This is a genomic window from Sphaerisporangium sp. NPDC005288 (genome assembly GCF_040607475.1).
Lineage (GTDB): Bacteria > Actinomycetota > Actinomycetes > Streptosporangiales > Streptosporangiaceae > Sphaerisporangium > Sphaerisporangium rhizosphaerae.
The window spans coordinates 1-57,671 of the sequence record NZ_JBEXGT010000042.1 but is presented as its reverse complement, the minus strand read 5'-3'; the positions used below and the strand labels follow the sequence as shown (position 1 = coordinate 57,671).

Sequence of the window (57,671 nt, the reverse complement as noted above, 5' to 3'; positions counted from 1 at the left end):
GGATGGCCGACTCCGGGGTCGCCGTCCACTACGCCAGGGCCGACGTCACCGACGCCGCCGCGGTGCGCGCCGGGATCGCCGAGCTGGAGGCCGCCCTCGGGCCGGTCACCGCCGTGCTGCACGGCGCCGGCCGCAACGAGCCCAGCGGGCTGACCACGCTGGACATGGCCGCCTTCCGGCGCACCTTCGCCCCCAAGATCGACGGCCTGCGCAACGTGCTGGACGCCGTCGAGCCGGGCCGGCTGCGCCTGCTGGTGACCTTCGGCAGCATCATCGGCCGCGCCGGGCTGCACGGCGAGGCGCACTACTCCACCGCCAACGACTGGATGGCCGGCCTCACCCGCGACGTGGGGGAGGCCAACGAGGGCTGCCGCGCCATTTGCATGGAGTGGTCGGTCTGGTCGGAGGTCGGCATGGGCGAGAAGCTCTCGGTCGTCGAGGGCCTGTCCCGCCAGGGCATCGTCCCGATCGCCCCCGACCAGGGCGTGCGGATCATGCGGCGGCTCGTCGCCGACCCCGACGTCCCGCCGGTCGTGGTGATCAGCGGGCGCACCGAGGGCATCGACACCGTCCGCCGCGACCTGCCCGAGCTGCCGCTGCTGCGCTTCGTCGACAAGGCGCTCATCCGCTACCACGGCGTCGAGCTCGTCACCGAGGCCGAGATGAGCGCGGGCACCGACCTCTACCTGGCCGATCACCTCCTGGACGGCAACCTGCTGTTCCCGGCGGTGTTCGGCATGGAGGCCATGGCGCAGGTCGCCTCCGCCGCCACCGGCGAGCAGAGGGCTCCGGTCATCGAGGAGGCCGAGTTCCTGCGGCCGATCATCGTGCCGCCGGAGGGCAGCACCACCGTCCGCGTCGCCGCGACCGTCGTCGAGGACGACACGGTGCAGGTGGCCATCCGCAGCGCGGAGACCGGGTACGAGGTCGACCACTTCCGCGCCCGGCTGCGCTACACCGATCAGGGCGCCCCCGACGGGCCGCCCGCCCAGATCGGCGAGGGCCTGCCGGCCGTCCCGCTCGACCCGGCGACCGAGATGTACGGCGACACGCTGTTCCAGGGCGGCCGGTTCCACCGGCTGCGCCGCTACCACCGGGCCGCCGCCCGCCACGTCGACGCCGACGTGGCCGCCGTGGACGCGCGCGACTGGTTCGCCGGGTACCTGTCCGGCGAGCTGCTGCTCGGCGACCCCGGCATGCGCGACGCGCTGATGCACGGCAACCAGGTCTGCGTCCCCGAAGCCACCCTGCTGCCGGTGGGCATCGAGCGCATCTGGCCCGGCGGCGCGGCCCTGGCCGACGCGGGGCGACTGCGCTACTGCGCGACCGAGCGGTTCCACGAGGGCGACACCTACATCTACGACATCGCCGTGCGCACCGCGACCGGCGAGGTCGTCGAACGGTGGGAGGGCCTGCGCCTGCAGGCGGTCCGCAAGAAGGACGGCCGTGGCCCGTGGGTCGCCCCGCTGCTCGGGTCCTACCTGGAGCGCACGGTGGAGGACCTGACCGGGACCCGCGCCGCGATCGCCGTCGAGCCGTGGTCCGGCGCCGACGACGATCTGACGGCCGTGGCCGCGGGACGCGCCCTCGGGCGCGCCGCCGAGGTCCGCCAGGGCGCCGACGGGCGGCCCGAGATCGACGGCGGGCGCACGCTCTCGGCCGCCCACGGCGCCGGGGTCACCGTGGCCGTGGTGTCCGAGGGCCTGACCGGCGCCGCCGTCGAGCCGGTCGCCGAGCGGACCTCGCAGGAGTGGGCCGAACTGCTGGGCGCGCACGCGCCCCTCGCCGAGCGGCTCGCCGCCGCGACCGGCGAAGGGTACGACACGGCCGCGACGCGGGTGCTCGCCGCCGCGGGAGCACTGCGCGCCGCCGGCGTCCTGCCGAGCGCGCCGGTCACCCTCACCCCCGAGGTGCGGGGCGCCTGGGCGGTGCTCGCCTGCGGAGGCGGTTACGTCTCGACGCTCGTCACGACCCTCAGGGACGCCCCCGGCCCGGTCGTGTTCGCCGTCCTCACCGAGGGACGGTCGTAGGGCATGGGGGTTTCGACGCGGAAGGGCCGCCCTCACCGGGCGGCCCGGTCCCACACGGAAGGGCGGTCCTAGCCCGATGGGCAAGTACTACGAATACCTGCACACGGTCGGCTTCGAAGAGACCAACATCGTGGGGAACGTTTACTACGTCAACTACCTGCGCTGGCAGGGACGCTGCCGGGAGATGTTCCTCAAGGAGCGGGCGCCGGAGGTGCTCGCCGACCTCCAGGACGACCTGAAGCTGTTCACGCTGAAGGTCGACTGCGAGTTCTTCGCCGAGATCACGGCCTTCAGCGAGCTGTCCATCAGGATGCGGCTGCAGGAGCTGGCCCAGACCCAGGTGGAGTTCAGCTTCGACTACGTCCGGCTCGACCCCGACGGATCCGAGGTGCTGATCGCCCGGGGCCGCCAGCGGATCGCCTGCATGCGCGGGCCCAACACCCGCACGGTCCCGTCCAGGGTCCCCGACGCCTTGGCACGGGCGCTCGAACCGTATGCCTCATAGGCGCGGCCCCCGACAGTCAGCCAGGAGGACAGCGTGAACGTCGAACAATCCACGCGGACCCGCCCGGTGGCGGACGCGAAGTCGCTGCGGCGCGCGTTCGGGACGTTCGCCACCGGCGTCACCGTGGTGACGACGGGCGGCGCCGTCCCGCACGCCATGACCGCCAACTCCTTCACCTCGGTCTCGCTCGACCCGCCCCTGCTGCTGGTCTGCGTCGACCGGGGCGCGATGATGCACCAGTGCCTCACCGACACCGGCCACTTCGGGGTGTCGGTGCTGGCCGCGCACCAGGAGCCCGAGGCGATGCACTTCGCCAACCGCTGGCGTCCCCTGGGCGCGGCCCAGTTCGAGAAGGTCGACTGGGTTCCCGGCGAGGAGACCGGCGCGCCGCTGCTCACCGGCACCCTCGCCAGCTTCGAGTGCGAGGTGTGGCGCACCTACGACGGCGGCGACCACACCATCTTCATCGGCAGGGTCATCACCCTGCTGCAGCCGACCGACCGGGACGGCCTGCTCTTCTTCAAGGGCAAGGTGCGCCAGATGAGCCCCGACTGGAGCGAGGTGCCGCAGTGACCCTCACCGGACCCAAGGCCGGACCGGCGCGCGAGGGCGGCGAGGCGTCCGGGCGGACGCCGTCCGCCCGCCGGGTGCCTCCGGGCCCCCCGCTGTGGGCGGGGCCGGGGCTGTTCAAGAAGCTCGCCGGCGACCGTCTCGCGCTGATGAACCTGGCCGCGACCTACGGGGACGCGGCCCGGCTGCGCATCGGGCCGAAGACTCTGTACTTCTTCAACCATCCCGACCACGCCAAGCATGTGCTGGCCGACAACAGCGGCAACTACCACAAGGGCGTGGGACTGGTCCAGGCACGGCGCGCCATTGGCGACGGCCTGCTGACCAGCGAGGGCGAGCTGTGGCGCAAACAGCGCCGCATGATCCAGCCGGTGTTCCAGAACAAGCGGATCTCCCGGATGGACCAGGTCATCGCCGCGGAGGCGGCCGGGCTGGTGGAGCGACTGCGCTCGCACACCGGCGGCGATCCGGTCGACGTCGTGCAGGAGATGACCTGGCTCAGCCTCGGTGTGCTCGGGCGCACCCTGCTCGACGCCGACCTCGGCGCGTTCAGCTCGATCGGCCACTCCTTCGAGGCCGTCCAGGACCAGGCGATGTTCGAGCTCATCACGCTGAGCAAGGTGCCGATGTGGGTGCCGCTGCCCAAGCAGCTGCGCTTCCGCCGCGCCCGCGCCGAGCTGCAGCGCATCGTCGACCACCTGGTCGCCGACCGGCTGGCCCGCCCCGAGGGCCTCGGCGACGACGTCGTCTCCCGCCTGATCGGCTCCACCCGGCAGGAGGCCGACCCGCGCGTCGGCAGGCAGCGCATGCGCGACGAGCTGGTCACCCTGCTGCTCGCCGGGCACGAGACCACGGCCAGCACGCTGGCCTGGACCTTCCACCTCATCGACCGGCACCCCGAGGTCCGCGAGCGGCTGCGCGCCGAGGCGGTCGAGGTGCTCGGCGACCGGCTGCCGGTCTTCGAGGACCTGACCAGGCTGCGGTACACCGCGATGGTGGTCGAGGAGGTCATGCGGCTCTACCCGCCGGTGTGGATGCTGCCCCGGGAGGCGCAGGGCGACGACGAGGTCGGCGGCTACCACGTGCCGGCCGGGTCCGACGTGCTGATCAGCCCGTACACGCTGCACCGGCATCCGGCGTTCTGGGACCGGCCGGACCGGTTCGACCCCGAGCGCTTCGACCCGGACCGGCCGGTGAACCGGCCGCGGTACGCCTACATCCCCTTCGGCGCCGGTCCGCGGTTCTGCGTCGGCAACCACCTGGGGATGATGGAGGCCACGTTCGTCATCGCCATGGTCGCCCGCGACCTGCGGCTCACCCAGCTCCCCGGGCACGAGGTGGTCGCCGAGCCCATGCTGTCCCTGCGGGTGCGGGGCGGCCTGCCGATGACCGTCCACCCCGCCTGACGGAGAACGCGCGAAAGGCGGGCGCCCCCTTGGAGGGGGCGCCCGCCTTTCTCCGGCTCTCGGTCACCGGATCTCGGTGGATCAGTGGATCAGCTGGGGGACCTGCACCGGCAGCAGGTCGCGCAGGGCGAGCAGCACGGGCGGGTCCAGGGGGCGCATCGGGCGCAGCGACAGGTCGGCGACCTTGGTGTGGGTTCCGGGGCGGACGGTGATGGGGCCGTGGCGGCCGATGCAGACGGCGGTGTCCCCGCCGGGGGCGTGGTCCAGGGCGTCCTCGCGGCCCGGCGCGATGGCCTGGGCCATCACGTGCCACTCGCCCTGCGGGACGTCCTCCAGCACGTACGGGCCCGGCCGGCGCAGGACCGTGAAACGGACGGGCCGGCCTTCGAGGATGCGGTCGGGGAACAGCCCGGCGAAGATCGGCTGGTCCTCCAGCGGGGAGAAGATGTCCCCTCTGATCGTCGTGGTCACCGGCCCGGTCACCGGCGGCTCCTCCAGGCCGTCGAACGGCGTGTCGTGCGCGGCGATCTTGAGCTGGCGGTACTTGGTCGGGGAGACCCCGACGCTGCTGGTGAACCGGGAGCTGAAGGTCCCCACACTGGAGTACCCCACCCGGTGGCTGATGTCGGTGACGGTCAACGAGGTGGACGCCAGGAGCCGCTTGGCCTCCTGCAGCCGCACCGCGGACAGGAAACGGCCGGGCGACAATCCGGTGACCCGCTGGAACACGCGGGAGAAATGAAACTTGCTGAACATCGCCGTACGCGCCATGTCATTGATGGTCAGTTGCTCGCCAAGGTTTTCGTGCATGCTCCTGACGACACGAAGGACGGCTTGTTCGATTGCGCTATCCATTGCTCCTCCCGTGCATTGGAGGTGTTGCCGGAATAGACCCCGAATCGCCACGGGAGAACTCGTCCTCGAGAGTCTCCGTCATCTGCTCACACCTCACTGCAGTGAATGGACCCCACCCGGTCACCGTGTGAATTTCCGGGAAAGACGACGCTCGACGACGACGCATCGACGGCACTCGGCCATGTCATCAGAATTGGCGTCCGTAACCTTCTGCGACAACCCCTAAGCCCCCCCTGCCTGCAGATATCCACTTTCCGAGGCCCCTGCGGGGAGGAAATGTGAAAGCAACTCAGAAGATGCGACGGGGACGGGAGTGCCTGAACGTTGAACTGGTCAGCCGTCGCCCGGGACCGACGAAGGGAACCCGTATGCCGTCGCCAACCCCCGAGGGGAAAGACGCCCAGACGATGACGCTCGAAGCGTTCGCGGACACGATCGTCCCCGGCGAGAAGCGCTCGCCGGACGACCGGGCCATCGCCGGAGCCGCCGAGGGCGGCGGAGCGGTGCAGGCCGGCGCCATCGAGCTGCTGGAGTGGGACGCGACCGGTCTGTCCGAGAGCCTGGACGGCTTCTCCTCCGCCCTCGACGCCCACGCCGACGCCTACGCCGCCGAGCACGGCCTCACCCTGGACGAGTCCGTCCCGCCGTTCGTCGCGCTGCCCTTCGAGCACCGCACCGCCCTGGTACAGGAGCTGACGACACCCGGCCACCCCGAGAAGGCCCTGTGGGTCAGCCTGGCCCTGTTCAGCAACATGGCCTTCGACTCGGCGGCGCACATGCACACCGCCGACGCGCTCGCCCAGGGGCACCCCGGCCTGATCGCGCTGGGCATCGAGAAGCCCGGCCCCGACGGCCTGTGGCGGTTCGACGAGTACACCTACGGCCGGCCGCTGGCCCGCCTGCACCCGGCCACGACCCCCTCAGGGAGCCCCGCATGAGCAGCACCGAACGCACCGACGTCCTCGTGGTCGGCAGCGGCTTCGGCGGCGCGATCGCGGCCTACCACCTCGCCGCGGGCGGCGCCAAGGTCGTCGTGCTCGAACGGGGGCCGTGGCTCACCGGCAAGGACTTCGACCAGGACTTCAAGCTCGGCTCGTCCTACACCCGGGCCTTCGACTTCGTCGTCGGCGACGGCATGAGCATCCTCGGTGGCAACTGCGTGGGCGGCGGCAGCGTCGTGTACTTCGCCGCGATGCCCCGCGCGCCGCGCTTCGTGTTCGAGCGCCACGGCAGCATCGGCCGGCGCATGTGGCCCGCCGCCATCAGCCGCGACACCCTTGAGCCGTGGTACGACCGGGTGGCGGAGTCCATCCCGATCTACCAGCAGGGGTGGAACGACGTCTCCTACGCGGGCGGCCTGTGGGCGGCGGCGTGCGACCACGCCGGCCGCACGGCCAACCCGGTGCCGGTCGCCGTCGACCCGACCCAGTGCGTGAACTGCAACTGGATGATGGCCGGGTGCCGCTTCGACGCCAAGAAGTCGCTGCTGTTCACCTACCTGCCCGCCGCGCTGTCGCACGGCGCCGAGATCCGCCCGCTGCACGAGGTGCAGCACATCTCCCGCACCGACGACGGCGGCTACCGCGTGCACTACCAGGTCGTCGACGACGAGGACTACCGGGTCACCACGGGCGAGGGCACGATCGACGCCAAGATCATCGTCCTGGCGGCCGGGGCCGGCGCCACCCCCGTCATCCTCCAGCGCAGCGAGCCCCACCTCGGCGCGATGCCGCATGGGGTCGGCCGGTACTTCTCCGGCAACGGCGAGCGGCTCAACACCGCGATACTCAACGAGGACAAGGTGCGCGACGTCCTCGGCCTCGAGCGCGGCAACGGCCTGGCCTACGAGGCCAACCAGATCGGCAGAGGGCCGGTCGTCGCCAACTGGGACCGCCTGGACGGCTCGCTGCCCGAATTCGAGCGCTTCTCGCTGGAGCAGCTCTACTTCCCGCCGGGCCTTGGCACCATCCTCGCCCAGGTCCCCGGCGCCGAGGGCGTGAGCTGGTTCGGCGTGGACAAGAAGGAAGTGCTCAAGCGCTGGCGCTCCTGGCTGATCATCTTCCAGATGATCGAGGACAACAACGAGGGCGTCTTCGGTCCGCCGCCGGCCCGCGGCAACGCCGACCGGCTGTCGCAGCAGATGCTCGGCGTCGGCCGCCTGCGCTACGACCCGACCCCGCAGACGCTGCGCGCCTGGGCCCTGGCCGACGCCGAGTGCAAGGACATCCTCGAGCGCGACGGGCTGGCCGAGGTCGCCGCGTGGACCAACGACGTGGTTGGCGCCTACACCGTCCACCCACTGTCGTCCTGCCGCATCGGCGACGACCCGGCGACCTCCGCGCTGGACGACCGCCACGAGGTGCGCGGACACCCCGGCATCTTCGTCACCGACGGCTCGGCCGTTCCCGGAGCGCTCACCGTCAACCCGGCGATGACCATCTCCGCCCTGGCCGAGCGCGCCATCCCCGGCATCGTCGCCGCCGCCCGCGAGCGTGGCGTCGAGGTCACCTATGGCGCCCCGGCCCCCAACGGCGGCGTCGCCGCCCGCAAGGCCGCCGCCCCGCTCATCCCCGAACTGATGCGCAGGTGAACGGGCGGGTCCCGGCGGGCGGAGAGAGGGAGCGATGGGCAAGCTGCTGACCCGGGTGACGCTGCCCGGGGTGCTGGCGCAGATCCGGCACGTCACGCCGGTGCACCCGGACGCGGCCGAGGGCCTGACCGCCCGCGTGTACGCGCAGGCCGGGCGGGACTTCGGCATGCTGGCTCCGCCGATCGTCCTGCACTCGCCCGCCCCCGAGCCGCTCGCCGCCGCCTGGGGGATCCTGCGCGAGTCGCTCCTGGCCGCCGGGACCGTGGAACGGTCGGTCAAGGAGGCGGTCGCCACCGCGGTGTCGGCCGCCAACGCCTGCCCCTACTGCGTCGACGTGCACCGCGCCACCATGGACGGCCTGGTGGCGGGCGGGCCGGCGCGCGAGATCGCCGACGCCCGCGCCGAGGCGATCGCCGACCCGGCTCTGCGCCGGGTGGCCGCGTGGGCGCTCGCCGGCGGCACCCGCGCCGGGGCCGCCGGGCACGCCCCGCCCGAGCCGCCGGAGCGGACCCGCGAGCTGGCCGCGGTCGCGGTGACCTTCCAGTACCTCAACCGCATGGTCAACGTCTTCCTCGGCGAGTCCCTGCTGCCGCCGCAGGTGCCCCGCAGGGCGCGCGGCCCGTTGATGCGGATGTTCGGCCTGGTCATGCGCCCGGCCGCCCGCAGGGCCGCCGCGCCGGGCGCGTCGCTGGTGCTGCTGCCTCCCGCGCCGCTGCCCGCCGACCTGGCGTGGGCGGAGGGCACCGCGTTCATCGCCGGCGCGTTCGCGCGGGCCGCCGCCGCGATGGACCGGGCCGGCCGCCACTCGGTGCCCGAGCCGGTCCGCGAGCTGGTGACCGCGGAGCTTTCGGCCTGGGACGGCGAGCCGCCCGGGCCGAGCCGCGCATGGGCGGGCGCCGCCGTGTCCGCCCTGCCGCCCGGCCTGCACCCTGCCGCCCGGCTCGCGCTGCTGACCGCCAAGGCGTCCTACCAGATCGACCCCTCGGTCGTCGCCGACTTCCGCGCCGAGACGCCCGGCGACCGCGCCCTGGTCGAGCTGACGTCCTGGGCGAGCTTCGCCGCGGCCCGCCGCGTCGGCGCCTGGCTCCGCACCACGACGCCGTCCCCTTCGCCGTGACCGGCGACCGGGCGGCGCCGGCCGTCCGCACGGCCGTCACCGGCCACCTCATCCGGACCGGCGCACGGTGATCCGGCTTGACCGACGACCACCCACCACTTACCAGTGACCAGTGAGAGGAGAGACACGTGTCCGAACTGGATGCCGTGCTCGCAGACCTGACCGCGGAAGGTGAGCAACTCGACGACCTGGTCGCCGGCCTCACCCCCGACCAGTGGCGGCTGCCCACCCCCGCCGAAGGATGGACGGTGGCCGACCAGATCGCCCACCTGGCGTTCATCTTCCGCATCGCCGGCACCGCGGCCGCCGACCCCGAGAAGTTCAAGGCCATCGCCGCGGGCGCCGAGCACGACTTCAACGGCGCGGTGAACGCCGCGCTGGCCGACTACGCAGGCGACACCCCCGAGGTGCTGCTGGCCCGCTGGCGCGCCGAGCGCGCGTTCGTCGTCGACGCGCTCGCGGGCGTCCCCGCCGGCCAGGTGGTGCCGTGGCTGGTCAACCCGCTGCCGCCGATCATCCTGACCTGCGCGGGCATCATGGAGCAGTTCGCCCACGGACAGGACATCGCCGACGCCGTCGGGGCGACCCTGGAGCGCACCGACCGCATCAAGCACCTGGTCATCTTCGCGATCCTGACCAAGGACTTCGGCTACCAGGCGCGCGGGCTCACCCCGCCGCCGGTGGAGTTCCGCTGGGAGCTCACCGCCCCCTCCGGCGAGCTGTGGGCCTTCGGCCCCGAGGACGCCGAGCAGCGCATCACCGGCCCGGCCGTGGACTTCTGCCTGCTGGCCACCCGGCGCCGCCACCGCGACGATCTCGCCGTCACCGCCGTCGGCCCCGACGCCGACCACTGGCTGGACATCGCCCAGTGCTACCGCGGCCCCGCGGGCACCGGCCGCACCGCCGGCCAATTCGCCCCCGCCGCCGTGTAGCGCTCACGGGACCACAGAAGACCTCACCGGGACGACGCCGGTGAGGTCTTTCCCATGCCCGTTTCTCCGAGCACCTGGCATTCCCCTCGCCTTCCCTCTCTTCGTAACGCGCCTTCGGACGTTATGGGGGTCGTTGTGCGGGTCTTCCTTTTCCGCCGGGCGCGGGTGGCATTTCGGTGCGGGGGTCCAGTGGGACGGTGACAGGAAATGGATCGCGGTCGGCAACTTGCTGCCTTCCTTCTCCGCCTTCTCCGGCGCCCTGATGGCGCACAGTTGGTGATGCGGGACGGTTCTCCGGAAATCCCGCCCGGCCGATCATCCGAAGCGGCGAGAAGACGAACAGGGAAAAGGGGAGCGACGTCATGGTGATCACCACGATCGCGGGCGCCACGCCATCGCACGTCAAGGCGGCCGGCACACCGGGCTCGCCCGCGGTCCGCCGCGTCACGGTCATCGGCACCGGTGTGATCGGCACCTCGGTCGCGCTCGCCCTGCGCGGCGCCGGCGTGCAGGTGGCGCTGTCGGACCGGGACGCCGCCTCGCTGGCCCAGGCGGTGCGCATGGGCGCGGGCGTGCCGCTTCGGCCGGGCACCCCGCCCGCCGACGTCGTGGTCATCGCCACTCCGCCGTCCACCGTGGTCCCCGTCCTGCGCGACGCGCAGGCCCGTGGCCTCGGCGCCGCCTACACCGACGTGGCCAGCGCCAAGGGCCGCATCGCCGCCGAGGCGGAGCCCGCCGGCTGCGACCTGGCGAGCTTCGTCCCGGGACACCCGATGGCGGGCCGCGAGCTGTCGGGCCCCGCCGCCGCCCGCGCGGAGCTGTTCGCCGGCCGCCCCTGGGCCCTGTGCCCGCACGCCGGTACCTCGCCGGAGGCGATCGCGCTGGTCGCCCGTCTGGTAGAAATCTGCGGCGCGGAGGCGCAGGTGGTCGCCCCCGGCGCCCACGACGAGGTCGTGGCCGCCGTCTCGCACGCGCCGCACGTGGTCTCGGCCGCGCTCGCCGCCCACTTCGCCGCCGCGGACGACACGACGTTGTCGCTGGCCGGGGCGGGGCTCGGGGACACCACCCGCATCGCCGGCGGCGCCCCGTCCCTGTGGTGCGACATCCTGCTGCAGAACGCCGAGCCGGTCGCCGCCGTGCTGGAGGCGGTGGCGCTCGAGCTGGCCGCGGCGGCGGGCGCCCTGCGCGCCGGCGGCGCCACCGCGTCCGGCGTGCTGGCCGATCTGCTCGTCCGGGGCAACCTCGGGCGTGAACGCATCGTCGAGGCGGCTTCGTCGAGCCGCGCGCGGGCCGCGGCCTCCGCTCACGAGCCCGCCGCCCAGGCCGCCCCCGCGGTGCCCCTGCGGGCCACCCGGGCCGCCGCCCCCGCGCCGTTGCGGGCCGCGTGAACGGCGCGTTTCCGATGACGTTTCCGATGACAGAGCATTTTGGAAGAAGTGCCGCCCGGTGAGCGAGGAGACAATGCTGGGGGAGAGCATGGGCGGATGGCCGTGGCCCGGCCACCGCCGGCGGAAAGGAGCGTGCCGACCAGCATGACAAGACGGCTTGACTTGGAGTTACCGAGGAGGTTTCGCCCTATGGCGTCCACCGGTGGCCAAGTTTGGAGTGAATCGCGTCGGCTGGTGTCGGTGTGTCCTTTCCTGACGCGCTCTGACCGGTTTGTTAGGCCGGCAGGGCGGTCCGGTGATTTCCTCACTTTCTCTCTTCTCAGGCGGGGTGTGCGGGAATGCCGCTCGGTGTCCCGCCGCGTCCTCTGGTGGCGTTCCCTGGGCGCTCCGTTCGTCCGGGTCCCTCCCACCCCGCAGGCGCCGCCCGCGTGATCACCCGATCTCGGATCCCTGGGGAAGGGGGCGCCGCTGCTGGAAGTCCATGGCCGGTACGCCTCGTCCTCCGGGACGGTCCCGTCCCCCGGGAGCAGGAAGACCGGTCCGATAGCGAGCACAGCCCTGTAAATCGCAGCACCCGGCTCAAGCGGCCACGCCGCTGGTGTGCGGCCGACGAAGAGAGGACAAGATAGTGACCGACGAAGTGCGGCTGAAGGCCGGACGACGGGAGTGGGTGGGCCTGGCGGTGCTGGCCCTGCCCGCCATCCTCGTCGCCCTGGACATTTTCGTGGTGCTCCTGGCGCTACCCGAGGTGAGCGCGAAGCTCGGCGCCAACAGCACCCAGCAGCTCTGGATCGTGGACATCTACGGGTTCATGGTCGCGGGCTTCCTCATCACCGCGGGCAACCTCGGCGACCGCATCGGCCGCCGCAAGCTGCTCCTCATCGGCGCGGCGGCGTTCGGCCTGGCCTCCATCGTGGCCGCCTACTCCACCAGCGCCATCACGCTCATCATCGCGCGGGCCGTGCTCGGCATCGCCGGCGCCACCCTCGGCCCGTCCACGCTCTCGCTGATCAGCAACATGTTCCGCGACGACAAGCAGCGCGCGACCGCGATCGGCGTGTGGGCCGGGTCCTTCTCCATCGGCGCGATCATCGGCCCGGTCGTCGGCGGCGTGCTGCTGGAGCACTTCTGGTGGGGCTCGGTCTTCCTGCTGGGCGTGCCGCCGATGGTGCTGCTGCTCATCGCCGGCCCGATCCTGCTGCCCGAGTACCGCAACCCCGACGCAGGCAAGATCGACTTCACCAGCGTGGCGCTGTCCCTCGCGGCGGTCCTGCCGGTCATCTACGGCATCAAGGAGCTCGCCCGCACCGGCTGGAACACCATCCCGCTCGTCGCCCTGGTGTTCGGCCTGGTCATGGCGGTGGTGTTCCTGCGCCGTCAGCGCGCGCTCAGCGACCCGCTGCTCGACCTGCGGCTGTTCACCAACAAGATGTTCAACACCGAGCTGGGCAGCATGCTGCTCTACAGCGCGCTCACCGGCACCACGATGCTGTTCATCGCCCAGTACTTCCAGACCGTGGCGGGCATGACGCCCCTGCAGGCCGGTCTCGGCCTGCTCCCCGGCCTGCTGCTCGGCATCGTCAGCGTCACCGTGGGCCCGCAGCTCGGCGGCCGCTTCAAGCCCGCCCACCTCATCGCGGGCGGCCTGGTCATCGTGGTGGCCGGCCTGACGATCCTCAGCTTCTCCACCTCGGCGGCCGGCATGATCATCGGCTACGCCGTCTGGTGCCTCGGCGGCGGCCCGCTGCTCACCCTGGGCATGGGGCTGGTCGTCGGGTCCGTCCCGCCGGAGAAGGCCGGTTCGGCGTCGTCGCTGGCGCAGATCTCCAACGAGTTCGGGTACGCGCTCGGCATCGCCACGGTCGGCACCATCGGCACCCTGGTGTACCGCACGCAGGTCGCCGACGCCATCCCCGCCGGCGTCCCCGCCGCCGCGGCCGGAGCGGCGCGCGAGAGCGTCTCCGGGGCCGCGGCCGCGGCCGGCGGCCTGCCGGGGCAGGTCGCCGAGACGCTGCTCGCCCCCGCCCATGCGGCCTTCACCAGCGGCCTGCACGTGGTGGCGGCCATCAGCGCCCTGGTCGTCCTCGGCGTCGCCATCCTCAACGCCGTCGTGCTGAAGGACCTGCCCGCCTTCGGGCAGCCTCCGGCCGGTCAGGACGGCGGCGAGGCCGGCGGCCCGTCACAGGCGGCCGGCGAGGCCCAGCCCGGCGGCGCGTCCGACGGCGAGGCGCACGCGAGTGCGCAGGCGTCGCGCGACCAGGTCGCCGTGGCCGGACACGAGTCCTAGCGCTCGCGCCGGGAGCCTGGCGGAGCGACAGCCCGCGAGGCTCCCGGCGACACCGGGACGCGCCACGCGCCCCACGGGCGCGCCACGCCGTCTCGATCCCGTCCTGCGATCTGCCGAACCGGTCGATCGCCGGACGCCGAAAGACTCGGACCGTACCATCGACCAATAAGTGATCACCATGCGGTGGTAGCCGGTTCGTTGTAGATGAAACGACAACGAGAGGAAGCCTGAGATGCCTCAGTTCGCAGTTCTGCTTTACGCGCCCACCCCCGCCGACTGGTCGGAGGCCCCGCAGGAGGAGTTGGAGGCGCACGGCGCCTACGCCGGCAAGATCGAGGAGCTCGGCGCGAGCATCGTCGCCGGGTACGCCCTCCAGCCCAGCACCACCGCCAAGGCCGTCCGCAGCGACGGCGTCACCGACGGCGCCTTCATCGACGCCAAGGAGGTGCTCGGCGGTTTCACCGTGATCGAGGCCCGTGACATCGACCACGCGGTCGAGATCGCCAAGCTCAGCCCCGGCACCTGGCGCGGCGGCATCGAGATCCGCCCCCTGTTCGGCTGACTTCACCACCCCGCCGCGCGCCACGCGCGGACGGATCCAGAGAACGCGAATCGCCGCGGCGCCCCCAAGGACGCCGCGGCGATTCGTCGTCCAGGTGCTGCCACCCTTCAGCCGCCTTGCGGTCGGCGAAGCGCACCACCCAGGGTTTGGGGCGGAGCACCTCGTCTCCTCGGCCGGTCATGGGGAAGGAACGGCCGGGCGGGTGGCCTCACCGCCGTCGCCGGGGAAGGGGCCTTGCAGATGGTGGGCGACGTCCGGATCACTCCAGGCGATCGCGGTGGATCGCCAGGAGGTGAGTGCGCGGCTGAAAGGAACGAGCTCGCCCGTGTCCGCTCCGGCGACCAGGTGTCCGAGCAGTTCTGCCACGCAGACATGCCGCTCGGTGTCAGGCAGCCAGGTCGTCCACGGCAGTTCCTCGGTGAGCACCTCTTCGGCGAGGTCGTTGTTACGGCGGGCGAGGATCGCAAGGGCGCGGGCCGCTCCGTCGCGCGACTGGAACGTCGAGCCGGCGCTCCAGGAACCTGGCGGACGCGGGCCGCGTGCGGTGGGCACGCAAGACTTGACGACGCCCTCCTCGAGTGGCTCGGGGAAGGTCGAGCCGGTGGAGGAGGGCGCCGTCGTCGTGGGGGCGCGGGTGGCGCCGGCCGCGCGGTGACGGGGCGCCGGTGTCCGCGAGGGGCGGTCAGGCGTCGGGCGAGGAGGAGGCGCCCGCGCCGGTGAGGGCGGGGGGATCGGGGGTGGTGGCCGGCGCGGTCGCGGGGGTGGCGGCCGTGACGTGGCGGGTGCGGGAGCGGGAGGTGGCGAAGCGGCGCATGATCGGCGTCTCCACGAGGTGGAACATCGCCGCCGCTATCGCCAGCGAGATCACGAACAGCAGCGCGACGATGCCGAGCCCCACCGGCGTGCTGTAGCTCTTGCCGCCGGTCAGCCACATCGTGCCGAAGATCACCACGAGCAGGTGGCACATGTAGAAGGCGAAGGACACCTCGCCGGCCCACACCATGACCCGGCTGCGCAGCCAGCTCGGCCGGCGGTTGACATCCGAGATGGCCCCGTTGGCGATGAGGAGCGCGAGCGGGATCACCGTGGCCGCCGCCTGCGGGTAGGTCAGCGGCAGGTGCGGGCCGACGAAGTAGGCGAAGACGGTCAGCGCGACCGAGCCGCCGACGCCGAGCGGCACCCGCCGGCCGGTGATGACGATGCGGGCCATGACGATGCCCAGGACGAACTCCAGCAGCCGCACCGGCGGGAACTTGGAGGTGAACCAGAACTCCAGGTGCGCCGACTGGGTCCACGGCTGGTACATCCCGCCGGCGCCCGGCAGCAGGGTGGCGACGAGGGGAACCAGGAAGATGACCGCGACGATGCCGGCCGCCCACGCCCACAGCCGCTCGGGCTTGATGCGGACGATGTAGCGGATCAAGAACGGGAACAGGAAGTAGAACAGCGCCTCGTTGGACAGCGACCAGGACACCGAGTTGTAGGCGGTCCAGATGTCCAGCGGCGCGAACCACGATTGCAGCAGGGTGACGTTGAGCACGGTGGCCAAGGGGCTGAACGTCATCTTCATCACCGTGCCGAACAAGATGGCCGCGGCGACGAAGGTCAGCAGGTGGTTCGGCCAGATCTTGAAGACGCGCCGCCGCCAGAACTTCGCGGTCGTGTCGCCGGGGCGCATCGACCAGGTGAGGACGAAACCGCTCAGCAGGAAGAAGAAGCTGACGCTCGCCCAGTTCCCCTCCCAGAAATACGACGCGAGGTTGCCGGGAACGGGCATCATGTGCCAGTCCTTGGCGGCGAAGATGGTCGTGCAGAGGACGTGGAAGGCGAAGGGGAACAGACAGGCCACGAACCGCATTCCGGTGAGCGAGGGAAGTTGCGGTTGAATGACCGGGGTGCGGGCCTCGCCCTGCTTCGACGTTGAATCAACCATGTGACGTGCCTTTCGACGTTCGGGCTCACTGGGACTCGATCGACCGGTAGCGCCGAGCGGCCTCACCACGGTCAGGCGGCCACCATCCACGAGCCGGTAGCAATAGCGTGGCGTCCTGCGGTCCCGCCCACATATTCCGTATTGCGCAGTTGCCCGCCCGCGCGCGGCGGAAAAGGGAGGCCGCAATCCAGAAGATGCGCCGTGTGAAGCCCGCGGAGAACGATGTGGCGGTGTGGGCCGCGTGCCCATCCCCGCGGTGTCCCGGTGCCCCGGTCCATCGGCGACCGCCGGCCCGCGCGCGACGAAAGAAGGAGATGGCTGTGTCTCACCCCGACAGATGGGATCTGGTCTACAAACGCGACGATCTGACGGTGAGCGAGATCCGGGACGCGTCCTCTCCTGGCCTCGAGCCGGGCCAGGTCCGGCTCGCGCTGGAGAACTTCGGCCTGACGGCCAACAACGCCACCTACGCGCGTTTCGGTGAATCCGACATCCCCTTCTTCGACGCCTTCCCCGGCCCGGAGGGATACGGCCGCGTGCCCGTCTGGGGACACGCCAGGGTCGAGGAGTCCCGCCACCCGGAGATCGCCGTCGGCACCCGCTACTACGGCTACCTGCCGATGTCCACCCACCACGTGGTGGCCCCGCAGGTCACCCCGCGCGGCTTCGCCGACCTGACGCCGCAGCGGCACTTCCTGCACCCCTGGTACTGGCACTTCGAGCTGGCCGCGGAGCCTGACGCGCTGGACGAGCGGCGCACGCTCATCCACCCGGTCTACCCGGCGGCCTACAACCTGGCCGACATGCTCCAGCGCCAGGCCGGGGCGGGCGTCGGCACCGTCGTGCTGACCAGCGCCTCCAGCAAGGTGGCCGTCGGCCTGGTCGAGGAGGCCGCCGCGCGCGGCCTCGGCCTGACGACGGTCGGCTTCACCTCGGCGCGCAACGCCGCGTTCGTCGGCGGCCTCGGCCTGTATGACACGGTCGCCTCCTACGAGGACCTGTCGTCGGTGTCCATCGACGGCCCGGCCGTGTTCGTCGACCTCACCGGCGAGGCCACCTGGCGGCTCGCGGTCGCCGACCGGTTCGCCGACAAACTGGTCAACACCACGCTCATTGGCTTCACCCACCCCGGCGCGCAGGTGCCCCCGCCGGCCGGTCTGCGCGGCCCCGCGGCCGAGGTGTTCTTCACCCCGGCGGTGGAGTGGGCGGTCGCCGAGGCCGAGGGCCCGGAGAACTACTACGCCCGCTACGCCGCCTCCGAGGAGCGCTTCCTCACCAGCACGGCGTCGTGGCTGACCATCGAGCACGCCCAGGGACCCGAGGCGATCGTCGAGGTCTTCGGCGACGTGCTCGCCGGCAAGCAGCCGCCGGACCTCGGCTACGTCCTTCGCCCCTAGGGCGCGCCCCGCGCCGGCGGGACCGCGGAGAAACTCACCGCGGCGCCGGCGCGGCCACATCGGGGGGAGAACCTCAGCGGCTCGATGCCGGGCCTCGTCAGCAGGAGGAATACAACCGTGACACTGGATACCGACAAGGCCGGCGTCCCCACGGGGCTGGCCGACCCGCCGCCCCGCCCGCAGGCCCCGGCCGCCGCTTCCCGCACGCCCACGTCGTGGTGGCGCCGGCCCTGGATCGCCCCTCTGCTGGCCGTCGTCGTGACCTACCTGGTCTACCAGATCTCGCCGTACGTGCCCGAGAGCAAGGCGCCGACGCCGCCGCACGACGGCTTCCCTGCCTACTACCCGCTGCTCGTGGTGCACATGATCTGCGGCACCGTGGCCATCCTGACCGCGTGCTTCCAGGTGTGGCCGTGGCTGCGCAAGAAGCACCCGGCGGTCCACCGCGCGAGCGGCCGCCTGTACCTGGCGGGCGCGGTCATCGGCGGCATCGTCGGCCTGATCCTGGTGCCCTTCGCGCCGCCGGTCGGGCAGATCGGTGTCGCCGCCGCGACCAGCCTGTGGATCATCTTCACCGTGACGGCGGTGATCTGGGCGCGCAAGGGCCGCATCGACCTGCACCGCCGGTTCATGCTCTACAGCTTCGCGATCATCATGAACAACATCTGGGGCGTGCTGATCGTCAACGTCCTGATGCGGCTTCCGTTCGAGGTCGGGTTCACCTACATGCTGGAGGCGGCGCGCTGGACCGGTTGGGTGTTCAACCTGATCCTGGTGCAGATGTGGCTGTACCACACCGAGGGCCGCAAGATCGGCGTCCCGGCCGGGCGCTCCTAGCCCGAGGCCTGACCCGCGATCGTCGACCGCCGAACGGCCGGCAGGGAACCCCCTGCCGGCCGTTCCGCACGTCCGGCACCCATGACGCCAAACGCCCGCGAATCGGACGCCCGCGAACCCTGACGCCCCTGCATCGACCACCTGAGCCGGAACGCCTTCGTGCACGAACGCCCCGGACGCCGAACGGCCGGCGGTCCTCGTCGGACCGCCGGCCGTCCCGCCGCGGGAGGGCGGATGGAGCGAAAGGGGGGATCTCAGCTGTCGATGAGCGTGCAGTGCGCCGGCCGCGGTCCGTTCACCAGACAGCGCCGGCCGTACTCCGCCAGCAGCTCCTCGGCCTCCTTGGCCGCCTGGGTGAAGCGCTCGACCGGGTCCGCGCCGAGCGCCATGATGTCCTCCAGGGCGTACATCATGGCGTGCTGGATCTGCGCGAAGTGCCCCACGATCGGCGTCTCCGCGCCCGGCACCCCCGTCGTCGAGTTCAGCTGCTCAGTGGTCACCCGGTGATAGGGGTGCTCGTCGTACCAGCCCTCGGCCTCCAGCAGCGCGGCGGCGGCGTTGGTGACCGGCGCCGAGCCGTACACCTTGTGCCATTCGGCGGCGTTGCGCGGGTTGTTGAGGTACTGCATGAAGGCCAGCGCGCCGTCCTGGGTCTCCTCGTCGAGGCCGTCGCGCAGCCAGATGCCGTCACCGCCGATCCAGTTGCCGGCGAAGGGGTACTCGGCGTTGTAGGGCGTCGGGGTGACCGCGACCTCGAAGCCGTGCTCCTGGCCGGCCTTGACCATGTACGGGGCCTCGAAGGAGGAGCTGAACCGGAAGACGACCCGCTGCTCCCTGAACGCCTGCGCGCACCCGGCCCAGTCCTCGAGCTTGCCGCTGTGCAGGAAGTGGCCGTCCCGGTGCAGGCGCGACCACCACAGCACGAAGGCCATCATCTGCGGCGACAGCAGGTCGACGGACGTGGCCCGCCCGTCGCGGCCGTTGTCGGCGTCGGTCAGCAGACCGCCCTGGTGGGCGAGCATCTGCTGGAAGAACTTGCCGTCGTTGGCCCAGCTGATCCGGTGCGGAGGGGCATCGTCCATCCGGGCGATCGCCGCGCAGGCCTCCTCGACCTCCTGGAAGGTGCGCGGCACCTCCTGGATCCCGGCGGCGCGCAGCAGAGTGAGGTTGGTGTACATGTGCATCGTCGACAGGGTCACCGGCATCGCCGCGAAGGTCCCGTCGATGGTGTAGAAGTTCCGGCCGGCGATGACCATGTCGTCCAGCACGACGGGCTGGCCGAGGATCTCCGTGCGCCCGGCGATCGCCTTCTCCACCGAGGTGAACAGCGGCCTGCCGTCCTTCGTCAGGGTGTCGCGGGCGAGCTGGGTGGCGCCGCTGTAGTAGGAGGCGATGGTCGGCGGGCGGCCCTCCTGCGCGGCCTGGGCGACGTCCGCGGCCAGGTTCTGGAAGTAGGAGCTGCCCACGTTGATCTGATAACGCGGGTAGAGCTCTTCGAACTCCCGTGCCCGCTGTTTGATCGGCTCCAGGAAGTTCGGGAAGGTGTATCCGGAGAACCAGGCGTCGATGACGATTTTCCCGGAGCGGTCCGCCTCACTCACGTGCTCGTCCTTTCGTCGGATTAACGGCGGTGAGAACCCGCGCAGCCTGAACGGCCCGGCCGCCTTCCGTGCGGCGGCAGGGTCGTGCGAGAGGTCGGGACGGCCTTTTCCGTCAAACGCGGCGCGTCGGCGTCCAAACCCCCATGCTGCCCCCACCCAAAAACCCCCGCATCTCGCCCCTTGCGCTTTCACCAGAAGAACCTCGGCCCGTTCCCCATCTCGCCCCATGTGCTCGCCCCGAGTGCCTGAAGAACGGATCCGGCCCCGATAACCGCCCCCCTCGCGCCATCCACTCCGAACACCTTCCAAGCGGATCGGCCACAAGGACCCGCTCGGGGCGCGGCGGTGCTCTGAGGAGGAGAGAGCGAGTGCGAGGAACGAGCGCTCGTGAACGACGACGAAGAGCGCCGCCTCAAAGGCGCCCGAGCCCGCCGAGCGGAGCGAGGCAAAAAGAACACAGCACATCGAAAGATGCAGTGGGGATTCGGCGGATAGCAGGCTTGGGGAAGCCGAGCCGACCATGACTCGGCCGGGCGATGGCGTCGACGCCGCCCGGCCGCCACTGGAGGAACGAACAATGACCGACCTGCAGAGTCACGGCCATCCCAACGGGGCCGTCACCGCCGTCTCCTCCGAGGCGTTCACGGCCGGCGGACAGCACCAGACCGTTCTCGGCGCGTCCACCATCACCCGGGACGACCCCCGCTACGACAGCATGCTGCGCGGCACCAACCACCGGTTCGTCGGCAGCCCCGACTACGTGCGCGTGGTGACGACGACCGAGCAGGTGGTGCAGGCGGTGGACGAGGCGGTCGCCTCGGACAGGCGCATCGCTGTCCGCAGCGGCGGGCACGGCCTGGAGAACTTCGTCGCCAACCCCGAGGTCAAGATCCTGCTGGACATCTCGGAGATGACGGCCGTCTACTACGACAGCGGCCGCCGCGCGTTCGCCATCGAGTCCGGCGCGACCCTGGGGCACGTCTTCCGCGTCCTGTTCAAGGGGTGGGGCGTCACGATCCCGGCCGGGATGTGCCCCGAGGTGGGCGTCGGCGGGCACTTCGCGGGCGGCGGCTTCGGCCCGTTGTCGCGCAGCCTCGGCGCGGTGGTCGACTACCTGTACGCCGTGGAGGTCGTGGTGGTGGGCGAGGACGGCCGGGCCCGGGCCGTCATCGCCACCCGCGAGCCCGGTGATCCCCACCGCGACCTGTGGTGGGCGCACACCGGCGGTGGCGGCGGCAACTTCGGCGTGGTGACCCGTTACTGGATGCGCAGCCCGGACGCCCTCTCCTCCGATCCGGCCGAGCTGCTGCCGAAGGCGCCGGCGGCGACCCGCAGCGGCCTGGCCATCTGGTCGTGGGAGGGGATGTCGGAGGAGGGCTTCACCACGCTGCTGCGCAACTTCGGCACCTGGATGGAGAACAACAGCGCCGCCGGCACGCCTGAGGCGAAGCTGTTCCCGTACTTCCACGGCACGCACAAGGACACCCCGCCCGGCCTGATGGTCGGCGCGCTCATCGACGAAGGCGTGCCCGACGCCGAGGCGCTGATGACGGCCTTCCTGGACGAGGTGGCGGCCGGGGTCGGCGTGGAGCCGGCGATGCGGTTCCAGGAGGTCCAGCCCTGGCTGTACGCGGCGTCCTACCCCGGTTACGGCGACCCGGGCAACCCGGGCGTGCGCCGGTTCAAGATCAAGGCGGCGTACCTGCGCAAGGGGTACAGCGATGCGCAGATCGCCGCCGTCTACAAGCACTTCACCGGCGAGGTGTACAACCCGGCGCAGGTGCTGCTGGTCGGTTACGGCGGCCAGGTGAACACCGTCGCCCCCGACGCCACGGCGACCGCGCAGCGCGACTCCATCCTCAAGGCGGCCTATCTCGGCGCCTGGGCGAGCGAGGCGGACGACGACACGAACGTGGGCCTGATCAGGGACCTGTTCCGCGACATCTACGCCCACAGCGGCGGCGTGCCGGGGCCGGACGAGCTGAGCGACGGCGCCTACATCAACTATCCCGACGCCGATCTGGCGGACCCGGAGCTGAACACCTCCGGCGTCCCCTGGCACACCTTGTACTACAAGGACAACTACCCCCGTCTCCAGCAGGTCAAGAAGCGCTACGACCCGCGGAACGTGTTCCGCCACGCGCTGTCCATCAGGCTCCCCGAATAGCCGTTCCCTCCCAGGCCGGGGCCCCGCGGCTCCCGGAAGGGCGCGACGGGCCGGCCGTCCCGCGGCGGCCGGAAGCTCCCGCCCGTCCCGCCCACGGGTGCCCGCGCACCCTGATCAGCTCTTCCGAACCAGATCTTGGAGTCACTCATGGAGAGTCGCTGCCCCGTCGCCCTGGATATCACCGGCAAGGACATCCACGCCGAGGCCGAGCACCTGCGCTCGCTCGGCCCGGCGACGCTGATCGAGCTGCCGGGCGGTGTCACGGCGTGGGCGATCACCGACTACGAGACGCTGCGCAAGGTCCTGACCGACACGCGCGTCACCAAGAGCGCCCGCGCCCACTGGCCGGCCTTCACCAACGGCGAGATCCGGCCCGACTGGGAGCTGATCAGCTGGGTCGCGATGGACAACATCTCGACCTCGTGGGGCAGCGACCACAAGCGGCTGCGCCGCCTGGTCGGCAAGGCGTTCACCCCACGCCGCATCGAGGCCGTCCGGCCGCTCATCGTGCAGCTGACCAACGAGATCCTCGACGCGCTGGCCGCCACGCCGCCGGGTGAGATCGTCGACCTGCGCCAGCAGTTCGCCTACCCGCTGCCCGCCCGCCTGGTCGCCGACATCATCGGCATGGACGAGACCGCGCTGGCCAAGACCGCGCCGGTCATCAACATGATGGTGGACACCACGGTCAGCCCGGAGGTGGCGCACGGCATCCTCATGGGCTGGCGCGACGCGATGTCGGAGTTCATCGCCTCCAAGCGCGCCAACCCGGGCGAGGACATCACCAGCGACCTGATCGCCGCCCGGGACGACGAGGACGGCGGCAAGCTGACCGAGGGCGAGCTCACCGACACCATCTTCGCCATCCTGGGCGCCGGGTCGGAGACCACGATCAACTTCCTCAGCAACGCGGTCACCAACCTGCTCACCCACCCCGACCAGCTCGAACTGGTGAGGTCGGGGGAGAAGTCCTGGGACGACGTGATGGAGGAGGTGCTGCGGGCCGAGGCCCCGCTGGCCAGCCTGCCGCTGCGCTTCGCCGCCGACGATGTCGACCTGGACGGCGTGCTGATCCGCAAGGGCGACCCGATCCTGGTCAACTACCTCGCCGCCGGCCGTGACCCCAAGCTGCACGGGGAGAGCGCCTGCGAGTTCGACATCACCCGCGCCGACAAGGAGCACATCTCCTTCGGCTACGGCCCGCACTACTGCCTGGGCGCCGGCATCGCGCGCCTGGTCGGCGCCATCGGCCTGTCCACGCTGTTCGAGCGCTTCCCCGACATCAACCTCGCCGTCCCGGCCGAGGAGCTGCAGCCGCTGCCCACGTTCATCATGAACGGCCACCGCAGCCTGCCGGTCCGCCTGCACGCCCGGGTGCCGGCCGAGGCGCACTGACCCCTCTCACCGCACTGACCGCACGCCCGTGGCCGGCCTCCCGGCCGCGGGCTTCGGCCCCGCCCCCGCACCCGGCGACAGGCCACCCTCCGCACAGCGACAGGAAGGAAAGCACGTGACCGAGACCACGACCACCCCCACGCCGACTCTGCAGGAGGTGTCGATCACCCGCGTCTTCGACGCGCCGCGCGAGCTGGTGTTCGACGCGTGGACGGTCGCCGAGCACTTCACGCACTGGTGGGGTCCGGAGGGCACCACGGCCCCGCTGTCGGAGATCGCCATCGACGCGCGGCCGGGCGGCCACTGGAAGGCCCTCATCGTCATGGAGGCGACCGAGGAGACCGAGCGCGCCGAGCAGCCCTTCTTCGGGGTGTACCGCGACCTGGTGCGCCCGGAGAAGCTGTCGTTCACCCTCGGCGACCCGCTGGACCCGGAGTTCCTGGAGCGCAGCGCGCAGGGCGAGGGCGAGGAGCTGGTCAGCGTCACCTTCGCCGAGCGCGACGGCGGCACCGAGATGCGCTTCCTCCAGGTCGGCTACCTGCCGGCCGAGACGGTGCCGCTGGCCGTCGAGGGCTGGGGCAGCTTCTTCAACTGCCTGGACGCCTACCTCAAGACCAAGGTCTGACGGGGCGGAGGACGCCGTGCGGGAAGTGATCCTGTCGATGTTCGTGAGCGTCGACGGCTACGTGGAGAACGCGACCGGCCAGCAGGACTGGAACATCGACGTCTTCGACGACGAGATGGAGCGCCACGTCGAGGAACAACTCGACGCGGCCGACACCCTGCTGCTCGGGCGCAGGACCTACGAGCTGTTCGCGCAGGCGTGGCCCGCGGAGGTCGGCCGGGTCGCGGACAAGATGAACGGCATCGCCAAGGTCGTCTTCTCGCGGACCCTCCAGAGCGCCGCCTGGCGCAACACGCGGATCGCCGCCGGCGACGTCGCCGAGGAGATCGCCGGGCTCAAGCGGCTTCCGGGCAAGAACCTGCTGATCTACGGCAGCGCCGCGCTCGCGCGCGACCTCATGCGGCGCGGCCTGATCGACGAGTTCCTGCTGTGGGTGCATCCCGTCGTCCTCGGTGAGGGCAGGCACCTGTTCGAGGACTTCAAGGACCGCGTGGACCTGAAGCTGGCCGGCACCCGGGTCTTCGACACCGGGGTCTGCATCCTGCGCTACCGGCCGGCGTGAGCCACCCCGGGCCGCCGGCCGGCCCGCACCACCCGCGAGAACACCCGCGAGAACGTTGTCACAGAACCTAGGGAGACCGGCGTGAAGGTTGGCTTGGAAATCGGGGACTTCTCCTGGAAGGGCGGCTCCGCCCGGGTGGCGGACACCCTGGTGGAGATCGCGCAGTCCGCCGACGACGCCGGGTTCTCGCTTCTCGGCGTGGGCGACCACGTGTGGCAGGGCCCGCACGCGGGCGGTCCCGAGGCGCCCATGCTCGAGTGCTTCACCACCCTCACTCTGCTCGCCGCGCACACCCGGCGCTGCCGGCTGGCCCCCATCGTGGCCGGCGTCCACTTCCGGCACCCGGGCGTGCTGGCCAAGACGGTGACGTCCCTGGACGTCCTGTCCGGCGGGCGGGCGATGCTCGGCCTCGGCGTCGGCTGGTACGAGGACGAGGCGCTCGGCCTCGGCATCCCCTACCCCTCCCTCGCCGACCGCTTCGCGATGCTGGAGGAGACGATCCAGATCTGCCACCGCATGTGGGACGGCGAGCGCGGCGACGAGCGGCCCTACGAGGGCGAGCACTACCGGCTCGCGCGGCCGCTGAACCTGCCGCAGAGCATCACCCGGCCGCACCCGCCGATCCTCATCGGCGGCGGCGGGGAGAAGAAGACCCTGCGCCTGGTGGCCAAGTACGGCGACGCCTGCAACCTGTACCCCGGCCCCGACCTGCCGCACAAGCTGGACGTGCTGCGCGGGCACTGCGAGGCCGAGGGGCGCGACTACGACGCCATCGAGAAGACGGTGATCTTCCCCTTCGACGTCGGCGACGACGGCGCCGGGGCCGGTGACCTGGCCGAGACTCTGCGCGGGCTCGCCGGGCTCGGCGTGGACACCGCGATCGGCATCATCGGCGGCCCCGAGCCGGTCCGCCAGGTCGAGATCATCGGCAAGAAGGTCGTCCCGGCCGTCGCCGACGCCTAGCCCGGTCCCTGCCGTTCTGTAGCTGCCTACGTGGAAGGAGCGCCCGAGACATGTGCGGAATCGCTGGGTCCATGGCCCTCCGTGACGGCCGTTCCATCGCCGAGCCGGAGCTCGCGCGGATGACCGGGACGCTGGCCCACCGGGGGCCCGACGCGGGCGGGACCTTCTTCGACCGGGGCGTCGCCCTGGGGTTCCGGCGCCTGAGCATCATCGACCTGCACGGCGGCGACCAGCCGATGTTCAGCGAGGACGGCCAGGTCGCGCTGGTGTGCAACGGCGAGATCTTCAACCACCGCGCGCTGCGCGCCGAGCTGCAGGCCAAGGGGCACCGCTTCCGCACCGACTGCGACGTCGAGGTCCTGGTCCACCTCTACGAGGAGGAGGGCCCGGACCTGCTGCGCAAGCTCAACGGCCAGTTCGCCTTCGCCATCTACGACCTGCGCCGGCGCCGGCTGTTCCTGGCCAGGGACCACGTCGGCATCCTCCCGCTGCACTACGCGCGTACCGCCGACCACTTCGTGTTCGGCTCGGAGGCCAAGACCGTCCTTGCGCACCCCGGCGTCGGGCGCGAGGTGGACCTCACCGGCCTGGACCAGGTGCTCACCTTCCCCGGTCTGGTCAGCCCGCGGACCATGTTCCGCGGCGTCAGCAGCGTGCGCGCCGGCCACTACCTGCTGGTCGAGGACGACGAGGTCCGCGAGGTGCGCTACTGGGACCTGGACTTCCCCCTCAAGGGCGACGCCCCGCCCGCCCGGCCGGACGAGCACTACGTCGAGACGCTGCGCGAGCTGCTGGGCGAGTCGGTGCGGCGCCGCCTGCAGGCCGACGTCCCCGTCGGTTTCTACCTCAGCGGCGGGCTGGACTCCTCGCTGATCGCGGCGCTGGTCGGGCGGACGACCCCGCCCTCGCACTCCTTCTCCATCACCTTCCCCGACGCCGCCATCGACGAGTCGGCCTACCAGCGGCTCATGGCCGAGAAGGTGGCCTCCCGCCACCACGAGGCCGAGTTCCACGCCGAGGACATCACCGGCGAGCTCCAGCGGATGGTCTGGCACGCCGAGTGCCCGGTGAAGGAGACCTACAACACCTGCTCGCTGGCCCTGTCGGCGCTCGCCCGGCGCAACGGCGTCAAGGTCATCCTGACCGGTGAGGGCTCCGACGAGCTGTTCGGCGGGTACGTCGGCTACCGGTTCGACCGGTTCGGCCGGGGCGGCGGCGGAGGCGGTGGCCTGGACGAGGCGCTCGAGGACGACGTGCGCAGGCAGTTGTGGGGCGACCCGGGCCTGTTCTACGAGCGTTCCTACAACGCCTGGCGCGAGTCGAAGATGGACATCTTCTCCGAGGGCGTGCGTGAGCGGTTCGACGACTTCGACTGCCTGCGCCACCCGCTGGTCGACACCGACATGCTCGCCGGCCGCGACCGCCTGAACCAGCGCTCCTACCTGGACTTCAAGCTGCGGCTGTCGGACCACCTGCTCTCCGACCACGGCGACCGGATGTCGCTGGCCAACTCGGTCGAGGCCAGGTACCCGTTCCTGGACATCGACGTCATGGAGTTCGCCACCACGGTGCCCGCGCACCTGAAGGTGAACGAGGCGGGCGAGAAGTACGTCGTCAAGCAGGCCGCCCAGGGGCTCGTGCCCCCGGAGATCATCGCCCGGGAGAAGTTCGGCTTCCGGGCCCCGGGGAGCCCCCACCTGCTGAGGCGCGACGTCGAGTGGATCAACGACACGCTCTCCCACGAGCGCGTCAAGCGGCAGGGCTTCTTCGACCCGGCCGTCGTGGACCACCTCAAGGCCCGTTACCTGCGCGAGGGATTCGACGTCCACCCCCACCTGGGGGACGACCTGCTCCTGGTCGTCCTGACGTTCGGCATCCTGCTGGACACCTACGGCCTGGCCGACCACGCATGAACCCCGGGGGGCGGATCGGACGAGCGTCCCTGGCAGAGAGGAAGGAAGCAGGATGGCCTTCGAAGCGATCCACTCGCTCGTAGGACGCGCGATCGAGCGGTTCCCCGACCAGGTGGCCGTCGAGTCCCCGCAGGGGCGACTGACGTACGCGGAGCTCTCGGCCCGGGCGGACGGCCTGGCCGGCGCCCTGCGGGCGGCGGGAGCAGGCCCCGGGTCGCTCGTCCCCGTCCTCGCCGAGGACCGCCGGGAGATCATCGCGGCGCTGCTCGGCATCCTCCGCATCGGAGGGGTGTTCGTCCCGCTGGACGCCGCCGCCCCGCGCGTGCGCCTCACCCAGATGGTCGAGGACACCGCGCCCGGCTTCGCCGTCGTCGGGACGGGCGCCGAGGCGCTGGCCGACGCCGTGCTCAGCGACGCGGCGCCCGGCGCCGTGCGGGTCGCGGCGGCGCAGATCGGCGAGGCGGGAGCGGCGGTGACGCCGCACGAGCCCGGGCCCGACGACCCCTGCTACGTGTTCTTCACCTCCGGCTCCACCGGGCGTCCCAAGGGCATCGTCGGCCGGCTGTCCGGCGTGGACCACTTCGTCCGCTGGGAGACCGAATTGCTGGGCGTCGGGCCCGGGTGGCGGGTCAGCCACCTGACCTCGCCCGCGTTCGACGCCATGCTGCGCGACGTGTTCGTCCCGCTCACCACCGGCGGCACCGTCTGCGTCCCTCCGCAGGACACGCTGCTCGACCCCGCCGCGCTGACCCGCTGGATCGACGAGCAGCGCGTCGACCTGGTGCACTGCGTGCCCTCGCTGCTGCGCGGGGTCATCCGCGAGGCCGCCGCCGGCGAGTACGAGCTGGCGTCGCTGCGCTGCGTCGCGATGTCGGGGGAGAAGCTCCCGCCCGCCGACGCCGCGCGGCTGTTCGGCCGTTTCGGCTCGCGGATCAAGCTGCTCAACCTGTACGGGCCGACCGAGACGACGATGACCAAGACCTACCACTTCGTCACCCCGGCCGACGCCGAGCGCCCCTCGATCCCGATCGGCCGGCCGATCCCGGGCGCCGAGGTGCTGCTGCTGAACGGCATGGGGCAGCCCGCCGCGCCGGGCAGCGTCGGCGAGATCTACCTGCGCACCGCCTACCGCTCGCTCGGCTACCACGGGCAGCCCGAGGCGACCGCCAAGGCGTTCGTCACCAACCCGCTCACCGGCGACCCCGACGACGTGGTGTACCGGACCGGCGACTACGGCCGGCTGCTGCCCGAGGGCTTCTACGAGTTCCTCGGCAGGAAGGACCACCAGGTCAAGATCGGCGGGGTCCGGGTCGAGCTGGGCGGCGTCGAGAGCGTCCTGCGCGAGCACCCGGCCGTGGCCGACGCCGCCGTGGTGGCCGCCGAGGAGGAGGGCGGCGTCCCCTACCTGTGCGCGTTCGTCGAGCTGACCGGCGCCGCCGAGCCGCAGGAACTGCGCGACCACGTGCGCGGCCGGCTGCCCGACAGCGCCGTCCCCGCCGTCCTGGTGCCGCTGGCCGAGCTGCCGCGCACGCTCAGCGGCAAGATCGACCGCAAGGCGCTGCCCACGCCGGTGCTGCGCCGCGAACTTCCCGGCGAGGACCACCTCCCGCCGCGCACCCCCACCGAGCAGGCCGTCGCGCGGGTCTGGCAGAGCATCCTGCCCGTCGACGACCTCGACGTCCGCGAGAGCGTCTTCGAGGTCGGCGGCAGCTCCCTGGTGGTGTTCGAGCTGCTGTCCCGGCTCGGCACCGAGTTCGGCGTCGAGGTCCCGCTGCAGGAGTTCCTCGCCTCGCCGACCATCGAGTCGCTGGCCGCGCTCATCGAGAACGCCATCCTGAGCCGCGACGCGCCGCTCGACGACCTGTTCGTCTCACTGACCGACATCGGCGCGCAGGGCACCCACGAGGTGCTCGCGAGCGAGAGCGGGAGCTGACATGGCCGGATCGATCCGATGGACGGCGCCGCACCTCAGGCCCACCGTCACCGAGACGCCGTCGGACCAGGACCCGCCGCCCGCCGCGGCGGAGCTCGGCCCCGAACAGGCCCGGCTGCTGGAGCGGGAGGTCGAGACGGCGATCATGCGGCAGGACGGCGTCGCCGACTGCGCGGTGGTGTTCCAGGGCGTCGGGGACGACGCCGGCGAGCGCCTGTGCGTGCGCTGCGGCATCACCGGCCGCTACCCCGGCATCGTCTTCGACGGGGACGGCGTGTGCAACCTGTGCGGCATGTACGCCGGCAACCGTGAGCGCATCCACGCCTACTTCGGCGAGCCCGGCGACATGGTGCGCCACATCAAGGAGCGCTCGCGGGCGCGCGGCTCGGACTACGACTGCCTGCTGCTGTTCAGCGGCGGCAAGGACAGCACCTACGTCCTGCACCAGCTCGTCGACCTCGGCCTGCGCGTCATGACCTTCACCTTCGACAACGGCTTCATCTCCAAGACGGCGCTGAACAACGTCGAGGAGATCACCGCCGAGCTCGGCATCGAGCACCTCACGATGACCCGCGCCGACCAGAACAAGATCTTCCTGCAGAGCCTGGAGCAGCACAAGAGCGTGTGCAACGGCTGCTTCCGCTCGCTGCTCGACCTCAGCACCGAGCTGGCCCACGAGCGCGGCATCCCCACCATCGTCACCGGCCTCTCACGCGGGCAGATCATCGACGAGCGGCTGTCGTGGTTCTACCAGCAGGGCGTGTTCGACCCCGCCGAGATCGAGCCGAAGCTCGCGATCGGCCGCCGGATTTACCACCAGACCGGCAGCGCCATCGCCTCGGCGGCGGTCGACTCGGTCGAGGTCGTCGACTACTTCCGCTACTCCGACGTCACCAAGACCGGCATCCGCGAGTTCCTCCAGCGGCGCTCGTCCTTCTGGTCCCAGCCCCAGGACACCGGGTTCTGCAGCTCCAACTGCATGATCAACGACGTGGGCGTGTACGTGCACAACCAGGAGCGCGGCTACCACAACTACGAGGCCCCCACCCGGTGGGAGGTGCGCGTCGGCCACCTGGAGATCGCCGAGGCCGACGAGGAGCTGCGCGCCCCGGTCAACACCGCCCGGGTCAAGCGCATGCTCGCCAAGATCGGGTACGCCGACCCGGCCGACCGCGACCGGCTGGGCAGCCGGCTGGTCGCCTACTACGTCCCCCGCGGCCCGATCGACGGCGACGAGCTGCGCGCCTCGGTGGCGGGCGCCCTGCCCGACATCCTGGTGCCCGAGCAGTGGGTGGCCGTGGAGGAGATCCCGCGCGCCGCCGGGGTCGTCCAGCGCGAGGCGCTCGCCGCGCCGCGGCCCACCCGGTTCGGCACCGACATCGGCGAGGAGCCCGAGCCGCCCAAGCCGGTGCTCGCCGGCGACCTGACCGTCCCGCTGACGCCGGTCCAGCGCGACTACCTCGAACGGCACTCCGCCGACGTCGAACGGCGGGGCCGCGCGCTGCTGCTGGAGCTGCCCGGCCGGCCGGACGCCGCCCGCGTCCGCAAGGTGGTCCTGCAACTGCTGCTGCAGCACGACGCCCTGCGCACCCGCCTGCTCGACCGCGACGGCGAGCGCCGCCAGCGCGACGGCGGCGTCGGCGCGGCGCTGCCGGTGCTCGGACTGGACCTGTCCAGGCTGGAGGAGGCCGCCGAGCCGGGGCTGCTGCGCGCCGCCGTCGACCGGATGCGCGCCCGGCTCAGCCTCACCGACGGCCCCGTGCTGCAGATCGCCCTCGCCGACCGCGGCTCCCGCCCCGCCTGGCTGCTGCTCGTCGTCCACGAACTGGTCGCCGACACCCCGTCGTGGCGGCTCATCCTGGACGACCTGTGCACCGCGTGGGCGCAGACCGAGGCCGGGGCGCCGGTCGAGCTGCCCACGGCCGCGTCCTTCCTGGGCGCCGCCGCCGCCCAGCCCGAAGGCGCGCCCGCCGCGGTGCCCGCCGGGTGGACGGCCAGCGCCGGCGACTGCATCCTGCCCGGATGCTCGGCCGACGCCGCCGGCACTCCGACCCGCACCCGCGCCGTCGCCCCCGACCCGGCGGGCGACGGCGTCCCGCCCGCCGGCAAGGTGCTGTCGGCCATCGCCACCGTGCTGACCGAGTGGATCGGCGGTGAGTTCATCACCATCGACGTGCAGGACCACACCGCCGGCGGCGACCGCGACCTCGGCGTGCGCCAGGTGGGCCCGCTGACGGCCGTGACCAAGGCGATCGTCTCCGTCGACGGGCCCTGCGGCATCGCTCCGCGCACCAGCCCCGCCGCCCGCATCAGGTACGACCACTTCGGCGACCTGTCCAGGCTGCTCCCCGCCGGCGCGCCCTTCAGGCTGGCCACGCGGGATGAGGCCGACTACACCGTCGCGCCCACCACCCGCCCGTACGTGCTGTCGGTGAACGCCGCCGTCGAGGACGGCCGGCTGCGCCTGGACTGGTGGTGCGGCCCGAAGCTGCACGGCCTGCTGCGCGAGGCCGACATCCCCCGGCGCGTGGCCGAGCTGCTGTCGCGCGCCGGCACCGAGGTCACATGAGGACCGGCGCGCGGGACGGCGAGGGCGTGGGCACCCGGGTGCCGCGCCCGCCGCGCCCGCTGCCCCCACTGCGGCCGACCCTCGGCATCCTCGGCGGGATGGGCCCGCTGGCGACCGCCGAGTTCCTGCGCCTGCTCGCCGGCCGGGTCCCCGGGACGACCGACCAGGAGCACCCGAGGATCGTGATGCTGTCCGACCCGTCCATCCCCGACCGGACGGCGGCGGTGCTCGCGGGCAGCGACGCGCCGCTGCCGCCCATCAGGGACGGTCTGGCCAGGCTGGCCGAATGGGGGGCCGACCTGCTGGCCGTTCCCTGCAACACCGCGCACTTCTACCTCGACCGGCTCGCCGGGACGCTCCCGGCGCCGGTCGTGCACATCGTGGACGCGACGCTGGAGGAGGCCGCGCGGCGCAGCCCGGGGGGCGGCTGGCTGGCCGCCACCACCGGGACCGTCGCCGGCGGCCTGTACCAGCGGCGCGCCGAGGCGCTCGGCTACCGCCTGCTGCTGCCCGGCAGCGGCACGCAGGAGGCCATCCACCACACCGCCACGCTGGTCAAGGCCGGGCGGTCCCACCAGGCAGGGGCGCTGCTCGGCACGGTGGCCCGCGGACTGTGGCACCGGGAGAGACTCCCGGTGCTGGCCGCCTGCACCGAGCTTCCCCTGGCCTACGCGGCGGCCTCCCTGCCCCCGGACAGGATGATCTCCAGCCTGGACGCGCTCGCCTCCGCCTGCGTGAGCCGCCTGTACCACCCGGCGGGCGTGGCGAGGCGATGAGCGCGGGCACCCGACGGGAGGACGGCCGATGAGCGCGGGCTTTCGACGCGGAACGGCCGATGAGCGCCGGCATTCGATGCGACGAGGGCGGATGAGCGCGGACGACCGATGCGACGACGGCCGACGAGCGCGGGCGTCCGACGCGCACGGCCGATGATTGCGGACCACCGATGGGAGGACGGCCGATGAGCGTCCGGCAACAGGCGCGGCGCGCCGAGGCGGGGACGTGGACCGCCGCCCTGCGGGCCGCCAGGGGCGAGCCCGAGGGCCGCGTCGTGGTGTTCCCGCACGCCGGGGCCGGGCCCAACGCCCTGATGCCCCTGCTCGCGGCCCTCCCCGACACCTACGACGTGCTCGGGGTCACCCTGCCCGGCAGGGAGCGGCGCTTCAGCGAGAGCTACGACAGCACGCCGGAGAACCCCGGAGCCGTGGTGGACGGCGTCCTGGCCGAACTGACCGGCCTGCCGTCCTGCCCGACCGTGTACTTCGGCCACAGCATGGGGGTCTCCGTCGCGGTCGCCGTGGCGCTGGCCGACCCGGGCGCGTGCGCCAGGCTCGTGCTGAGCGCCCACCCGCCGTCCGGGGTGAAGTTCGAGCGGGAGGCGGCGTGGAACGACGCCGTCCTGCTCGAGGTCGTCAGGCTGGGCGGCGGCACCCCGCAGGAGATCATGGACAGCCCCTTCTGGCGCACGTACGTGCTCGGCCTGCTGCGCTCCGACCTCACCCTCGCGGCCCGCCTCGTGCGGCGCAACCTCGACGGCCGGATCACCATGCCGCTCACCGTGCTCGGCGGCGACCGGGACGAACTGGTCAACGTGCGCGAGCTGGTGGCCTGGCAGGACCGCGCGGAGGCGGGAGCGCGCATGCGCGTCTTCCCCGGCGGCCACTTCTACCTGCTCGACGAGCCAAACCGGCGCGCCGTGGCCGCCGAGATCACCGGCGCCTTCCCGGCCTGACCCGCCGGCCCTCTCATCACTACGGCCGGCCCTCGCGGCGCGAGCGTGGGCATGAAAGGCGCGCAGAAATAGAGGCGCGGCCGAAATTGCGCAATTGGTGAGATGCGCCGGGGAACCGCCGGAACGAAGCTGGTGGCGTCGACCAATTCGTAAGGAGCACTCTATGGTCGTGTCAGAGAAGGCGGGAAACCCCGCTGGAGCGGCCCCCAGCGCGGCGCGCCGGTATTTCCCGCATCTTGAGGGAATGCGAGGGCTCGCGGCCCTGGGGGTGCTCGTTCTCCACGTCGCTTTCAGCGCGGGCCAGATGCGATGGAACGAGGCCCCCGGCCTGGAGGAGACCGGGAACGGCGTCTTCAGCGTCCTGCTCAACCAGCTTCAGGTGAGCCTGCCGATTTTCTTCACATTGTCGGGCATGCTGCTTTATCGCCCCTTCGCTCTGGCCACCATCGCCGGCACCCCGACGCCCCGGGTGAAGCCCTATCTGTGGCGCCGCGCGCTGCGATGCCTTCCGGCCTACTGGGTGCTGATCGCGGTCGTCCTGGTGACGCTCAACCGGGACAACATCCATGGGGTCTGGGACGTCGTGCGGCCGTTCCTGCTGTTGCAGATCTACCAGGAGAACGCCTGGGTCCTCGGCGGCGAGCAGACCTGGAGCCTCGCGACCGAGATCGCGTTCTACTTCGCCCTGCCGGTGATCGCCTGGATCCTGCACAAGATCGCGCGCAGGGCCGCCACCCCGGCGGCGCGGGTGCGCCGCATCCTGATCTCGCTGTCGCTGATCATCCCGATCAGCATCGCCTGGACCGCCTGGACGCACCTGCCGTCCTTCGGCGCCTGGCCCATCGAGGGCAACTGGCCCCCCGGGTGGATCGACTTCATCGCCACCGGCATGATGCTCGCCACCTTGTCGGCCGCCGCCCAGGTGTCGATGGACCACGTGCCCGGCGCCTACCGCGCCGCCTACAGGTGGCCGCTGCTCTGCTGGGCCGGCGCGCTCGTCGCCTACCTGATCGCCTGCGTCTCGCCGTTCGGCGACCCGGCCAGCGCCAACTACCCCGGCCTCGGCCAGGGCGTCCTCGAGCACGTCATGTACCTGATCTTCGGCTTCCTCGCCGTGACCCCGCTGACCCTGCCGCATCTGCGGTCGCGGTTCATCGAGGCCGTGGTGACCAACAAGGTGATGCTGTTCCTCGGCCGCATCTCCTACGGCGTCTACCTGTGGCACATCGCGATCATCTACTTCTGGCACGGCAACCTGTTCCGCGCCGGGAACTTCGGGGTGCTGCTGCTGGTCACCCTGGTCGGCAGCGTCGCCTGTGCCACGGTCAGCTTCTACCTCATCGAGAAGCCGGCCATGAAGCTCCGCGAACGCCTCGGCAAGGCCCCCAAGGAGCCCAGCGTCGTCACCCTCGTCCCCGAGACGCCGGCGGCCGCCGCCCCGGAGGAGCAGGTTCCCGCCCCCGTCCGGTAAGGCGCCTCTGCCTCCCAGACCTGCGCCGGCTCCCGGCCGCGGCCCGCACAGCCGCGACCGGGAGCCATCGTCGTCCGTCATGACCTTCGAGCGCGCGGTCGCCGGTGGGCGACCGCGCTGTTGCGGGAGTGGCGCAGGACGGGCCGCCGGCCGGTCGGCGCCGCTACCACTCTCCCGGCACGGGACTGATCGGGCGCTGGTTGATCCAGGCCCTGATCTGGCCCAGCTCCCCGAACACGAGGTAGTCGTCCTGGTGGTCGCCGTTGAGGTCGTGGAGACGCACCTGTGCGCGGGTGGCGCCGACGCCCGGGATGACGGTCCCTTGCCAGATCCATCCCCGGCCGCCGAGGTCGTTGAGCCAGGCCCGGATCGTGCCGTTGTCCTGGACGACCAGGTAGTCGGCCCGGCGGTCGCCGTTGATGTCCTGCAGGCGCACCATGTCACGGGTCGCGCCGACGCCGGAAGCGATCTCGCCCTTCCACGTCCATCCCTTGCCGGCTGCGGCGCCGTTGTTGTACCAGGCGCGGACCTGGCCCTGGTCCTGGACGACCAGGTAGTCGTCCAGGCCGTCGCCGTTCATGTCGGCGAAGCGGATCTGGTCGCGGGGGTAGCCGACGCCGGTGGCGATCTCGCCCTTCCACGTCCACCCCTTGCCGGCGGCCGCTCCGTTGTTCAGCCACGCCCGTACCTGGCCCTGGTCCTGGACGACCAGGTAGTCCTCCAGGCCGTCGCCGTTCATGTCGGCGAAGCGGATCTGGTCGCGGGGGTAGCCGACGCCGGTGGCGATCTCGCCCTTCCACGTCCATCCCTTGCCGGCTGCGGCGCCGTTGTTGTACCAGGCGCGGACCTGGCCCTGGTCCTGGACGACCAGGTAGTCGTCCAGGCCGTCGCCGTTCATGTCCGCGAGCCGCACGTGGTCACTGGGCGCGCCCACACCCGAAGCGGCCTCGCCGATCGGGTTCCAGCCGGGGGTCGCCGGCTCCGGGCCGGAGCTCTCCGGCGGATTGCCGGGGGCGGGCCCGCACGACCAGGGGCCGCCCGGGACCGGGTCGGCGATGACCCGGTTCTCGATGGCCAGGCTGATCGCCCGGTGGAAGGCCTCGGCCATCTTGCGGTAACCGCTCGCGTTGGGATGGAGTGAGTCGTTCATGTCCGCCGGTGTGACGGCGCCCATGCCGACCAGCCGGACCCGTCTGCCCTCGGCCGCGAGAGTGGTGACCGTGGCCGCCAGCCGGGAGTTGTAGGCCTTGATCCGGGAGTTGATCGTGCCGTCGAGCGAGGGCACCAGCGTGGCCACCAGGACGACGGTCGTCCGGGAGACGTTGGTGATCTCGCGGATCAGCCGGGCGAGCCGTGCCGGCGCCGCGCCGACGTCGAAGTTCTGCGACATGTCGTTGGTCCCCAGGTGCAGGGTGACGACGTTGGGCAGGTAGCTCAGGATGGCACACTCGGTCACCGCGTCGACCTGGTCGATTCGCCAGCCGTGATGACCTTCGTGGTCGGTGTCGGAGATGGAGCCCGCCCCGTCGTCCAGGGAGCCGACGTAGTCCACGCCGTGCCCGTCTTTCTGCAACTGCTGCAGCAGTCCCAGGCGGTAGCCGACGCCGCCGGGGGATCCGCCGACGCCCCTGGTGATCGAGTCGCCCATCGGCATGATCCTCAGGTTCGCCGGGGGCAACTGACCGAGCCGGTCGAGCTCACGTTGCAGCGCCGGCGGGACTTCCCGCCCGACCTGGGGCATGAAGCCGCGGAACCATTCGGCCGCCGCCCTGACACCCGCGGTCGCCCAGGATCCCAGCCAGGCGACGGCTTTGGAGATCGCCTCGCTGATCGCCGTGAAGATCGCCTCGGAGTTCGCCTTGGAGAACTGCGTCACGAACTCGATGAAGGCGCCGGCGAGCGCGCCGATGATCGCGGCGGCGATGACCGTTCCCCAGAATTGGGGGGTGGACATGTCCTCGCCGTTGAGCTTCGCGGCGACGAGACGTCCGGTGACGACGGTGGTGGCTCCCGCCAGTGATTTGCACACGTACGGGTTGGCCGTCGCCATGAAGCAGCCGAGCAGCGTCAACGCCCCGGCGGCGGTGCTCGCCGCGATGATGATGATCCAGTTCACGAAGGACGAGGCCGACGCGCCGATGTCATCCTTGGAGATGACGATGCGAAAGCCGGTGTCGGTGATCTGAAGGGTTCCAGGGATGTCCGCGGGGACCTCGGGCATCGGCCCCGGGACCTGGCCGCCGGCCGCGCCCTCACTCATCAGGTCGTCGAAGATCTCGTCCAGCATCGAGGTCTCGTAGAGCGAGGAGTACGCCCGCTCGGCGGCCGCCCGGTCGAAATCGGGCACCGCGAAGTCGAGCACCAGATCGGTCGCCGGCGCCGCGGAGGCCGCCCGCGCCCCCGTCGTGACCTCGCCCACGATCAGTGCGGCGACCACCGCCAGCACGATCCAGAACCGCCGCTTGGAGGCGGTCATCCCTCGGACACGGCGATGCGCCGGCCCACCCATCACCCAGATTGTGCCGGTACCAGACATGTCCCTCGCTGTCGGTCGAGGACGGACACCCCCTGCGGGTGTCTCGCATCGCCTGAACACGCGGGCAAGCGTGGCACGCACCCCATGGCGGGCAATGAACTCCGCGTTGCGAGGTGACGAACTTCCGTGCACCAGGGCGCTCACGGGGAGGCCGTCGCATTCCATCCCGGCACTCGTTTCCGCCCCACGACCGTCAGGCCGTTCCGGCCCGCCCCCACGACCCGGTCTTCATCTGGGGCGCCCGTGTCCCCCGGAAATGGCCCTCGCTGCGCTCGGACGGTGTTCCTTCGGGGCTCCGCCCCGAACCTCGAGGCAGGGGCTCCGCCCTCGCACCCCGATCCCGCTGAACGCGGCTCACCAGCGAGAGAATTCGAATACGACTCGAACCCGCCAGGGGAACGTCCTCTAGGTTCCGGCATGTTGCTCCGCCAAGTATCTGGGCCGGACGCGGGCATGGTGGGGGATCGGCGGCGTGGTCGCGGGTCACGGCCAGATCTCCGGCGGTTCTTCGATCGGCTCACCGTCGAGGAAGCGGGTCAGCAGGCGGGGAAGTGCGCGGGGATAGAACTGGTCGGCGCTGGAGACCACCTCGGCGATCGACCACCAGCGGAAGTCGAAGTAGTCCTCTTTCTCGTAGTCCAGCCGGTCGCGGTCGTCGATGTCGGGTCCCGGCCCGGCCAGGCGGATCTGGACGACGACCTCGTGCTGGAGATGGCGGACGTCGCGGTGGCGGAACGAGCCGTCACGGGTCCAGGTCGGCGGCCCGATCTGTTCATCGCCGATCGTGATGCCCGTCTCCTCGCGCAGCTCGCGCCGGGCGGCCTGGCGGTAGTCCTCACCGGGGTCGAGGCCGCCACCGGGTAGTTCCCACCACTGACCGAGTTCTGGGGCGGTGATCTCGTGGGTGTGGAACAGCAGGATCCGGTCGAGAGCGTCACGCACGACCAGCCGCACGACGTCGCGTTCCACGATCGGCAGATCGCTAGGCAGTCGGTCCATCGAGTGTCGCCTCCTCTGTTCGTCCTCGGTATCTCCGTGAGCATGGAGACGATCACCGTATGCGGGACGGCTGTGAGACGCATGCCGGTAGTCGATTCGCGACTCACTCGGAACACCCGGACATGAGAGGACGATCGCCGCAGGTCCCGTACACCGACGGACCGCGTCCGCGCGAGCCGTCCCGGCTTCTAGCACGTCTAGACGCGGTCGTACCGCATCACCACGACCTGTGAGTCGCAGGTGCGCGAGTCGGTCAGTCGCAGGCCGAGGCGTTCGTCGCGCGGGGGGAACAGCGGCCGGCCGCCGCCAAGCACGACCGGGTGCACCGCGATGTGGTACTCGTTGATCAGCCCGTGGTCGGTGAGAGCGGCGGCCAGGCCGGAGCCGCCCGTGAGCAGCAGGTCCTTGCCGTCCTGCCGCTTCAGCTCGGCGACCTGCGCGGCGAGGTCGTCGCCGATGATCCGGGCGGCCCAGTCGTCCTGCTTCAGTGTGCTCGAGAAGACGATCTTGGGCGTGTCGCGCCAGCGAGGGGCGAACTGCAGGACGTGCGGGTGGTCCGACATCGACTCGGCGTTCGGCCAGAAGGCCACCATGCCTTCCCAGACGCCGCGCCCGTAGAGGAAGGTGTCGCAACGGTCGGCCAGCGCCTCGGAGTACGCCGACAGGTCCTCGCCCATCACCGGCCAGTCGAACTAGCCGTTCGGGCCGTCGATGTGGCCGTCGATCGAGGTGTGCACCCAAAAGATGATCTTACGCATGTCCGGCTCCTGTTCTCGGGCGGCTTCGCCCTTCGCTTTCACAGGTGAGTCGGAGCCGTGGCGAGCTTCTCTACATCCGGCAGAAGAACTTCTTCCGTGCCCACGACCGCCAGGCCGTTCGGCGTCGTCCGCGCTGCCCCTAGCGCGGTGACCGCGTACGTTCGCCGGGCGCTGCTCTCCACCCCGGGCCGCGCCTGGTGCGGTGACCGCGTACGTTCGCCGGGCGCTGCTCTCTACCCGGGTGACGTGCTGCGGTGATCGGCGCCGGGTCGGCGGGTCGTGGTACGGCGATGCCGGCGCCTGCTACGGCGCCCGAGCCGGTGAACGTCCGTGGACAGCGGACTAGGGAAGACCCCGCACGCCGACCACGGCGTCGCTCGTTCACGGCACTGGCCGCGTCGGTCAGCGGCACACCGGTCGAAAGGCCGCTTCTTCTCACCGGATGAGTCGTCGTGTAAATGGTTTGCCCGTCGATGGCGTGCGCTGGGATGCTCGGCGCGAGCAGGTACGGGAGGAGACCGCGACGTGGCCGTCACCGCATCCAGCAAGTCGTCCGAGTCCGAGCCGGAGGTCCGCACGACGGCCGGCGTTCTGCGCGGGGGCCGGGAGGCGGGCCTGGCGGTCTTCCGCGGCATCCCGTTCGCCGAGCCGCCGGTCGGCGCCCTGCGGTTCGCCGCGCCGCGGCCGGTGCGCGGCTGGGACGGTGTGCGCCCGGCGGTCGCGTACGGCCCGCCGCCCCCGCAGGCCGGGGTGCTGGGAGGGTCGCGGGACGCCGCCGGCGACGACTGGCTGACGCTCAACGTCTGGACGCCGGAACCGGGTCCGGCGGCAGCGCTGCCGGTGATGGTGTGGATCCCCGGCGGCGGTTACGCCATGGGCGACTCCAGCCTGCCGGAGTACGACGCCGGGCTGCTGGCCGTGAGCGGCACCGTGGTCGTGACCCTCAACTACCGTCTCGGCATCGAGGGGTTCGCGCAGATCGGCGGAGCTCCGGCGAACCGGGGACTGCTCGACCAGGTCGCGGCCCTGCGGTGGGTGCGCGACAACATCCGGGGGTTCGGCGGCGATCCGGACCGGGTCACGGTCTTCGGGGAGTCGGCCGGTGGCGGATCGGTCGCCGCGCTGCTGGCCATGCCGCTCGCCGCCGGGCTGTTCCACCGGGCGGTCGCGCAGAGCGTGCCTGGGACGTTCTTCTCTCCCGAACTGGCCGCCGACATCGCCGCCGCCTGCGCCGCCGAGCTGGGGGTGGAGCCCACGGTGTCCGGCCTGTCGGCGGTGGCCCCGGCCCGGCTGCCCGCCGCGGGCGACGCGATCCACGCGAAGATGGCCCAATGGCGGGAGCGCTGGGGGCAGATCACCCACCGGCCGATCCCGTTCGCCCCGGTCGTCGATGGTGAGGTCCTTCCCACGACCCCGTGGCGGGCGCTGGCCGACGGCGCCGCCCGCGACATCGCACTTCTCGCCGGGCACACCCGGGACGAGCACCGGTTGTTCAGTCTGATCGACGGCGTGCTCGGGCAGGTCACGCCCGAGCAGACCGACACCGCTCTGCGCATGCTCGCCCCCGGCCCGGACGGCGCGCGCCGATACCGGGAGGCGTTCCCCGCCGCGTCCGACGAGGAGCTGTACGAGCTGGTCAACGCCGACTGGCTGTTCCGCATGCCGAGCCTCCACCTCGCCGACGCGCAGATCGCCGGCGGCGGCCAGGCCCACCTGTACGAACTGACCTGGCCCGCGCCGGGATGGGGCGGCGCCCTCGGCGCCTGCCACGGTCTGGACGTGCCGCTCGTCTTCGGCAACCTCGGCAGCGGACGACCCGCCACGCTGATCGGCGCCCCACCCTCCTCGGAGGCGGAGGAGCTGTCCGCGCGGATGCGCGGGGCGTGGACGGCGTTCGCCGCACTCGGCGACCCGGGCTGGCCCGCGTACGACGCCGGCCGGCGCCTCGCGCAGATCTTCGACACGCCGTCGACGGTCACCGCCTACCCGGAAGAGGCTTCGCGGCTGCTGTGGCAGGACCACCCCTTCCCGGCGCTCCCGCTGCTCGCGCGGTGAGAGCGGCGCGCCGGTCGCGGACCGTGACCCGCGACCGATGGCCTTCCGGCGCATGGAACGACCGGTGACCTTCCGGCGCGTGAAACGGCAGGTGACCCTCCGGCGCGTGGAACGACCATTGGCCTTCCGGCGCGTGAACAAGGTGAACCTTCTGGGGCGCGGTGCGAGGCTGGGCCCGTGAGCGACACGCGAACCGTGGTCCTGGTCGAGGGAGTCAGCGACAGGTCGGCCATCGAGGCGCTGGCCGAGCGCCGCGGCCGGAACCTGGCGGCCGAAGGCATCTCCCTTGTGGCGATGGGCGGTGCCACGAACATCGGAACCTACCTTCGCAGGTTCGGCCCTGCCGGTCGCGACCTCCGGCTGACCGGTCTGTGCGACGTCGGGGAGGAAGGCCACTTCCGGCGGGGCCTCGAGCGCGCCGGCCTCGGGTTTGATCTGGGCCGGAGCGATCTGGAGGCGCTCGGCTTCTTCGTGTGCGTCGCCGACCTGGAAGACGAGCTGATCCGCGCCCTCGGCACCGCCACGGTCGAACGCGTCGTCGAGGCCCAGGGCGAGCTCGGCTCGTTTCGCACACTGCAGAAGCAACCGGCATGGCGCGGGGGCACGACCCACGCCCAGCTCCGCCGGTTCATGGGTTCGAGCGGCGGCCGCAAGATCCGCTACGCCGCCCCCCTCGTCGCCGCACTCGACCTCGACCGCGTGCCGCGACCGCTGGACATGCTGCTCACCCATCTGTCGGGCAGTCACACAAGGTGACCGCGTCAGGAGACGACACCCCTGCGTGAAGGCAGGGACCTCGCGACCGGGACGCTCAGGCGAGCCTGTCGATGTGGGCGGGGCTAAGGCCGTTCGCCTTTCGCCGGTGTACAGGTGCACGTACGGCGTCGCTTGTTCGAGGGTCAGCGGCACACCGGTCGAAAGTCCACTTCCGAAACGTATTGGGCCCATTCGGCGCGAGTGAAAGAGGGAGCGGAGATCGCGCAGACGGCTGTGAGCAGATCTTTGGGCATGCCCACTTCCCATAGTTGCGTTGTGCCGTCGTCGCCACTGGTGGCCAGGGTCTGTCCGTCAGGACTGAAGGCGAGCGAGGCGATCCAGTGAGTGTGGCCGACGAGGGGGGCGCCGATGGGAGCGCTGGTCGCGGTGTCCCACAGGCGCACAGTGCCATCCACGCCGCTGGTGGCCAGGGTCTGTCCGTTGCGGCTGAAGGCGAGCGAGGTGACTTCGTCGGTGTGGCTGACGAGGGGGGCGCCGATGGGAGCGCGGGTGCTGACCTGCCACAGCCGAACCGTGCCGTCCTTGCTGCCGGTGGCCATGATCTGTCCGTCGGAGCTGAAGGCGAGCGAGGTCACCTTGTCGGGGTGGCCGACGAGGGGGGCGCCGACGGGAGTGGGAGTGCGGGTGTTGACCTGCCATAGCCGAACCGTGCCGTCCTGGCCGATGCCGGCCAGGACCCGCCCATCCGGGCTGAGAAAGGACGAGGTATCCCATCCGCGGCTGCGGGCGAGCGGGGCATTGAGGGGTTCGCCTGTCCGGACATCCCACAACCGCGCACTGCTGTCGTCCGGGCCGCTGGTGATCAGGGTCTGTCCATCGGAGCTGAAAGCGACCGAGGTGGTCGCGAAGAGACGTCCGGTCAGTGGTGCACCGATGGCTTTACCGGTTCGTGTATTCCACAATCGTGTTGTGCCGTCGAAACTGCTGGTGGCCAGGGTCCGGCCGTCGGGACTGAAGGCGACCGAGGTGATCGTCCGGGTGTGGCCGGTGAGCGGCGCGCCGATGGGCGTGCGGGTCGCCGCGTCCCACAGCTGCACGGCGCCGTCACTGCCACCGATGGCGAGGATCCGTCCGTCAGGGCTGAAGGCGACCGGGGTCCCCAGGCTGAACTGATCGGTGCGCGGAGTTCCGATGGAGGTGTGGAGTCTGATGTCCCACAACCGCACAGTGTTGTCCTCACTGGCTGTGGCCAGGGTGTGTCCGTCGGGGCTGAAGGCGAGCGAGGTCACCCGGTAGTTGTGGCCGGTGAGCGGCGCGCCGATGGGTGTGCGGCTCGCTGCGTCCCATAACCGCACGGTGCCGTCACCACCCCCGATGGCCAGGATCGCCGGCTCTTTGGGGCTGAAAGCGACGCAGAAGTCGCCACGGGGGTGTCTGGGGAGGGAAAGCTTGATCGGTGTGCGCGTTCTGACCCGCCACAACCGCACCACGCCGTCCATGCCGCTGCCGGCCAGCATCCGGCTGTCGGGGCTGAAGGAGAGGGCGGTGACGGCGTGTGCGTGGGCGGGGAGTGGGTCGCCGATGGGAGTGCGCGTCGCGGTGTTCCACAGCCGCATGGTGCCGTCGGAGCCGCCGGTGGCCAGGGTCTTTCCGTCGGGGCTGAAGGAGATGGCGGTGACGGCGTGTGCGTGGGCGGGGAGTGGGTCGCCGATGGGAGTGCGCGTCGCGGTGTTCCACAGCCGCACGGTGCCGTCGAAACCGCCGGCGGCCAGGGTCTTTCCGTCGGGACTGAAGGAGATGGCGGTGACGGCGTGTGCGTGGGCGGGGAGTGGGTCGCCGATGGGAGTGCGCGTCTCGGTGTTCCACAGCCGCACGGTGCCGTCGTCGCCGATGGCCAGTGTCCGCCGGTCGGGGCTCAAGGCGGCCGAGGAGACCCAGCCTTTGTACCCAGGGATAGCCGTACCGATCAGTTTGCGGGTCCGGGTGTCCCATAATCGCGTCAGGCCGTCACCGACGGTGGCGAGCGTCCGTCCGTCGGGGCCGAAGGCCACCGCGGAGATAGGGCCGGAGGGGGCGGTGAGGACGGCGCGTTGGGGGCGGCTGAGGATGTTGAGCATGGCGGCGCGGGCTTCGGGGGTGTGGCTGATTCGCCAGGCCGTGGCCGCCAGCAGCGCGGGTAGTGCGGGGTCGCCGCCGGTGAGCAGTTCGCTTCGGGCGGCCAGCCGGCGCGACAGGGCCACATCGCGCTGGCCGGTGATCTCGCTCTTGGCCTTGATCGCCAGGCCCGCTGCGGTCAACGCCACGACCAGCAACACGGCCAGGGCGGTGGTCACGGTGCGGCGCAGCACCGTGGCGCGTTTGCGCGCGGTGATGGCGGCGTCCAGGAACTCCTCCGCGCTGTCCGGCGGGTCGGGGTAGCGGTCGGGGTGGGCCTGCCAGTGGAGCCGGGCGCGCAGGACCGAGGTCAGACGCTCGCCGTGGTAGAGGAACGACGTGCGACGCTGGTTGCGGGCCCAGTCCTCGGCGTCCTCCAGCAACCGGTGGTACAGGGCCCGGTCGGCCGGGTCCTGCTGGAGCCACCCTGCCAGCCGCGGCCAGGCGTGCAGTAGGGAGTCGTGGGTGATCTCCGCGGTCTGCTCGCCCACCACGATGAGCCGTTGCGCGGCGAACGCCTCCACCACCTGTTCGACATCGGCCGGATCGACGCCGTTCTGCCGTCCGTCCGTCCGGCCGACACCGGCCGACGGAGGCTGGGGGAGGGGCTGACGCTGGTAGGGCATGGGCCGGCGGACGGTCCGGCCGTCGGCGGTGAGCTTGGTCAGCCGGTGGAACACCTGCCGGGCGATGGCCTGTTGGTGGTCGGGCAGCGCGGTGTAGACGGTCTCGGCGCTGGTCTGGACGGCGTGGGCGACCCCGCCTGAGAGCCCGTAGCTGCGGCTGGTCAGCTTGTCGGCTTCCCGGTGTTTCCAGGTGACCCGCATCGCCTCCGACAGCAACGGCAGCGCGCCCACCTCGTATCGGCCGTCGGCCGCGCGGGCCGGTAGATCACCCAGGATGGTGTCCACCAGCGCCGGAGATATCTTCACCCCCGCCTGTTCGGCCGGACCGGTCAAAGCCAGACGCAACTCCGGCCGGCTCATCGGCCCGACCAGGAACAACCCCTCCCGCACCGCGTCGGCCAGCTGCGGGTAAGCCGCGCACTCGGCCAGGAAATCGCTGCGCACCACCACGACCACCAACGCCGCCGGCTCACCGTCCGGCCCGCTCGGCCGGGTCGCCGCCGCGTGCAGCGCCGCGATGAAATCCGCCCGCTGCCCCTCGGCCCAGCCCACACCGCCGGGCCCGGCATCCTCCGGCAGGGTGAAGACCCGCTCGAACGGGTCCACCACCAGCACCAGCCGATCACCGCTGCTGGTGGCCGGCCCACCGGCCGAGGCGCCGGGACGGGTCACCACCACATCACGCACCACGGTGTGCGCCTGCTGCGGCGCACTCCGCAGCATCTGCCGGATCGGGACCGGGTCGGCGCCGGCCAGCGCGGCCAGCACCCGCGCCAGCTCATCGCGCGGGGTCGCGGTCGGATGCACCACCGCCACCGGCCACCCGGCCGACTCGGCGCTCAGTTCCCCGGCGGCCAGCGCCGGCAGCAGTCCCGCGTGCACCAGCGAGGACTTGCCCGCCCCCGACGCGCCGGCCACCACCAGGATCCCCGGCCGGTCCAGCCGAACGGCGAGCGCGTCGACCAACTGCGCGGTCAGCCTCTCCCGGCCGAAGAACACCTGCGCCTGATCCTGCTCGAACGCCGCCAACCCCGGATACGGACACCCCCCCGCCCACCGGTCGGCCGCCTCGGCCTCGGTGGCCTCCTCTGCCCCCGTGTCCTGGGTGCCGGTCTTCGTCGTCCCGGCCGCCTCGGCCGCGGCCGGGTTCCCGTGGGCGGGTTCGACCGCGACCGGATCAGGCGGGGACGACCGAGCCTCGCGCAACCAACGCCGCCACTGCTCCTCGTCAAGCAGACCCGCACTCACGTGCTCAGGCAGCACCCGCCGGCCCCGGCAATGCTCCACGAGCACCCGGACCATCACCAAGAACGCCGCCTCCGACTCCGGCAGATGGCGACCACGTTTCCAGTCGCTGATCCGCGGCCCACTCACCGGCCGCCCCCGCCCGGCGGGCCGCCGCCGATTCACCTCACCCACCAGACTCTTCACCGGCAGATCGGCGGCCACCTCCAGCAGCTCGGCCAACCGCACCGCGAACAACCGCCTCGGAGTCAACTCCGCCGCCTCACCCATTTCCGCCCCCGCACATAGCCATCACCCTTCGATCCGTTCCGGTTCGGGAAGTCTGCAGCGCAGCACTCACCGAGGCGAACATCCCAATCAACACGTGACCGAGCCGCACGGACACAACACCTATGCGTTGATCAGTGCGACGCAACACCAAGCGATCTCCGCCTGGTGTTGTCGCGAGACCGTCGCCGGCGAGACGACGACGTGAGTGAATACGAGTCCTGGAGCAAGGATTAATCGATTCACGCGCACTGGTCTCCGGCCAGGACCACCCTCAGACGTTGACCTCCGATCTCAGCTGCTTGGCCTGCTGGGCGAGGCCCTGCGCGATGATGAGCATGGCCATGCCGAGAGCGATCATGGAGATGATGGTGGGCCACTGGAGTGCCTCGGGCAGGTAGAGCGCCAGAAACCAGCTCTGCTCGTCAGCGCCGTAGACCTTGAAGGCCGCCGCCACCAGTCCCTGCGGGAACAGCGGCAACCAGCCCATCCCCCAGCAGAGCACCATCAGTGCGTACTTCCAGGCAGGCAGTCTGGTGCGGCGGGGGACCTGTCCGGCGAACGCGCGGGGGATGTCGACGGTGGCGATGGTCGGACCTCCCTCTGGGCTATGGATGGTCAGGACGCCGTCGAACGCGGCCACTCGCCGCTCGATGCCGCGCAGGCCGCTGCCACGCGAAGGGTCGGCGCCGCCCTGACCGTCGTCGGTGACGGTGATGCGCAGGGCGGGACCGCGCCGGCTGATGTCCACCGCGACATGGCCCCCGCCGCCGTGCCTGCTGGCGTTGGTGAGCAGTTCGCTGACCACGAAGTAGACGGCGGACTCCACCGGGGCCTCGGGGCGGGCCGGCAGGTCGACGTTGACCGAGACCTTCAGCGGACTGTCCAGGGCCAGCGCCCGGACCGCGTCGCCGAGGCCGCGCTCGGCGAGCACGGGCGGGTGGATGCCGCGCACGAGCTGCCGCAGCTCGACCAGCGACGCGGCGGACGCCTCGCGCACCTTGGCGATCAGGGATTTGACGGCCGCGGGGTCGGAGTCGACGAGCTCTTCGGCGGCGCCGAGGGTCATGCCGATGGCGACCAGGCGTGCCTGCGCGCCGTCGTGCAGGTCGCGCTCGATGCGCCGCAACTCGGCGGCCTGGGTGTCGATGGCGTCGGTGTGCACCCGCGTCAGCTGGGCCATGGCGTTGGTCAGACGGGCGCGGTAGGTGGGGGCCAGCAGCCACCGCGTCCACACGCCGTGCAGGCGGACCGCGCGCGGAGCCAGCAGCGGCCCTGCCAGCACGAGCAGCACCCCGGCCACCGCCTGCACCGGGCCCTGCGCCACCAGCGCCACCCCGGACGCCACCAGGAGCGGCGGCACCAGGACCGCCACGCCGCCGATCAGCGGGTCGCCGAGCAGCCAGGCGAGATCACGCCAGGTGGCCGGGTCCTTGAACACCCAGTCGAAGGTTCGCATGAAGTCGGGCACCAAGGACGTCCGGTAAAGTCTGCGGCCCTCGCGGTACCAGCCGTCGCGCTGCGGCATGAGCGGCGGCGGAGCGGCGCGGTAAGGCGGAGCGATCTGCACGTCGGCGAAGGCCAGCGCGAGCCGGCGCGCGTGGGTGGCGCGGCGGCGGACCAGGCGGACGGTGGCCGGGAAGAGGAAGACCAAACCGAGCCCGAAGCACGAGAAGATCAGTAGCACGGCCAGCGCGCCGATCGCCGCGTTCACCACGGTCAGGGCGAGCAGCGTCAGTACGCGCTTGAAACCGATCACCGTCCGGATGGCCACGGGAACAAGTCTGCGATATCCGGGCGCCCGCCTGGTAGTGGCCCTGGCGCCCGATCCAAGGTGGAGATAAGTGCACCCTCGCCAGGGCCGCAGATGTATTCCGCCGCCTCGCCGCGCTTCCTACCGTCGGCTACATGGACATCATCGACAACACCGGCCCGTGCAAGGTGTACGGCGAACAGGTGGCGGTCGACGAGCTGTCGTTCTCCCTCCACAAGGGCGGCGTCAGCTCCGCCTCACCCATCCCACTCCCCGCACACGGCCATCACTTTTCGGACCGAACCCGTCCGAAAAATCCGCTGCAAAGCCCTCACCAGCGAAAACGCCCGACCACCATTCGGCCGAGCTGCACCGACACCGCGCCTATGCATCAATCAGCGCGACATCCGCACCAAGTGGCCATCGCCGAGCGTCGTCGGCGATACGGCTCACTGACGAGACGACGAAGGAAACGCACGCGAGCAACGGATGAGTGTCCGCGGGCCGACGCTGGGACGGTGCCCTAAGGCGCGCCCTCCGCTGCGCCCGTCTGGATTCAGGTGTGGAGTCGACGGCGTCCTTGGAGAGCAATGACGACTGGTTCACGGAGGGAGGCCTGATGAACATCACGGAAATGCGTACAGAACATCTCGCCCCTGAGGACCGATTTCCCTGCTGGAACGAGATGTACTCCCGCATGTACGTGTCTTCACTGCTCAGCTGTGAAAATCCAGCCGAGTTTCACGCACGGGCACGCGTCGTGGATATCGGGGAGATCCAGATATCCGACCTTGCTATTTCAGCCGTCGAGGCTCGGCGCACCACGAAGATGATCCGGCAGTTCGATCCAGAGGTGTATCTCCTTCAGCTGATCACCAGCGGTGACGGACATCTGGCTCATGGCAGCCGGGACGCCATGTTTCAGGCACGCCAGTTCCTGCTCATGGATTCCTCACAGCCCTACCATGGCAGGCGCTCATCGACGACCGGTAGCAGCCGGGCCGTGCTGGTGCAGGTGCCCCGGGCGTCCCTGGGTCTGCGCCCGGTCAGGGGTGACCGGTTGGTCGCGGCGCCGTTCGGCGCCGACGAAGGCATCGGCGCCGTGCTGGCGAACCATCTGCTCGCGGTGATGGAGCACGCCGAGCACTACACCGCCGCCGACTCGGTGGCGCTGGCCGACGTCACGGTGAATCTCATCGCCGCCACCTTCGCCCATCACCTCGACGTCACCGATCGTCTGTCTCCACAAGCGCGGCAACGCGCCCTGCTGGCGCGGATTCACCGCTTCATCCGCCAGCGGCTCGCCGACCCCGATCTGACCGCCGATCTCATCGCGGCCGCTCACAACATCTCCACCCGCCAGCTCTACAAACTGTTCCAGAGCCAGGGTGAAGGCATGGGGATCGCGGCCTTCATCCGTCGTAGCCGGCTGGAGCGCTGCCATCGCGACCTGGCCGACCCCGCACTCCGCCACCACTCCGTGCACACTATCGCCGCCCGTTGGGGCCTGACCGACAGCGCCCATTTCAGCAAGATCTTTCGCGCCGCCTACGGCCTGTCTCCTCGCGACCATCGCCACCATGCCCAGCACGGCGACGCCATGCACGAAACGACAGGGCCGGATCTAGGGTGGCCCCGAGCACAGCCGCCACCCTTCGAACCGAACCGGTCCGGCAAGCCCATACGGCAGCCCTCACCAGCGAAAACGTCTCGACCGTCACTCGGCTGAGCTGCATCGGCACCACATCTACGCCTTGACCGGTGCGGCATCAACGCCAAGCGGTCCTCGCAGAGCGTAGTAGGCGATACGGCTTACTGACGAGACGACGATGGACGCTTGCTCGACCTGTGCACGAATCGACAAGAAGTGTGCAGAAACGTCCAACAATCTCCTGCCGAGAGTCGTTGATGATAGGCGCAGCAGTCATCCACTTGCGGAGACGACGACAGCCGACGCTCGGATGACCGGGGCCGCTGGCGTGTCCTGGGTGGTTCTATGAGTGCTCGGCGGTGTAGAGGTGGAGGTGGCGGGCGGTTAGGGAGCCGGAGGCGGATAGGAGGTCGGACGGGGGGCCGGAGAAGACTATTTGCCCGCCGTCGTGGCCGGCGCCGGGGCCGAGGTCGATGATCCAGTCGGCGTGGGCCATGACGGCCTGGTGGTGTTCGATGACGATGACGGTGTTGCCGTCGTCGACCAGGCGGTCGAGCAGGCCGAGCAGCTGGTCGACGTCGGCCAGATGCAGGCCGGTGGTCGGCTCGTCCAGCACATAGGTGGTGCCGTTCTTGGCCATGTGGATGGCGAGCTTGAGCCGCTGGCGCTCGCCGCCGGACAGCGTGGTGAGCGGCTGGCCGAGGCCGAGGTAGCCGAGGCCCACGGCCGACAGGCGGTCGAGCACCACCCGCGCCTGCCCGGAGGGGAAGAACTCGCGCGCCTCGGCGACCGTCATGGCCAGGACCTCGCTGATGTCCTTGCCGCGCAGGCGGTACGACAGGACCTCGGGGGTGAAGCGCTTGCCCTCGCACCGCTCGCACACCGAGGCGACCTCGGCCATCATCATCAGGTCGGTGTAGATCAGGCCGATGCCCTTGCACGCCGGGCACGCCCCCTCGGAGTTGGCGCTGAACAGCCCCGGTTTGACGCCGTTGGCCTTGGCGAACGCCGTCCTGATCGGGTCGAGCACCCCGGTGTAGGTGGCCGGGTTGCTGCGGCGCGAGCCGCGGATCGGCGACTGGTCGGCGACCACGACGCCCTCGCGCCCGGCGACGTAGCCGTGGATGAGCGAGCTCTTGCCCGACCCGGCGACGCCGGTGACGACGGTGAGCACGCCGAGCGGGATGTCGACGCTCACGTCCCGCAGGTTGTGCAGGGAGGCGCCGGTGACCGGCAGCCATCCGGCGGGGGTGCGGACCTTAACGCGCAGCTCGACCTTGTGGTCGAGGTAGCGGCCGGTGAGCGTGCCCGACGCGCGCAGCCCGGCCAGGTCGCCCGCGAAGCACACCTCGCCGCCCGCCGAGCCGGCCCCGGGCCCGAGGTCGACCACGTGGTCGGCGATCGCGATGGTCTCGGGCTTGTGCTCGACCACCAGCACGGTGTTGCCCTTGTCGCGCAGCCGCAGCAGCAGGTCGTTCATGCGCTGGATGTCGTGCGGGTGCAGCCCGGCCGTCGGCTCGTCGAAGACGTAGGTGACGTCGCTCAGGCTGGAGCTGAGATGGCGCACCATCTTCACCCGCTGCGCCTCGCCGCCGGACAGGGTGGAGGACTCGCGGTCGAGACTGAGGTAACCGAGGCCGATCTCGACCAGCGAGTCGAGGGTCTCGGCGAGGGTGTCGAGCATCGGGCCCACCGACCGGTCGCCGATCGCCCGCACGAACGCGGCCAGGTCGCTGATCTGCATCGACGAGCACTCGGTGATGGTGCGCCCGTCGATGACCGCCGACCGGGCGGCCTGGTTCAGCCGGGCGCCGCCGCAGGCCGGGCACTCCATCAGCTTGACCGCGCGGTCGGCGAACGCGCGCGCCTGCGCCTGCATCGACTCGCGGTCCTTGGCCAGGTACAGCCGCCGGACCTTGGGGATCAGCCCCTCGAAGGTGACGTTGTGCGTGCCCATCTTCACCTTGGTGGCGGGCTGGTGCAGGAAGTCCTCCCACTGGGCCGGGGGGTAGTCCTTCAGCTTGACGGCCGGGTCGAACAGGCCCGACTTCGCCATGAGCTGCCAGTACCAGGTGCCGACCCCGAACCCGGGCACCTTGACCGCGCCGTCGTCCAGCGACAGCTCGACGTCCACCAGTTCGGCGACGTCGATGTCGGACACCTTGCCGAGCCCCTCGCAGTCGGGGCACATGCCCTCGGCGCGGTTGAAGCTGAACGCCGACGGCGGGCCGACGTGCGGGGTGCCCAGGCGGCTGAACAGGACGCGCAGCATGGTGTGGGCGTCGGTGGCCGTGCCCACCGTGGAGCGGGCGTTGCCGCCCATGCGCTCCTGGTCGACGATGATCGCCGCGCTCAGGTTGCGCAGGGCCTCGACGTCGGGGCGGGCGCGGCTCGGCATGAAGTTCTGCAGGAACGCCGTATAGGTCTCGTCGAAGAGCCGCCGGGATTCGGCGGCGATGGTGTCGAAGACGAGCGAGGACTTGCCGGAGCCGGACACGCCGGTGAAGACGGTGAGCCGCCGCTTGGGAATGTCCAGGGAGACGCCCTTGAGGTTGTTCTCGCGGGCGCCGCGCACCTGGATCAGGTCGTGACCGTCCGCCGCGGAGTGGTCGCGCTCGCGGAGCGGTTCATGGCTTCGGACGGGGCCGGCCTGCTGGCTGGACATCAACGGGACCTTCCATGGTCGAGAGAGGGGAAGGAGGGAGGAGGTGACGGGGATGGGGGTCGGAACCGACAGAAGCCGGCCCGAGCCGTCCTCCCCCCTCTCCGGACGGAGAGGGGGGAGCAGCAACATCGTACAACGTACGGTGTGATGGCGAGGGTGTGATCACAGGGGGCGTTGCAGTGCTTTGGCGCGGCGGGCGGCGACCGCCGACCCCGACTTGCGGCGGGCCATCCGGCGCAGCACGGCCGGTGCGAGCGCGAAGCCGAGCAGCGCCCAGGCGCCGAGGACGCCCGCCGTTTCCAGGTGCCGCCAGGAGTCGCCCACCTCGGCGGCGGCCAGCGCGTCCGGCAGCAGCGCCGAGCGCAGGCCGAGGCCGAGCCAGTAGACCGGGAAGAGCTGCGCCACCACCTGCAGCCACCCGGGGAGCGCGGTGAGCGGGTAGAACACGCCCGAGACCGCCATCAGCGCCATCAGCGGCAGCGTGATGACGCCCATGGCCTGCGCGCTCTCGAACAGCGAGCCGAGCACCGCGCCGATCGGCAGCACCGCCACCAGCCCGATCGCCAGCACCCAGCTCAGCGTCAGCCAGGACGACACCTCGCCCAGCCGCAGCCCGTCGAACAGGAACGCGGCGGGGACCAGTGGGACGAGCGCGCCCGCCACCGCCATGCCGGCCCGGCTGAGCACCTTGCCGGTCAGGTAGCCGATCATGCCGTTCGGCGTGGCCTTGGCGCGCAGCAGGGTGCCGTCCTCGCGGTCCATGGTGAGCGTCATGGCCAGGGCCATCATGCCGCTGAACACGACGTTCAGGCCGAGGACGCCGGGGATGGACTGCGAGCCGAGGGAGAAGCCGGTGCCCGGCACCGTGTTGTGCCGCAGCAGGTACATCACGACCAGGGCGACGGCGGGCAGGAACAGCGCCCCCCACACGTCCTGCGCGCTCGTCGCGCTCTGCCGGAACTCGACCCGCGCCCGGTGCAGCCCCGCACGGAACGCCACCACCCGCGCACCGCCCCGGCCCCCGGGCGAGCCGGAATCAACTGGAGGAATGGACGGCGGGAAGGCCGCGGGTTCCGTGGTGCCGGAGGAGTGGGGAGCCGTGGTGCCGGAGGAGTGGGGAGCCGCGGTGCCGGGGGAGCGGGGAGCAGTGCGGTCGGACTCCGGAGGGGAGGCCGCGGGTTTCGGGGTGGTGTGGTCCGGGGGGCGCGGGGAGGAGGGCTCGGGAGTGGTCACGCCGGCACCTCCGCCAGCCGGCCGGGCACCTCGGCGTGCCCGGCGGACTCGAAGTCGCGCACCATCGCCAGGTACACCTCTTCCAGGCGCGTCCTGCGCACCTCAAGGTCGGTGACCGCGTCGCCGTGCCGCTCGAACAGCCCGCGCACGTACCCGGCGGCGTCCTCGACCGACGCCGCGTGCCACTCGCCGTCCAGGTTGTAGCGCACCTCAGCCTTCCCCGAGACGCGCCGTGTCAGCTCGGCCGCGCCGCCGTCGGCGACGATCACGCCGCCCACGAGGATCAGGATGCGGTCGGCGAGCCTCTCGGCCTCGTCCAGGTCGTGCGTCGTGAGCAGGATGGTCGTGTCCTCCAGGTCGGCCAGCCGCCGCACCAGCTCGTGGAAGTCCTGCCGCGCCTGGGGGTCGAAGCCCACGGTGGGCTCGTCCAGGAACAGCAGCTCCGGCCGTCCGACCAGCCCGATCGCCACGTCGAGCCTGCGCCGCTGCCCGCCGGAGAGCCGGGCGACGCTCGCCTCCGCCTGTCCTTCCAGCCCCACCAAGCCGATCAGCTCCTGCGGGTCGTACGGCCTGCGGCGCTCCGCCGTGCTGTAGGGGGTGTAGTAGCGGCCGAGTTGGTCCAGCAGCTCGCGCACCCGCCAGCGGCCGTGGTCGCGCCAGGACTGCAGCACGATGCCGAGCCGTGCGCGCCACGCCTCGTCCCCGTCGTCCGGGTCGGTGCCGAGGACGCGCACCTCGCCCGCGGACCGCCTGCGGAACCCTTCGAGGATCTCGATGGTCGTGGTCTTCCCGGCGCCGTTCGGCCCGAGCAGAGCCACCACCTCTCCGCGCCGCACCCGCAGATCCACCCCGCGCAGCACGTCGGCGGAGCCGTACCGCATCCTGAGACCACGGGTCTCTATGGCCGGCTCGTCCGGCTTTTCCTTCTCGATGTCGCCCGGATTCATGCCTTCAATTTTCTCATTGAAGTGCCCTCTTGAGAGTTCGTCGTCCACCTGAGCTGACGTACTGGGCATTGCCCCGGATAACCTTCAAGTCCCTGGTGAACCCTGTCCGGGAAGGAAGATCGTTGGGCCGAGAAGGAGAGGCGAAGCTGCGCCCCGTCGACCTGGCGCGGCTGGTGGGCATCTCCGCCCAGCAGGTGCGCAACTACGCCGACACCGGCATCCTGCCCCCGGCGCCGCGCACGCCCGCCGGCTACCGCAGCTTCGGCGAGCGGCACCGCGCGGCCCTGCTCACCTACCGGGCGCTGGCGCCGGGGTACGGCTGGGACGCCGCGCGGTCGATCATGCAAGCCCTGCACACCGGCGACGTCGCCCACGCGCTCGCCCTGGTGGACGCCGCCCACGCCGCCCTGCACAGGCAGCGCCTGTCGCTGCGGGCGACGGCGCGAGCGCTGGAGGAGGTCGCCGGACAGGAACCCGAGCAGGGTCTGGAGGTGTCCGCGCGGTCGCGCCGGGGGCTGCGCGTCGGCGAGGTGGCCGCGCTGCTCGGGGTGCGCGCCTCCGCGCTACGGTTGTGGGAGTCCGCCGGCCTGCTGACCCCGCGCCGCGAGCCCGGCACCCGGTACCGGAGTTACGCCCCGGCAGACGTCCGGGACGCGCGGATGGTCCACATGCTGCGCCAGGGACGCTACCCCCTGTCGCAGATCAAGGGCATCATCGAGGGCCTGCGCCGCACCGGGAGCCGTGACGCCCTCCGCGCGGCCGTCGAGCAGCGCGCCGCGGAACTGACCCGGAGAGCGGCCGGCATGCTCGAAGCCTCCAGCCACCTCCAGCACTACCTGGCCGGCCGGTCGCCGGAGTCCTGACCGTCAGGCGTGTTCGGTGGCGAGGAGGTGGCGCAGGCCGAGGAGGTCGATGGCCTGTTCGCGGAGTTCGACCTTGCGGACCTTGCCGCTGATGGTCATGGGGTAGGAGTCCACGGCCTGCACGTAGCGGGGGATCTTGAAGTGGGCGAGTTTGCCCAGGCAGAAGGTCCGCAGCGTCTCGGCGGTCAGCGGCTCGGAGTCCGGGCGCATGCGCAGGAACGCCATCAACTCCTCGCCGTACCGCTCGTCGGGCACGCCGATGACCTGGACGTCCAGGATGTCGGGGTGGGAGTGCAGGAACTCCTCCACCTCGCGCGGGTAGACGTTCTCGCCGCCCCTGATCACCATGTCCTTGATGCGACCGGTGATGCTGAGGTACCCCTCCTCGTCCATGATCCCGATGTCGCCGGTGTGCATCCAGCCGTCGGGGTCGACGGCCTCGGCGGTCTTGTCCGGCTGCCGCCAGTAGCCGAGCATCACCGAGTAGCCGCGGGTGCACACCTCGCCGGGCGTGCCGCGGGCGACGAGCGCGCCGGTCTCGGGGTCGACGACCTTCACCTCCAGGTGCGGCCCGACGCGGCCGACGGTGGACACGCGGCGCTCCAGCGAGTCGTCTGGGCGGGTCTGGGTGGCCACCGGGGAGGTCTCGGTCATCCCGTAGCAGATGGTCACCTCGGTCATGCCCATGCGCTCGACGACCTGGCGCATGATCTCCACCGGGCACGGCGAGCCGGACATGATGCCGGTGCGCAGCGACGACAGGTCGAAGGACGCGAACCCGGGGTCGGCCAGCTCGGAGATGAACATCGTCGGCACGCCGTACAGCGACGTGCACCGCTCGGCCTGCACGGCCTCCAGCGTGGCGCGGGCGTCGAAGACGGGGGAGGGGATGACGACGCAGGCGCCGTGGCTGATGGCCGCGAGCGTGCCCATGGTCATCCCGAAGCAGTGGTAGAACGGCACCGGCACGCACACCCGGTCGGCGCCGGTGTAGCGGCACAGCTCGCCGACGAAGAAGCCGTTGTTGAGGATGTTGCGGTGCGACAGCGTCGCGCCCTTCGGGAACCCGGTGGTGCCCGAGGTGTACTGGATGTTGATCGGGTCGTCGGGGGCGGTCGCCGCGGCGGCCTCCTCCAGTGCCCGCCGGTCGGCCCGCCGGCCGGCGTCCATCACCGCCCGCCAGGCGTCGCCGCCGATCAGCAGGACGTCCGACAGCTCGGGGCAGCGCGGCCGCACCTGGCCGATCATGCCGGCGTAGTCGGAGGTCTTGAACCGCTCCGCGGCCACCAGTGCCCGCACGCCGGCCTGGTTGAGCACGTACTCGACCTCGTGCGCCCGGTAGGCCGGGTTCAGGTTGACCAGGATCAGGCCGATCTTGGCGGCGGCGAACTGGGTCATCGTCCATTCGGCGCAGTTGGGCGCCCAGATGCCGATGCGGTCGCCCTTGACCAGGCCGAGGTCCAGCAGGCCGAGCGCGAGCGCGTCGACCTCCCCGGCCAGCGCGGCGTAGGTCCACCGGCGGCCGGTGGTGCGGTCGACCAGCGCGTCCCGGCCGCCGTGGGCGGCCACGGCCCGGTCGAAGTTCGCTCCGATGGTCTCCTCGAGCAGTGGTGTGGTGCAGATGCCGGTCGCGAGACTGGGCAGGGACCCCGCGCTCGATGTGCCGGGGATCTCGCTTTCCACGATGGAGGCGGTCACGGATCTCACTCCTTCGGTTCGCGCGGCCGGAACGGCGCCGATCGGACGCGTGCGGCGGGGGGGGGGGGGGGGGGGCGGCCCCGCGCGGGGGGGGGGGGGGGTGAACACCGAGAAAAAAAACAACCTAAATGAGTTGTATGTTTTGGGGTGGTGTGTGGTGATAG

At 71.4% G+C, this 57,671-nt stretch carries 41 protein-coding genes (1 of these 41 running past the window's edge); 28 read left to right on the top strand and 13 right to left on the bottom strand.

The genetic code is table 11. The features are described from left to right. The 4 genes from ABZU32_RS31740 to ABZU32_RS31725 all read left to right on the top strand — a co-directional run. Nucleotides 1-2,030, top strand: partial view of a type I polyketide synthase gene (locus ABZU32_RS31740; RefSeq protein WP_354927857.1) — the 3' portion only. The gene continues 3,742 nt to the left of window position 1, outside the view; 2,030 of the gene's 5,772 nt are visible here — the last part of the coding sequence; the start codon falls outside the window, past its left edge; the stop codon is at nt 2,028-2,030. A gap of 76 nt (nt 2,031-2,106) precedes the next feature. Beyond that, entirely contained in the window at nt 2,107-2,535 is a 429-nt protein-coding gene (locus ABZU32_RS31735; protein WP_354851767.1) for an acyl-CoA thioesterase, read from the top strand. Nucleotides 2,536-2,568: 33 nt separating this feature from the next. Next, the gene (locus ABZU32_RS31730; RefSeq protein WP_354851765.1) at nt 2,569-3,108 is read left to right on the top strand and encodes a flavin reductase family protein; all 540 of its coding nucleotides are present in this window, start codon (nt 2,569-2,571) and stop codon (nt 3,106-3,108) included. After that, nucleotides 3,105-4,511, top strand: coding sequence for a cytochrome P450 (locus tag ABZU32_RS31725; RefSeq protein WP_354927854.1), 1,407 nt, complete (start codon nt 3,105-3,107; stop codon nt 4,509-4,511). Before ABZU32_RS31730 ends, ABZU32_RS31725 begins: the two co-directional genes overlap by 4 nt. An 81-nt stretch (nt 4,512-4,592) precedes the next feature. On the opposite strand, the gene ABZU32_RS31720 is transcribed toward ABZU32_RS31725, so the two are convergent. After that, on the bottom strand, nt 4,593-5,321 hold the full coding sequence (locus ABZU32_RS31720; protein WP_354927851.1) for a helix-turn-helix transcriptional regulator: 729 nt from the start codon (nt 5,319-5,321) through the stop codon (nt 4,593-4,595). Between the two features lie 413 nt (nt 5,322-5,734). Between ABZU32_RS31720 and ABZU32_RS31715 the strand changes: the two genes are divergently transcribed. The 7 genes from ABZU32_RS31715 to ABZU32_RS31685 all read left to right on the top strand — a co-directional run bounded on the left by ABZU32_RS31715 (nt 5,735) and on the right by ABZU32_RS31685 (nt 14,242). After that, nucleotides 5,735-6,304: a DUF5987 family protein gene (locus ABZU32_RS31715; RefSeq protein WP_354927848.1), complete on the top strand. Its 570-nt coding sequence runs from the start codon at nt 5,735-5,737 to the stop codon at nt 6,302-6,304. Beyond that, nucleotides 6,301-7,956, top strand: a complete 1,656-nt coding sequence (locus tag ABZU32_RS31710) for a GMC family oxidoreductase (protein WP_354927845.1) — start codon at nt 6,301-6,303, stop codon at nt 7,954-7,956. Before ABZU32_RS31715 ends, ABZU32_RS31710 begins: the two co-directional genes overlap by 4 nt. A 34-nt stretch (nt 7,957-7,990) precedes the next feature. Further along, nucleotides 7,991-9,073, top strand: coding sequence for a carboxymuconolactone decarboxylase family protein (locus tag ABZU32_RS31705; protein WP_354927842.1), 1,083 nt, complete (start codon nt 7,991-7,993; stop codon nt 9,071-9,073). Nucleotides 9,074-9,201: 128 nt separating this feature from the next. Next, nucleotides 9,202-10,005, top strand: coding sequence for a TIGR03084 family metal-binding protein (locus ABZU32_RS31700; RefSeq protein WP_354851754.1), 804 nt, complete (start codon nt 9,202-9,204; stop codon nt 10,003-10,005). 362 nt (nt 10,006-10,367) lie between these two features. Next, on the top strand, nt 10,368-11,393 hold the full coding sequence (locus ABZU32_RS31695; RefSeq protein WP_354927839.1) for a prephenate dehydrogenase: 1,026 nt from the start codon (nt 10,368-10,370) through the stop codon (nt 11,391-11,393). A gap of 628 nt (nt 11,394-12,021) precedes the next feature. Next, nucleotides 12,022-13,680 carry an MFS transporter gene (locus ABZU32_RS31690; protein WP_354927836.1) on the top strand — a complete coding sequence of 553 codons (1,659 nt, stop codon included), beginning with the start codon at nt 12,022-12,024 and terminating at the stop codon, nt 13,678-13,680. 232 nt (nt 13,681-13,912) lie between these two features. Next, nucleotides 13,913-14,242, top strand: a complete 330-nt coding sequence (locus tag ABZU32_RS31685; protein ID WP_354851748.1) for a YciI family protein — start codon at nt 13,913-13,915, stop codon at nt 14,240-14,242. Between the two features lie 177 nt (nt 14,243-14,419). On the opposite strand, the gene ABZU32_RS31680 is transcribed toward ABZU32_RS31685, so the two are convergent. Both ABZU32_RS31680 and ABZU32_RS31675 read right to left on the bottom strand, forming a co-directional pair. Further along, nucleotides 14,420-14,794, bottom strand: a complete 375-nt coding sequence (locus tag ABZU32_RS31680; protein ID WP_354927833.1) for a hypothetical protein — start codon at nt 14,792-14,794, stop codon at nt 14,420-14,422. Between the two features lie 130 nt (nt 14,795-14,924). Next, nucleotides 14,925-16,175 carry an acyltransferase gene (locus ABZU32_RS31675; RefSeq protein WP_354927830.1) on the bottom strand — a complete coding sequence of 417 codons (1,251 nt, stop codon included), beginning with the start codon at nt 16,173-16,175 and terminating at the stop codon, nt 14,925-14,927. A 320-nt stretch (nt 16,176-16,495) separates the two neighbouring features. On the opposite strand from ABZU32_RS31675, the gene ABZU32_RS31670 reads away from it, so the two are divergent. Together ABZU32_RS31670 and ABZU32_RS31665 are read left to right on the top strand one after the other, a co-directional pair. Beyond that, a complete protein-coding gene (locus tag ABZU32_RS31670) occupies nt 16,496-17,572 on the top strand; it encodes a DUF2855 family protein (protein ID WP_354927827.1) in 1,077 nt (358 codons plus the stop codon). A 117-nt stretch (nt 17,573-17,689) separates the two neighbouring features. Next, nucleotides 17,690-18,409 (top strand): DUF2306 domain-containing protein, encoded by a 720-nt coding sequence (locus ABZU32_RS31665; protein ID WP_354851740.1) that lies wholly within the window; start codon nt 17,690-17,692, stop codon nt 18,407-18,409. A gap of 254 nt (nt 18,410-18,663) precedes the next feature. On the opposite strand, the gene ABZU32_RS31660 is transcribed toward ABZU32_RS31665, so the two are convergent. After that, entirely contained in the window at nt 18,664-20,010 is a 1,347-nt protein-coding gene (locus tag ABZU32_RS31660; protein ID WP_354927824.1) for an extracellular solute-binding protein, read from the bottom strand. A 577-nt stretch (nt 20,011-20,587) separates the two neighbouring features. Between ABZU32_RS31660 and ABZU32_RS31655 the strand changes: the two genes are divergently transcribed. The 11 genes from ABZU32_RS31655 (at nt 20,588) to ABZU32_RS31605 (ending at nt 35,340) form a co-directional block, all read left to right on the top strand. Next, complete coding sequence (locus ABZU32_RS31655) at nt 20,588-22,177, top strand: BBE domain-containing protein (RefSeq protein WP_354927821.1); 1,590 nt, start codon at nt 20,588-20,590, stop codon at nt 22,175-22,177. Between the two features lie 147 nt (nt 22,178-22,324). Beyond that, nucleotides 22,325-23,572 carry a cytochrome P450 gene (locus ABZU32_RS31650; protein ID WP_354927818.1) on the top strand — a complete coding sequence of 416 codons (1,248 nt, stop codon included), beginning with the start codon at nt 22,325-22,327 and terminating at the stop codon, nt 23,570-23,572. Nucleotides 23,573-23,687: 115 nt separating this feature from the next. After that, nucleotides 23,688-24,197: an SRPBCC domain-containing protein gene (locus ABZU32_RS31645; RefSeq protein ID WP_354851733.1), complete on the top strand. Its 510-nt coding sequence runs from the start codon at nt 23,688-23,690 to the stop codon at nt 24,195-24,197. A 16-nt stretch (nt 24,198-24,213) separates the two neighbouring features. After that, complete coding sequence (locus tag ABZU32_RS31640; RefSeq protein ID WP_354851731.1) at nt 24,214-24,759, top strand: dihydrofolate reductase family protein; 546 nt, start codon at nt 24,214-24,216, stop codon at nt 24,757-24,759. Nucleotides 24,760-24,840: 81 nt separating this feature from the next. Next, complete coding sequence (locus tag ABZU32_RS31635; RefSeq protein ID WP_354851729.1) at nt 24,841-25,722, top strand: LLM class F420-dependent oxidoreductase; 882 nt, start codon at nt 24,841-24,843, stop codon at nt 25,720-25,722. A 50-nt stretch (nt 25,723-25,772) separates the two neighbouring features. Further along, nucleotides 25,773-27,635 (top strand): asparagine synthase (glutamine-hydrolyzing), encoded by a 1,863-nt coding sequence (gene asnB / locus ABZU32_RS31630; RefSeq protein ID WP_354851727.1) that lies wholly within the window; start codon nt 25,773-25,775, stop codon nt 27,633-27,635. Nucleotides 27,636-27,687: 52 nt separating this feature from the next. Further along, complete coding sequence (locus tag ABZU32_RS31625) at nt 27,688-29,568, top strand: non-ribosomal peptide synthetase (protein ID WP_354927814.1); 1,881 nt, start codon at nt 27,688-27,690, stop codon at nt 29,566-29,568. Nucleotide 29,569: 1 nt separating this feature from the next. Further along, nucleotides 29,570-32,137: a condensation domain-containing protein gene (locus tag ABZU32_RS31620; protein ID WP_354927811.1), complete on the top strand. Its 2,568-nt coding sequence runs from the start codon at nt 29,570-29,572 to the stop codon at nt 32,135-32,137. Further along, nucleotides 32,134-32,913 (top strand): amino acid racemase, encoded by a 780-nt coding sequence (locus ABZU32_RS31615; protein ID WP_354927808.1) that lies wholly within the window; start codon nt 32,134-32,136, stop codon nt 32,911-32,913. Before ABZU32_RS31620 ends, ABZU32_RS31615 begins: the two co-directional genes overlap by 4 nt. A 185-nt stretch (nt 32,914-33,098) precedes the next feature. Further along, nucleotides 33,099-33,869, top strand: coding sequence for an alpha/beta fold hydrolase (locus tag ABZU32_RS31610; protein ID WP_354927805.1), 771 nt, complete (start codon nt 33,099-33,101; stop codon nt 33,867-33,869). Nucleotides 33,870-34,113: 244 nt separating this feature from the next. After that, a complete protein-coding gene (locus ABZU32_RS31605) occupies nt 34,114-35,340 on the top strand; it encodes an acyltransferase (RefSeq protein WP_354851718.1) in 1,227 nt (408 codons plus the stop codon). Nucleotides 35,341-35,503: 163 nt separating this feature from the next. On the opposite strand, the gene ABZU32_RS31600 is transcribed toward ABZU32_RS31605, so the two are convergent. The 3 genes from ABZU32_RS31600 to ABZU32_RS31590 all read right to left on the bottom strand — a co-directional run bounded on the left by ABZU32_RS31600 (nt 35,504) and on the right by ABZU32_RS31590 (nt 39,552). Further along, entirely contained in the window at nt 35,504-37,816 is a 2,313-nt protein-coding gene (locus ABZU32_RS31600; protein ID WP_354927802.1) for an FG-GAP-like repeat-containing protein, read from the bottom strand. Nucleotides 37,817-38,359: 543 nt separating this feature from the next. Beyond that, on the bottom strand, nt 38,360-38,875 hold the full coding sequence (locus tag ABZU32_RS31595) for an NUDIX domain-containing protein (protein WP_354927799.1): 516 nt from the start codon (nt 38,873-38,875) through the stop codon (nt 38,360-38,362). 197 nt (nt 38,876-39,072) lie between these two features. Continuing rightward, a complete protein-coding gene (locus tag ABZU32_RS31590; protein WP_354927796.1) occupies nt 39,073-39,552 on the bottom strand; it encodes a dihydrofolate reductase family protein in 480 nt (159 codons plus the stop codon). A 606-nt stretch (nt 39,553-40,158) separates the two neighbouring features. Between ABZU32_RS31590 and ABZU32_RS31585 the strand changes: the two genes are divergently transcribed. Together ABZU32_RS31585 and ABZU32_RS31580 are read left to right on the top strand one after the other, a co-directional pair. After that, nucleotides 40,159-41,688, top strand: a complete 1,530-nt coding sequence (locus ABZU32_RS31585; protein WP_354927793.1) for a carboxylesterase family protein — start codon at nt 40,159-40,161, stop codon at nt 41,686-41,688. Nucleotides 41,689-41,865: 177 nt separating this feature from the next. Next, nucleotides 41,866-42,444, top strand: coding sequence for a TOPRIM nucleotidyl transferase/hydrolase domain-containing protein (locus ABZU32_RS31580; protein ID WP_354927790.1), 579 nt, complete (start codon nt 41,866-41,868; stop codon nt 42,442-42,444). A 143-nt stretch (nt 42,445-42,587) separates the two neighbouring features. Here the strand turns inward: ABZU32_RS31580 and ABZU32_RS31575 are convergent, their stop codons facing one another. Together ABZU32_RS31575 and ABZU32_RS31570 are read right to left on the bottom strand one after the other, a co-directional pair. Next, nucleotides 42,588-46,700 carry a WD40 repeat domain-containing protein gene (locus ABZU32_RS31575; RefSeq protein ID WP_354927787.1) on the bottom strand — a complete coding sequence of 1,371 codons (4,113 nt, stop codon included), beginning with the start codon at nt 46,698-46,700 and terminating at the stop codon, nt 42,588-42,590. A gap of 271 nt (nt 46,701-46,971) precedes the next feature. Next, the gene (locus ABZU32_RS31570) at nt 46,972-48,471 is read right to left on the bottom strand and encodes a histidine kinase (RefSeq protein ID WP_354927784.1); all 1,500 of its coding nucleotides are present in this window, start codon (nt 48,469-48,471) and stop codon (nt 46,972-46,974) included. A 598-nt stretch (nt 48,472-49,069) separates the two neighbouring features. Between ABZU32_RS31570 and ABZU32_RS31565 the strand changes: the two genes are divergently transcribed. Continuing rightward, on the top strand, nt 49,070-50,179 hold the full coding sequence (locus tag ABZU32_RS31565) for a helix-turn-helix domain-containing protein (protein WP_354927781.1): 1,110 nt from the start codon (nt 49,070-49,072) through the stop codon (nt 50,177-50,179). Nucleotides 50,180-50,444: 265 nt separating this feature from the next. On the opposite strand, the gene ABZU32_RS31560 is transcribed toward ABZU32_RS31565, so the two are convergent. From ABZU32_RS31560 to ABZU32_RS31550, 3 genes are all read right to left on the bottom strand, one after another. After that, nucleotides 50,445-52,766 carry an excinuclease ABC subunit UvrA gene (locus ABZU32_RS31560; RefSeq protein WP_354927778.1) on the bottom strand — a complete coding sequence of 774 codons (2,322 nt, stop codon included), beginning with the start codon at nt 52,764-52,766 and terminating at the stop codon, nt 50,445-50,447. Nucleotides 52,767-52,928: 162 nt separating this feature from the next. Continuing rightward, nucleotides 52,929-53,999 (bottom strand): ABC transporter permease, encoded by a 1,071-nt coding sequence (locus ABZU32_RS31555; protein WP_354927775.1) that lies wholly within the window; start codon nt 53,997-53,999, stop codon nt 52,929-52,931. After that, nucleotides 53,996-54,946: an ABC transporter ATP-binding protein gene (locus ABZU32_RS31550; protein WP_354927772.1), complete on the bottom strand. Its 951-nt coding sequence runs from the start codon at nt 54,944-54,946 to the stop codon at nt 53,996-53,998. Before ABZU32_RS31550 ends, ABZU32_RS31555 begins: the two co-directional genes overlap by 4 nt. 122 nt (nt 54,947-55,068) lie before the next feature. On the opposite strand from ABZU32_RS31550, the gene ABZU32_RS31545 reads away from it, so the two are divergent. Then, nucleotides 55,069-55,809, top strand: coding sequence for a MerR family transcriptional regulator (locus ABZU32_RS31545; RefSeq protein WP_354927769.1), 741 nt, complete (start codon nt 55,069-55,071; stop codon nt 55,807-55,809). Nucleotides 55,810-55,812: 3 nt separating this feature from the next. Here the strand turns inward: ABZU32_RS31545 and ABZU32_RS31540 are convergent, their stop codons facing one another. Next, complete coding sequence (locus tag ABZU32_RS31540) at nt 55,813-57,507, bottom strand: AMP-binding protein (protein WP_354927766.1); 1,695 nt, start codon at nt 57,505-57,507, stop codon at nt 55,813-55,815. Between the last annotated feature and the right edge of the window lie 164 nt (nt 57,508-57,671).

Excerpts from the sequence above, each read along its gene's own strand:
- ABZU32_RS31735 (WP_354851767.1), top strand. The coding sequence starts at position 2,107 with ATGGGCAAGTACTACGAATACCTGCACACGGTCGGCTTCGAAGAGACC.
- ABZU32_RS31720 (WP_354927851.1), bottom strand. The coding sequence starts at position 5,321 with ATGCACGAAAACCTTGGCGAGCAACTGACCATCAATGACATGGCGCGT.
- ABZU32_RS31715 (WP_354927848.1), top strand. The coding sequence starts at position 5,735 with ATGCCGTCGCCAACCCCCGAGGGGAAAGACGCCCAGACGATGACGCTC.
- ABZU32_RS31710 (WP_354927845.1), top strand. The coding sequence starts at position 6,301 with ATGAGCAGCACCGAACGCACCGACGTCCTCGTGGTCGGCAGCGGCTTC.
- ABZU32_RS31705 (WP_354927842.1), top strand. The coding sequence starts at position 7,991 with ATGGGCAAGCTGCTGACCCGGGTGACGCTGCCCGGGGTGCTGGCGCAG.
- ABZU32_RS31695 (WP_354927839.1), top strand. The coding sequence starts at position 10,368 with ATGGTGATCACCACGATCGCGGGCGCCACGCCATCGCACGTCAAGGCG.
- ABZU32_RS31685 (WP_354851748.1), top strand. The coding sequence starts at position 13,913 with ATGCCTCAGTTCGCAGTTCTGCTTTACGCGCCCACCCCCGCCGACTGG.
- ABZU32_RS31675 (WP_354927830.1), bottom strand. The coding sequence starts at position 16,175 with ATGGTTGATTCAACGTCGAAGCAGGGCGAGGCCCGCACCCCGGTCATT.
- ABZU32_RS31655 (WP_354927821.1), top strand. The coding sequence starts at position 20,588 with ATGACCGACCTGCAGAGTCACGGCCATCCCAACGGGGCCGTCACCGCC.
- ABZU32_RS31650 (WP_354927818.1), top strand. The coding sequence starts at position 22,325 with ATGGAGAGTCGCTGCCCCGTCGCCCTGGATATCACCGGCAAGGACATC.
- asnB (WP_354851727.1), top strand. The coding sequence starts at position 25,773 with ATGTGCGGAATCGCTGGGTCCATGGCCCTCCGTGACGGCCGTTCCATC.
- ABZU32_RS31625 (WP_354927814.1), top strand. The coding sequence starts at position 27,688 with ATGGCCTTCGAAGCGATCCACTCGCTCGTAGGACGCGCGATCGAGCGG.
- ABZU32_RS31620 (WP_354927811.1), top strand. The coding sequence starts at position 29,570 with ATGGCCGGATCGATCCGATGGACGGCGCCGCACCTCAGGCCCACCGTC.
- ABZU32_RS31615 (WP_354927808.1), top strand. The coding sequence starts at position 32,134 with ATGAGGACCGGCGCGCGGGACGGCGAGGGCGTGGGCACCCGGGTGCCG.
- ABZU32_RS31610 (WP_354927805.1), top strand. The coding sequence starts at position 33,099 with ATGAGCGTCCGGCAACAGGCGCGGCGCGCCGAGGCGGGGACGTGGACC.
- ABZU32_RS31605 (WP_354851718.1), top strand. The coding sequence starts at position 34,114 with ATGCGAGGGCTCGCGGCCCTGGGGGTGCTCGTTCTCCACGTCGCTTTC.
- ABZU32_RS31600 (WP_354927802.1), bottom strand. The coding sequence starts at position 37,816 with ATGACCGCCTCCAAGCGGCGGTTCTGGATCGTGCTGGCGGTGGTCGCC.
- ABZU32_RS31595 (WP_354927799.1), bottom strand. The coding sequence starts at position 38,875 with ATGGACCGACTGCCTAGCGATCTGCCGATCGTGGAACGCGACGTCGTG.
- ABZU32_RS31590 (WP_354927796.1), bottom strand. The coding sequence starts at position 39,552 with ATGGGCGAGGACCTGTCGGCGTACTCCGAGGCGCTGGCCGACCGTTGC.
- ABZU32_RS31575 (WP_354927787.1), bottom strand. The coding sequence starts at position 46,700 with ATGGGTGAGGCGGCGGAGTTGACTCCGAGGCGGTTGTTCGCGGTGCGG.
- ABZU32_RS31565 (WP_354927781.1), top strand. The coding sequence starts at position 49,070 with ATGAACATCACGGAAATGCGTACAGAACATCTCGCCCCTGAGGACCGA.
- ABZU32_RS31560 (WP_354927778.1), bottom strand. The coding sequence starts at position 52,766 with ATGTCCAGCCAGCAGGCCGGCCCCGTCCGAAGCCATGAACCGCTCCGC.
- ABZU32_RS31550 (WP_354927772.1), bottom strand. The coding sequence starts at position 54,946 with ATGAATCCGGGCGACATCGAGAAGGAAAAGCCGGACGAGCCGGCCATA.